At 41.2% G+C, this 44,666-nt stretch carries 32 protein-coding genes and 2 tRNA genes; 15 read left to right on the top strand and 19 right to left on the bottom strand.

The window, feature by feature from the left end; genetic code table 11:
- A partial coding sequence (locus GR160_RS18850; protein ID WP_160751457.1) for a T9SS type B sorting domain-containing protein occupies positions 1–2,654 on the top strand: 2,654 nt, incomplete at its 5' end.
- A 78-nt stretch (positions 2,655–2,732) separates the two neighbouring features.
- On the opposite strand, the gene GR160_RS18845 is transcribed toward GR160_RS18850, so the two are convergent.
- The 10 genes from GR160_RS18845 to GR160_RS18800 form a co-directional block, all read right to left on the bottom strand.
- A complete protein-coding gene (locus tag GR160_RS18845) occupies positions 2,733–5,477 on the bottom strand; it encodes a T9SS type A sorting domain-containing protein (RefSeq protein ID WP_160751456.1) in 2,745 nt (914 codons plus the stop codon).
- Between the two features lie 214 nt (positions 5,478–5,691).
- Positions 5,692–6,324, bottom strand: coding sequence for a bifunctional 4-hydroxy-2-oxoglutarate aldolase/2-dehydro-3-deoxy-phosphogluconate aldolase (locus tag GR160_RS18840; protein WP_160751455.1), 633 nt, complete (start codon positions 6,322–6,324; stop codon positions 5,692–5,694).
- Between the two features lie 2 nt (positions 6,325–6,326).
- Entirely contained in the window at positions 6,327–7,322 is a 996-nt protein-coding gene (locus GR160_RS18835) for a sugar kinase (protein WP_160751454.1), read from the bottom strand.
- 221 nt (positions 7,323–7,543) lie between these two features.
- Positions 7,544–8,917: a glycoside hydrolase family 27 protein gene (locus tag GR160_RS18830; RefSeq protein ID WP_160751453.1), complete on the bottom strand. Its 1,374-nt coding sequence runs from the start codon at positions 8,915–8,917 to the stop codon at positions 7,544–7,546.
- A 329-nt stretch (positions 8,918–9,246) separates the two neighbouring features.
- Positions 9,247–11,688 carry a sugar-binding domain-containing protein gene (locus GR160_RS18825; RefSeq protein WP_202390825.1) on the bottom strand — a complete coding sequence of 814 codons (2,442 nt, stop codon included), beginning with the start codon at positions 11,686–11,688 and terminating at the stop codon, positions 9,247–9,249.
- 49 nt (positions 11,689–11,737) lie between these two features.
- Positions 11,738–13,309 (bottom strand): glycoside hydrolase, encoded by a 1,572-nt coding sequence (locus tag GR160_RS18820; RefSeq protein ID WP_160751452.1) that lies wholly within the window; start codon positions 13,307–13,309, stop codon positions 11,738–11,740.
- A 79-nt stretch (positions 13,310–13,388) separates the two neighbouring features.
- Positions 13,389–15,107, bottom strand: coding sequence for a RagB/SusD family nutrient uptake outer membrane protein (locus GR160_RS18815; protein ID WP_160751451.1), 1,719 nt, complete (start codon positions 15,105–15,107; stop codon positions 13,389–13,391).
- A 10-nt stretch (positions 15,108–15,117) separates the two neighbouring features.
- Positions 15,118–18,246 (bottom strand): TonB-dependent receptor, encoded by a 3,129-nt coding sequence (locus tag GR160_RS18810; protein ID WP_160751450.1) that lies wholly within the window; start codon positions 18,244–18,246, stop codon positions 15,118–15,120.
- Positions 18,247–18,855: 609 nt separating this feature from the next.
- Positions 18,856–22,914 (bottom strand): two-component regulator propeller domain-containing protein, encoded by a 4,059-nt coding sequence (locus GR160_RS18805; RefSeq protein WP_160751449.1) that lies wholly within the window; start codon positions 22,912–22,914, stop codon positions 18,856–18,858.
- 173 nt (positions 22,915–23,087) lie between these two features.
- A complete protein-coding gene (locus GR160_RS18800; protein ID WP_160751448.1) occupies positions 23,088–23,561 on the bottom strand; it encodes a GyrI-like domain-containing protein in 474 nt (157 codons plus the stop codon).
- An 86-nt stretch (positions 23,562–23,647) separates the two neighbouring features.
- Here GR160_RS18800 and GR160_RS18795 point away from each other — a divergent pair, with 86 nt between their 5' ends.
- On the top strand, positions 23,648–23,866 hold the full coding sequence (locus GR160_RS18795) for a hypothetical protein (protein WP_160751447.1): 219 nt from the start codon (positions 23,648–23,650) through the stop codon (positions 23,864–23,866).
- Between the two features lie 254 nt (positions 23,867–24,120).
- Positions 24,121–24,720, top strand: a complete 600-nt coding sequence (locus GR160_RS18790; protein ID WP_160751446.1) for a DUF1684 domain-containing protein — start codon at positions 24,121–24,123, stop codon at positions 24,718–24,720.
- 76 nt (positions 24,721–24,796) lie between these two features.
- On the opposite strand, the gene GR160_RS18785 is transcribed toward GR160_RS18790, so the two are convergent.
- From GR160_RS18785 to GR160_RS18760, 6 genes are all read right to left on the bottom strand, one after another.
- Positions 24,797–25,372, bottom strand: coding sequence for a T9SS type A sorting domain-containing protein (locus tag GR160_RS18785; protein WP_160751445.1), 576 nt, complete (start codon positions 25,370–25,372; stop codon positions 24,797–24,799).
- A gap of 147 nt (positions 25,373–25,519) precedes the next feature.
- Positions 25,520–26,647: a hypothetical protein gene (locus GR160_RS18780; protein ID WP_160751444.1), complete on the bottom strand. Its 1,128-nt coding sequence runs from the start codon at positions 26,645–26,647 to the stop codon at positions 25,520–25,522.
- 1 nt (position 26,648) lies between these two features.
- Complete coding sequence (gene mazG / locus GR160_RS18775; RefSeq protein WP_160751443.1) at positions 26,649–27,422, bottom strand: nucleoside triphosphate pyrophosphohydrolase; 774 nt, start codon at positions 27,420–27,422, stop codon at positions 26,649–26,651.
- A gap of 308 nt (positions 27,423–27,730) precedes the next feature.
- A complete protein-coding gene (locus GR160_RS18770; RefSeq protein ID WP_160751442.1) occupies positions 27,731–28,177 on the bottom strand; it encodes a DUF5606 domain-containing protein in 447 nt (148 codons plus the stop codon).
- 61 nt (positions 28,178–28,238) lie between these two features.
- Entirely contained in the window at positions 28,239–28,826 is a 588-nt protein-coding gene (def, locus tag GR160_RS18765; RefSeq protein ID WP_160751441.1) for a peptide deformylase, read from the bottom strand.
- A gap of 77 nt (positions 28,827–28,903) precedes the next feature.
- Positions 28,904–30,337: a PQQ-dependent sugar dehydrogenase gene (locus tag GR160_RS18760; RefSeq protein WP_160751440.1), complete on the bottom strand. Its 1,434-nt coding sequence runs from the start codon at positions 30,335–30,337 to the stop codon at positions 28,904–28,906.
- A 143-nt stretch (positions 30,338–30,480) separates the two neighbouring features.
- Here GR160_RS18760 and GR160_RS18755 point away from each other — a divergent pair, with 143 nt between their 5' ends.
- The 12 genes from GR160_RS18755 (at position 30,481) to GR160_RS18700 (ending at position 38,728) form a co-directional block, all read left to right on the top strand.
- Positions 30,481–31,053: a hypothetical protein gene (locus tag GR160_RS18755; protein WP_160751439.1), complete on the top strand. Its 573-nt coding sequence runs from the start codon at positions 30,481–30,483 to the stop codon at positions 31,051–31,053.
- A 151-nt stretch (positions 31,054–31,204) separates the two neighbouring features.
- Positions 31,205–31,288 (top strand) — tRNA-Ser (locus GR160_RS18750).
- An 8-nt stretch (positions 31,289–31,296) separates the two neighbouring features.
- Positions 31,297–31,371 (top strand) — tRNA-Pro (locus GR160_RS18745).
- Positions 31,372–31,671: 300 nt separating this feature from the next.
- Positions 31,672–32,907, top strand: a complete 1,236-nt coding sequence (locus tag GR160_RS18740; protein WP_160751438.1) for a site-specific integrase — start codon at positions 31,672–31,674, stop codon at positions 32,905–32,907.
- Positions 32,908–33,064: 157 nt separating this feature from the next.
- Positions 33,065–33,814, top strand: a complete 750-nt coding sequence (locus tag GR160_RS18735; RefSeq protein ID WP_160751437.1) for a hypothetical protein — start codon at positions 33,065–33,067, stop codon at positions 33,812–33,814.
- 69 nt (positions 33,815–33,883) lie between these two features.
- Positions 33,884–34,213: a helix-turn-helix transcriptional regulator gene (locus tag GR160_RS18730; protein ID WP_160751436.1), complete on the top strand. Its 330-nt coding sequence runs from the start codon at positions 33,884–33,886 to the stop codon at positions 34,211–34,213.
- A gap of 57 nt (positions 34,214–34,270) precedes the next feature.
- The gene (locus tag GR160_RS18725) at positions 34,271–35,119 is read left to right on the top strand and encodes an arsenite methyltransferase (protein ID WP_160751435.1); all 849 of its coding nucleotides are present in this window, start codon (positions 34,271–34,273) and stop codon (positions 35,117–35,119) included.
- 14 nt (positions 35,120–35,133) lie between these two features.
- The gene (arsB, locus tag GR160_RS18720) at positions 35,134–36,216 is read left to right on the top strand and encodes an ACR3 family arsenite efflux transporter (protein ID WP_160751434.1); all 1,083 of its coding nucleotides are present in this window, start codon (positions 35,134–35,136) and stop codon (positions 36,214–36,216) included.
- Position 36,217: 1 nt separating this feature from the next.
- The gene (locus tag GR160_RS18715) at positions 36,218–36,988 is read left to right on the top strand and encodes a metallophosphoesterase (protein WP_160751433.1); all 771 of its coding nucleotides are present in this window, start codon (positions 36,218–36,220) and stop codon (positions 36,986–36,988) included.
- A gap of 1 nt (position 36,989) precedes the next feature.
- Complete coding sequence (locus tag GR160_RS18710; RefSeq protein ID WP_160751432.1) at positions 36,990–37,682, top strand: metallophosphoesterase; 693 nt, start codon at positions 36,990–36,992, stop codon at positions 37,680–37,682.
- A gap of 7 nt (positions 37,683–37,689) precedes the next feature.
- The gene (gcvH, locus tag GR160_RS18705; RefSeq protein WP_160751431.1) at positions 37,690–38,070 is read left to right on the top strand and encodes a glycine cleavage system protein GcvH; all 381 of its coding nucleotides are present in this window, start codon (positions 37,690–37,692) and stop codon (positions 38,068–38,070) included.
- Positions 38,071–38,311: 241 nt separating this feature from the next.
- Complete coding sequence (locus GR160_RS18700) at positions 38,312–38,728, top strand: VOC family protein (RefSeq protein ID WP_202390824.1); 417 nt, start codon at positions 38,312–38,314, stop codon at positions 38,726–38,728.
- Positions 38,729–38,847: 119 nt separating this feature from the next.
- Here GR160_RS18700 and GR160_RS18695 read toward each other — a convergent pair whose 3' ends face one another.
- The 3 genes from GR160_RS18695 to GR160_RS18685 form a co-directional block, all read right to left on the bottom strand.
- A complete protein-coding gene (locus tag GR160_RS18695; protein ID WP_202390823.1) occupies positions 38,848–40,755 on the bottom strand; it encodes a heavy metal translocating P-type ATPase in 1,908 nt (635 codons plus the stop codon).
- Between the two features lie 25 nt (positions 40,756–40,780).
- Entirely contained in the window at positions 40,781–42,115 is a 1,335-nt protein-coding gene (locus GR160_RS18690) for an efflux RND transporter periplasmic adaptor subunit (RefSeq protein ID WP_160751430.1), read from the bottom strand.
- A gap of 9 nt (positions 42,116–42,124) precedes the next feature.
- The coding region (locus tag GR160_RS18685) for a CusA/CzcA family heavy metal efflux RND transporter (RefSeq protein WP_160751429.1) at positions 42,125–44,666 on the bottom strand (2,542 nt) is incomplete at its 5' end.

The following is a 44,666-nucleotide window of genomic DNA, read 5'->3' as shown; positions in this document are numbered from 1 at the left end:
TCGCTGCTCCGGGTACGCATACCATTGTAGCTACGTTAGGCAGTTGTACAGTTACCAACAACAGCATAGTAGTAGCGCAACCTACACCACTTAACCCTATTGTTGCAACGGTTGGCACTACAAGCTGTGCCACAAACCAAGCGACTATAAACATAACCGCTCCAACAGGAACAGGCATTATGTACTCTCTTGACGGCGGCACACCACAGGCAAGCACAAGCTTTACCGCTGCTCCGGGTACGCATACCATTGTGGCAACATTGGGCAGTTGTACAGTTACCAACAACAATGTAGTAGTGGCACAACCAACACCGTTAAACTCTATTGTTGCAACGGTTAGTACTACAGATTGTGCTACGAACACAGCTACAATTTCTATTTCATCTCCAATAGGTAACGGCATTATGTATTCGCTTGACGGGGGCACGCCACTGGCTACTACAACTTTTACAACAACTCCGGGTTCACATACTATTGAAGCACGCTTAGGCAACTGTGTAGTATCTGACAATACTATTCTAGTTGCACCGGCAACAACATTAAGCCCTATTGTAGCCCAGGTTGGCGCTACCGATTGCAGCAGCAGGGCTACCATAACCATAACAGCACCGTTGGGCAGTGGCATTATGTATTCTATAGATGGAGGCGCACCTCAATTTGGTACAACCTTTACAGCGCTTTCGGGCAATCATATAATAAGCGCACAGGTAGGAAACTGTATGATAAACCAAAGGGTTACTGTAGCACCGGGTTCTTTACTTCCTGCGCCACATGCACAGGTATATCAGGCTACCTGCCCAGATCCTTTTGGCCGTATCGTAATACAATCTCCTGGCACCGGTTATACTTACAGCATCAACAACGGTCCGTTTGGCACCACTACCAACTTTACAAATCTTCCTCCGGATACTTACAGTATAACAGGTATATCGCCAACCGGATGCCTTACCAGGGCGGTAGTTTATACTATAGTTGCCCCCATACCATCTCCGGTACCTACAGGGCATGCCATACAAGCAACCTGCAATAATCCTCTTGGTGCGCTTGTAGTAGATTATCCGATAGGAATAGAATACGAGTACAGCATAGATAATGGCTCAAACTATAGATCTACCCCACGTTTTGATGCCCTTCCTGCCGGAAATTATACGATTACAGTAAGAAACATATCACTATGTACAGCACAAAGCATACAATATACCATAGATGCTGCACCAACAGCCCCGGCAATTCCGGTTCTGCAACTCACTCCTCCCGACTGTTCGGGTAATCTGGGCAGTATTGAAGTCTCGTCTCCTTTAGACCCTACATATACGTACAGTTTGAATGGAGGACCGTTTACTTCCGATATAAGATATGAAGACCTCGCATCGTTGCGCACATACTACATTACGGTTAAAAATAGCCACGGATGTACATCAAGGAGTATTAACTATGCTATGGGAGCAGCACCTTCATTCCTGCCTTTACCGCAAGGAAGAGCCTCTCAGCCTGACTGTACGAACAACAAAGGCAGCATTACTGTTACAGCCCCAACAGATACAGGCTACAGATATAGTATTGACGGTATTAATTTTGGTACAACCCGTTTGTTCAACAATCTCGACGCCGGGCGCACCTATTACATTACCATTACCAACGGTACCTGCGAGAGGGTATCGCTACCAATTGTCATAAATCCTGCCCCTACTCCCGCCCCGTCTCCAGGAACTATTACAGGTAACGATGCTGTATGCATAAATGGCACGCTGCAACTAAGCAACGCTGCAACAACAGGCACATGGAGCAGCAGCAATACATCTGTAGCTACTATAGATGCTAATGGGCTTGTAACACCAATCCGTTTAGGTACAACGACTATCAGATATTCTACAGGAACAATTTGTACCGATTATACCGAAAAAGTAATAACCGTAACAGGCTTGCCAAGACCTGTATTACAAAGCACTTATTATGTTTGTGCCGATCCTGTCACGAATGTAAATAACATGATAACTCTTAACAGCGGTTTGTTTACCAATGCCTATAGCTTTGTATGGACAAAAGGCGGATCTGTAATCAGTAACGCTGTAGGACACCTTAATACTAATGAACCGGGTGATTATACCGTTACTGTCACAGATTTGGCAACAGGATGCAGCACAACAGTATCTACTACAGTTAATGGTTCTTCTAAGCCTGTGGCTTATGCCGAAAGTGGTGAAGACTTTACCTCAAGCCAAACCATTACAATTACAGTTACGTCGGGCTCCGGGGAGTATGAGTTTAGCCTTGATGGCGGTGCTTATCAGGACGAGCCTTATTTTTATAATGTAGAAAGCGGTGTACACGAAGTGACCGTGAAGGACAGGAACAACTGCGGAGAAATTACGATAGATGTGTTCTCATTGAACTATCCGCGTTTCTTTAGCCCTAACGGCGACCTTATAAATGAAACATGGAATGTAAAAGGGCTTAAAAACCAAAATGCCCTTATCTATATTTTTGACAGGTTTGGGAAACTTGTGGCCCAGGTAAACCCCGAAGAAAAAGGTTGGGACGGTACCCTTAACGGAAGCCTGTTGCCAGCCACGGATTACTGGTTTACGTTAAATTATACATCCTCAAGAGGCGAAGCGAAAGAATTTAGGGCACACTTTTCTCTGATACGATAATACTTTCTGAGTTAAATTTAAAGTAAAGGGGCTGACTCAAAAATGAGTCAGCCCCTACTTATTTTTTCGAAATTAAAATTATTTTACGATTTTGAAACTCCTGCTATCAGAATTTGTTTTTAATACTACAATATAAATACCTTTCTCTAAATGTATTGGCAAATGTAATGGCAGGGTATTTTTACCAGAATTAAAAGTTTGGTTATCAGACACAATAAGAACTCTCTTCCCAGTAATATCATAGAGCTCTACACTTGCCTTGGTGCTATTTAATAACTCAAAATCAATAGCCGAATCTTCGTTAACCGGGTTAGGGTAAACAATAAGCCCTGATTTTTTTTGAACATTTAATAAGTCGGTACCTGCCACCGGGGTGCCTACATCACCAATACTTACACGGCCTACAGTAAAGGCATTATCAAGCGTTGAAGATGAGTAGCCCGACATAAGGAGTTTGCCCTGATGTATGTTAATGTCGGTTACATTATCTGAGCCTCCGGTGTAATCCATAGAAATATCGCCTATTATCTGGTTGGTCTCAAAAGTATCATCATTAGAACCATCCTGGTTTAAACGCCATAATAAGATATTACCGCCGGTATTAGCGGCAACAACAATTTTGCTGTCCGGCTGTAAGGCAATGGTACCGCTACCTGAATTCAGGCTAGTTGCATTGCTGTAATACACACCGTCTCCATCAAAGGAAGTATCCGGTGTACCGTCAGAATTATACCTCATAATTGCAACCGTCCAGATATTTGTAGAAGGATTTCTTGACCCTGAAAGTAATATCTTGCCATCTGGTTGTAACAATAATGTTTTAACACCAATGCCGGAATTGATTATGATATTGCCTGTTCCTGCAAAAGTAGTGTCGGGGCTACCGTCACTGTTAAACCTTGCCAATGCTGTCCTGCCAGAGTAAGTTGTTACAAATATAATTTTACCATCAGGCTGAATTTCAATGGGCCCGCCTCCGGTAGCATTTAAGAGGGCTACATCGATCTTACCACCGGTGCCAAACCCCGAATTTAAAGATCCGTCAGAATTTAGGCTGACTATACAGTTTCCGTAGTAACTGCGTGACCCTGAAAAATAAATCGTGCCATCGGGGGCTACTTTTATATCGCTAACGAAATTATAGTTTATAGCGTTTTGCAACACAAAACTGCCTTGGTCTGCAAATGTAGTGTCTGGAGTCCCATCTTCGTTATACCTGTCCACAATAAACCGTGTTGTTCCGGGGTTACTGCCTATAGCTCCGGCTGCAAGAATCTTTCCGTCAGGCTGGAGGGCTACCGTGTAGTAAGTGTCGTCACTGCCATTGGTATGTTTGGTTAAACGCCCACAGCCATTAAAGCTTGTGTCGGGAGAACCGTCGGCATTCCACCTTACAATTGCTAAATCCTCAGTATATATAGCAGTGGCATTTTCGTTTGTGTTTGAGGTACCCACCTGTATTATTTTGTTATCGGGACCTACTTTGGTATCATAAGAAATATTATACTCACTGTTATCAAAATCTGTAAGCCATAGTCCGTTATACCCAAATTCTGACATTATCGTTCCGTTAGATTGGTAGAAGGTTATAAAGGCATCATTATCGCAGCCGTTGTAACCCGTACCTGCAACACATACCTCATTAGTACTCATTACAGCAATGCCTGTAGCCACATCGTCGCCTACGCCTACAGATTGAACTATTGTGCCATTAGTGCCAAATGATGTAATAAGGCTGCCGTTTGTAGCAGAATATTTTGCTGAAACGGCTTTTTTAAATGTTCCGTTAAAAGTATATCCGGCAACAAAAAGCGAGCTATTTTTAAAAAAGACAGCATTTGCCTCATCATCGCCATTCCCTATGGCTGTTGTTACAATACCATCGGTATCAAATGAGGTATTAAGACCATTGTTGTTATACTTAAGTACGGCAATATCAAGATTTCCTTGCGCATTGCCTGTAGAGCCTACGGCATATATCGCTTCGGTAGCTGCATCCCTTACCATTGCGTTTATACGGTCATCTCCATAATAATGGGTTGTTAGCTTTCCTGTACTGTTAAACGTTGTATCGAGTGTACCGTTAGCATTGTACCTAACAACTGCAAAATCTTTTTGTCCGTTGTTTGTGGCAAACCCACCGGCAAGTATCTTGCCCGAAGGCAGTACTATAATAGCATTGGCCTGGTCTTCGCCACCGTAAAAATCGGTTATTACGATACCATTGGTACCAAATGTTGTATCCGGGCTCCCGTCTTCAAGGTATCGTACTAAGGCAAAATCTTTACCCGAAGCCGTTGTGGTGTATCCGGCTACTACAATTTTTCGGTCAGTTTGAAAAGATATGGCATAAGCCCTGTCATCAGTGCTGCCTATTGCCGTTGTTACTTTGCCTGTAATATTAAAAGAAGAGTCTAAACCTCCGGGCCTGAGGCATGCGACTGCAAATGTGGTAGTGTTACCGCTACTGCTGTAGCCGGCAAAGTAAGTTTTTCCTGAGCCGTTTGCCCCTTTACAGGCTGCCATAGCATGGTCATCTCCGCCATTAAAATCTATAGTGTATTTTGTGGCAGTATTTTCTGTTTGAAAATATCCTGAATATACAAAATCCCAGGTTCCGCTATAATTACGCGTACTGCCAAAAAGATTGCTATAGAAGCTATCGGGATTTAATATGCCATTTACTTCATCATCATTATCCCGGAAGTACATTCTGGAAGCTCCTGAATTATAGGATCCAAAAGTTTCATCCATTTCTACCGTTTGTGCAACCGCACAGCAGGAATAAATAAATAACACTGTTGAAAGAATAATTTTTTTCATATTTGTTGGTGATTTATATTTTTTAACAAAAATATCTCTTTTATACCATGTTCTCCTTAGATGGATACCTTTTTTTAAAAAAGCAACAATGTAGAAAAATGATGAACGATATTCTAAACAGAAAGAAGGCTGTTTCCAAACGAAACAGCCTTCTTTTATAGCTTATTATGATAGCAATAGTAAAAAAAATAATGTAAGTTATCTATATAATTGCCTATTTTCCAGCCCAGCCAAACAGGCTTTGTATTCTTTGCTGTAACGATTCGGCAGTGTCATCATCCTTAAACAGTTTAGACCCCATGCCAACTGCTGTAACACCTGCTCCAAACCATTCTTTAATATTGCCTTCTTCAGGCTGAACACCACCTGTAACCATAAACTTAAGGCCGGAGAACAATGGTTTTATGGCCTTTACATACTGTGCACCAAGCGTATCGCCCGGAAACAGTTTTACTATAGGCGCACCAAGAGCTTCGGCAGCGGCAACCTCTGTAGGGGTCATCGCACCCGGAATCCATAGTATGCCTTTGTCAAGCGTTACAGCGGCAATTTCGGCAAGCACGATCGGGCTCACAATAAAATCAGCTTTAAGGGCTATAAAATCTAAAGCCTGCTGCTGTGTCTTAATGGTACCGATACCTAATTTAAGATCAGGAAAATTTGCATCCCTGTATGCCATAAGCTGTTCAAAATTAACTTTTGCCTGTGAACCACGGTTCACAAATTCAAATACCCTTATCCCTGCTTTATAAGACGACTCCACGACCTTTTTACACGCCTCAACATCATCATTATAATAAACAGGCACAATAGGATAATCGGCTATTTTTTTAAGTATATCTTCCATAATTATAAATTCATGTTTGTAAAATCTCCCTGTACAAAAAGTTTCTGAAAACCGGTTTGTGTAGCAGTATCAATAACTTCCTGTGGCTGATAATTTTTATAAATACCACATATAAGCCCTGCCATAAATGCATCGCCACTGCCAATGCGGTCTACAACATTAAAGGTTTCAAAGGTTTCTGATGCATAATTTCCCTCCGGTGTATGATACACTCCGTAAAATAAATTATGTTTTGCATTGTCCATAAACCTGAACGTATTAGACACGTGTTTACATTTCGGGAACTTAGCAAAAATTTCGGCAGCCGTGTTCTTAGATGCTTCAAAGTAAACCTCCTTGGTGGTATTACGGTCTAAAGTATCATCAATAGTTGTGCCTAACATTTTGTTTTCGGCCCATATATTGCCCATAACAACATCGCAATACTGTACAAGCTCCGGCATTACCTCAAGTGGGCTTTTTCCATATTGCCATAGTTTGCTACGGTAGTTTAAGTCTACCGATATGGTCAGGCCGCGTTTGTCAGCTTCTGCAAGGGCCGCTTTCATAAACTGCGCCATATCTTCAGACAATGCGGGGGTAATAGCCGTCCAATGAAACCATGAGCAGTCTTCAAATAGAAAATCCCAGTCAATATCATCTGCCTTTAGTTGGCTGAAAGAAGAATATTTACGGTCGTACACTACATCGCCACTGGTTAGCCCGTTAGCCGACAGCAGTATATACATACCAATACGGTCGCCCGACCATTTTATTTTAGAAGTGTCTACATTATTGCCCTCTAAAACAGCTACAATTTCTTTAGCTATAGCATTTTGAGGTATTGCAGTAAAATAAGCATTAGGAATATTAAGATGCCCCAGGGCAACACTTACATTGGCCTCAGACCCTCCGGCAAAAGCCGAAATATTATCGGTCATGCCTTCCTGGCGTACAAATGCCGGGGTAGAGGTTTGGAGCCTGATGAGTAATTCTCCAAAAGTCAGTACTTTTTTCATCTTTAAGTTTAGGCTTTAAAGCATAGTATTTTAGCGGTTTTGCAAAAATACTACAACGTTTTTTTAACGGCACTAAATATATAGTTTTTTATTAACTTAAAAGATAAAATGACTATAGGTATTACGAATAAATTTTAACAAATTAATTTAAGACAGTAATACAAATAAAAAATGCCTCAAAGCATTACGCAAAGAGGCATTTTTAAAGTTATGTAAATCTGTTATTTACTTATTTTGTATAACCCACTGGCATGGGCTGCAAAGATTTTTGTAAACGAAGCCCCCGAAGTTGCTTCGAGCTCTTTGCCGCTCCACATTTCGGTTACTTTTGCACCTTGTTTTACCCCAAGGACCTCTAAGGCTACACTAACTTCTGTCGACGGTTTGTCTGACATGTTGAACAATGCCAGATATACATCGCCTGTTTTAGCGTTTTTAGAGGTTATGGCTACTTTGCCATCCGTCTGGAAAAGCTGCTTAACATCTGTAGCCTCGCTGTGCATTTTAAGCACTTCTTTATTGGTAAGTAATGAGAGCGTAAAGGCATCATTACTTGGCATGTCTCCTCCAAAAAACAAAGGCGAACGGAAGATGGTAAACAAATTCATTAGCGTATATTGCTCGTCTTTAGTAAGGCGGCTCATACGGTCTTCGCCCCTTTCGCCCCTTACAGAGATCCTTCCTAACGGAATCATGTCGCAGTCAGGCCATGTGCCCGGTGCAATATACGGATACCATTTTTGGGCAACTTCCATAAGGTGTGTAATGTGCGGCCATGTATCCCAAACGTCGTCTACCATGCGCCACATGTTTGCATGAGACTGTACGTGCTCTGCCTTTTCAACAGGCGTCTCACCCGGCGATGTGCTCAGTACAATTTTACGACCACAGTTATCAATGGCTTTACGAATAAGCTCTATTTCGCCTTGGTGGTATGGCCTCGAGAGGTCGTCTATTTTAATAAAGTCAATACCCCATTGCGCATACAATTCAAATAAAGAGTTGTAATACTCCTGTGCACCCGGCTTATCGGCAAGTACAGTATAATTATCCCTTAGCCATTCGCACTGTAGCGCGGTAGTATAAATTTGGTCGGCAGTAATTCCGTTAGCTCCTTTTATTGGCATTTTATCCTGAACTGCCTTTTTAGGGATGCCACGCATAATGTGTATACCAAACTTAAGGCCTTTACTGTGCACATAATCGGCAAGAGGTTTAAAGCCCTGACCGTCTTTAGCAGAAGGGAATCTGTTTACAGCAGGCTGATAACGCCCATACTGGTCTATAACATAGCGTGGATCGGTTTGGTTGTATCCTCCGGCTTTGTCATTCTCCACAAACCAGCGTATGTCTACAATAATATATTCCCAACCAAAGGCTTTCAGCTTATTTGCCATATAATCGGCATTGGCTTTAACTTCGTGCTCTTCTACAGTAGGCCCATAGCAATCCCAGCTGTTCCAGCCCATTGGCGGCGTTTGTGCCCATTGCTTAAACTCTTCGGGTTTAAAGGCCGTAGTTGTGTTCTTTGAGCCTGAACATCCTGCCAGCACAACAGCCCCGGTTAGGGCTAAAAGTAATTTTCTTGTTTTCATATAGTGGTGATATAAAAACTGCCGTACAAAACTCCTAAAAGTCCTGTACAGCAGTTTTATTAATTTGATTTTTTTATCATTGCTAAATAATCCTGATTTGCCTGCATACTATTTATGCAGTCGGTATAAATTTAGGCAAAAAAATGTAATATTTACACTTAATCATTAAAGACGTGTCTCAAGGTTTTGGCCTGTCATCATACCTACAAGGTCTTGAAGACCTTGCAGGATACCGAACAGTTTGCTAAACCTGCAAGGTTTTTAAAACCTTGTAGGTTTAAAAACCACATCTACAAGCCTTTAAAAATCTTACAGGATTACAATGAAATCTACTTAATATTAACCGTTACTGTAACCGGTTTTAGCCACTGGCTGCTAAAGGTTACTGTTACCGTGCCTCCCTGGCCTGTGCTTTGCAGGTAAGCCAAAAGGTGTCCGTTAAATGCACGCTGAACGTTATCGGTATAATCGGTCATATCGCTGTTGTTGCCTGCCTCAAGGCCAAGCAGTTTTGCAGGACCGCTAATAGTACAGGTAATCTCGTTATCGCTAAGTATTACGGGAAGACCGTCTTTATCAAGAACATCAACCATTATTTGGGCAATGCCTTTTTGTTTGTCTATAGTAACCGATTTTTCTTTAACAGAAAGCGATACAGGCTGTGTAGATGAAGTTATTGCATAGCGCGCCACTTCTTTATTATTAGCATCAAGAGCAACGGCTTCAAGTTTTCCTGCGGTATAAGGGATATCCCAGGTAATGATTCCTACATTTTTATCGTAGTTTTTAACTTCGTCAACCGTTTTACCGTTAAGGTCAAGACGAACTTTTGCACCGTTGGTGTAAGCAACAACCCTTACGGTCTTACCATTATCATAATTCCAGATAGGCCATGCATCTTTAGACGGCTTTTTCTCATCAGCAGGAGCAATATAAGTACCAATATAAACCATTGGCTTATCTGACCAAAGCGACTGGCGGAAATAACCGCGAGGCTTAATGCGGCCTGCAAAATCTACAAGGCCTGAGTAAAAGCCCCTTGAAGGCCACCTGCCCGATTCGCCAAGATAGTCGATACCTGTCCACAGGAACTGACCAAAAATGTGTTCGTTATTTGTAACTGCAAGCCACGGCTCAATGTCGTGTACATTCTCGCTACCGTAAATTACCCTGTTAGGATATTTTTTATGGTCGCTGCCATATTTGCTTTCAGTATAGTTATAGCCTGTAATGTCTAACGCCCCCGGATACTCGGTTTCGTTACTCATTGCAACACCAGCAAGACCCGCGGTTGTTGGGCGCGATTTATCATATTTTTTAACCGCTGCAACAAGGCGTTTGGCAATAGCACCAAGCCTCATGGCGTCAGGTGCATCTTTTTTGTAGCCGCCATATTGTGCCTGTGTAAAGCCTGTAGCCGTTGTACCTGCCAATACCGGGTGCGAATAAGGATCGTTAGGATAGTCTACCTCATTACCAATGCTCCATGCAAATACCGAAAGGTGGTTGCGATCGCGGCGCACAAAATCTTCAAGGTCTTTCTCTGCCCAATCGGCAAAAATATCAAATGAGCCTTCATAGCCCGGCGTGCCATAGTTCCAGCCTTCTAGCCATTTGCGTTTAGGATATTCCCACTCGTCATAGGCTTCGTTAAGCACTAATAATCCAAGTTCATCGCAAAGCTCATAAAACTCAGGAGCCTGAGGATTGTGGCTTGTACGTATTGCAGTAACACCTATTTCTTTAAGGGTTTTAAGACGGCCTCTCCAAACATCTTTTGGCACTGCCGAACCTAATACACCTGCATCGTGGTGCAAACAAACACCTTTTACTTTTTGCCATTTGCCGTTTAGGGCAAATCCTTTATTAGGATCGAAAGTAAACGTACGGAAACCTGTTTTTACAGCAGATACATCTATTTGTTTACCGTCTTTAAGCACGGTAGTTTTTAGCGTGTACAGGTTAGGGCTGTTTAAATCCCAAAGTTTAGGGTTAGAAACTTTTAGTGTTGTAGTAACCTTTTGGTTTTTATTGGCTGTTGCCGATAGTTTTTCTGTACTCTTGGCAACCGATTTTCCGTCGGGAGCAATAAGTTCGTTTACTACAGTAAGGCTTTGTTTAGACGATGAGCCATTTTCTACCTCTACCTCTACATTTAAAACGCCTTTGCCTTTAGTAACTGTTGGATAGGCATACACTCCCCATTGTGCAATATGCACAGGGTTAGCATATACTACCCATACATTACGGTAAATTCCAGAACCTGTGTACCAACGTGAATCAGCACTTTTGCTGTGGTCTACTTTTACTGATATTATGTTGTCCTCGCCATATTTTATAAAAGGAGTAACGTCATAAGCAAAAGATATGTAACCATTAGGGCGCTTGCCTACCGATTGCCCGTTTACAAATACTTCGCTCCTATTATAAACACCTTCAAAATATACATATACTTTTTGGCCTTTTTGGGCAGCAGGTACATTTAATGTTTTGCGGTACCAACCTATACCTCCCGGCAAATATCCTGTGGCGCTCGCAAGCGTAGGGCTAAGCTGTCCTTTAATGCTCCAGTCATGCGGAAGGTCTACACCCTGCCATTGAGCATCGTCAAAAGCAACATTTTTTGCATCCGGTGTGTCTGCAAGATTAAATTTCCAACCGTCATTTATTTTTTGGGCATCGCCAAAAGATAACTGGCCAAAGCCCGATATCCATGTAAAACCCAAAATAAACAACAGGATTCTTTGTGTTGTCACAATCTGATTTTTCATTTGTTGTTATTTAAAAATAGTAAAGTATTCTTGTTAAAAGTATATATTATTATTTACTTTTCGACACTACTGTTAGTATTGATTGTGCCGGTACAGTAAAAGATCTCTTAGCCTCTACTTTCAAAAGTTCCAGATCTTTATCTGCCGATGTAACATATACTTCCAGCTCTCCTTTTAAAGCTTTTGTGTGCTGTAATGTAACGGGAACAGCGTCATTGCCCGAGTTTATTATTACAGTTACCAACTTTCCTGTCGCAGCATCTTTATAAGCCGAGAACAAAAAGTTTTTATCTGTTGTGGTGCTATTTACATTTTCAATGTTCACTCTTTGGTAGCCCGGCCTTATAAAACGGCTATAGTTACCAAGACTCCACAGCATTTTGCTTTCATAAAAAGTACCATCGGTTTTGTTCATGTCTATATAAACCAATCCATCTTTATAATCATAAGGAGAAATGGCTACCCACCAATGCCATGCTGTAGCCTGTGCTTCTGCAAGATCAGTATGTATGGTACGTGCAAGATACAGAGCCGATGTTATGCCAAGATCGCGACCGTTACCTTTAATTTCCCCATCATTATCGCCAAGGATACAATATTCCGACATCCAGTATTTAAGACCCGAAATCTGGTTTACAGATGTGGCAAGCTGTTGCCTTTGTGCAACCGATGTGGCAAACGGAGACGTAGTAAAATAGCTGTGTCCTGATATAGAATTATCTAAATTTTTCAGGTTACCGATATAATTAGGCGATCCCTGCACAAAAAAATCTTTTACCTGATTTGCCCTGCCGGTTCTGTTATGCTCTTCATAGAGATAATTTATCTGACCTGCTTCTGCAAGGTTTATTTTGGCAGTTAAACCCTTATCGCTGATCTTTTGATCCAGAAGTTTTGCAACCTGTGCAATTTCATTATTATAAAAAGGTGTTCCTTCCTGTCCGCCATCGTTCCAGTCCCATTGAGGCTCGTTCATCGGGCTGATATAATCCGGAGTAAGTCCCATTTTTTGCATACCCTGAGCCACTGTTGCAAGATAATTTGCATAGGCTTCAAACTTACTGCTTTGCAAATTGGTTTTGAGGTCTTTATTGGCAAAAGCCTTTCCGTTTTGTGTTAACGATACCGGAGGGCTGTTAGGAAAAATAAGAAGTTTGCCTACATTGCGTTGTTTTGCAGCATGGGCAAACCACACCTGGCCTTTTTGCCTGTTCCAGTCATAGCTACCATCAGGCTGAAGAAACGACTCTGCCCTGCGCCATTCATCGCCAATGCCGCTTTCAGTTCCCTGCTCTGCACTTCCGGCTCCAATATTAAACCTCCATAACGACAGGCCTATACCCAAAGGATTTCCTTTTACGTCTGTATTTTGACTAAAAAGCAAATCGGCAATAGCATTTCTTTTAGCATCAGGCCAATTGCCCACAAACTGGCATGACCATGCATCTGAGGCACCAAAATGCTCTATGGTTTGATAGGTAACAGCATCATCTATACGTAATGCAACAGGTTGTACACTGTTGGTTGTAGTGCTGTTTTTTGATTTGTAACTGCCACACGAGGAAAATACTGTGCATGCTATTAGTAATACATATTTGTTGTATATGTTTTTAATATGCATAATCTATTAAATATTTTCAGAAATTAAAAAAGCCAGGAAGTGCCCCTCGTGGCACAACCCGGCATAATTTATTTGTTTATTAATATTCCGGATTTTGCTCCAACTGGTTGTTAGATGCTAATATCTCAAACCTTGGTATTGGCAACCAGTAGTGTTTTTGCTGGAAGCTTCTGCCTGTTAAAGCTGTAATTACAGAATATGTTTTAGTACCGTCAAGAGCTCTAATAACGCTGATTCCCTGTGCAGCTTCATTTTCAGTTTGGTCTGCTATCATCCAGCGTCTAACATCATAAAAACGGTGCTCTTCAAATGCAAGCTCTATCCTGCGCTCATGGCGGATGCGCTCACGCATTTCGCTTTGAGTTAAGCCTGCAGGCAATGCAGGCATGTTAACACCTGTTCTGCTGCGTATAGCATTTATAGCATCATATACAGTAGCATCCGGACCTGAAACCTCATTTTGTGCCTCGGCATAGTTAAGCAGTATTTCTGCATATCTAAAGTATATCCAGTTCTGTACACCGGCTACCTCCCACGGGTTAACAATTGGCAGGTCTTCGCGAATGAATTTATTTAAATAGTAGCCTGTTTTACTGGTATTCCAGTTATCACGGCCTCCTGCACTATCCTGTCCGTCTGGATACTGATCCGTATCAATAGACCTGAATGTTTCAACAGTCCTTCCACGATACGGCGCTCCATCATAAAGAACGGTTGCGGCAAAACGCGGATCCCTGTTTGCATAAGGAGCAGCAGCATGAGCAGGATTGCTCCAGCTAAATGCAGAACCATCTGTCATTTCATAATCGTCTACCAGGTTTTGCAACGGAACGTTACCACCCCAGCCGCCGTAGCCATTAGGGCCGTTGGCAATTTCTAATGCCAGGTGACGGGCAGTAAGGTTGTAGAACCTTGCAAAAATATATTCTGAATTGCTTTGCTGATTAGTAAACAACTCACTATATCCACCCTGGAAGATACCGTAAATACCAAGGTCCATTACATCTTTGGCAGCCTGAGCAGCATCTGCCCATTTTTGAGAGCTGTTAGCACCATCTGTATATAATGGGCTTGCAGCATACAGCAACAACCTCGATTTTAAAGCCATTGCAGCTCCTTTAGTAGCCCTTCCTTCACCATAAATATTACTGTTATTAGTTGGCAGTCCGGCAATAGCATCATTAAGCTCGTTAATAACATAGGCCATAGATTCTTCTATAGGCCTGCGGTCAAACAGAGCAGGATCCTGATAATTCTCGCCAAGTTCTACAACACGATCGCCCATAAGCACTACTTTACCGTAGTTCCTTATAAGGTCATGATATCTAAAAGCCCTTATAAATTTAAGTTCGGCAATAAGTCGGTTTTTGCGGCCTTCACTCATGCTAACCTGACCAATATTATTTAGTGCATAGTTAATTTCGCGGATACTACGGTAGCTTCTTGCCCAAAACACGCCTGCTATACCAAGATTTTCTGGTGCAAGCTGTCCTTGTTGTATTAGCCATGTATCGTCATTATTGTTGTATATCGACTCATCTGTAAGCGAGCCCCACATACCGTACTCAAAACCACGTCCAAAGCCAGGCATGTTAGAATCTCCTTCTTTATTTGTAAGCTTTACACCAATGTAACGGTTTATAACAAAAGCCTCGAATAGCGTAGAGTCTGCTAAAATCGCAGCGTTTGATAAACGGTCAGTAGGCGTAATTTCAAGATAATCTTTTTCGCAACCGGTAATTACGATACACGCTGTTATACCAAGCAGTATAGATTTTAATATGTTTATATTTTTCATAGTGTATTTTTTAGAATTGAACGTTAAAACCGAAGTTCACGATTCTTTGTTGCGGATAGAACTGTCCGTTCTCACTGCTTGTTTCAGGGTCAAAGTCTTTAAACTTAGTAATAGTAAATAAGTTAAAGGCACTCAGGTAAAGACGGAAGTTGGCAACACCATATTTCTCTGTAATATCTGTTGGAAGTGTGTATCCCAACTGTACATTTTTAAGCCTTACAAAAGAAGCGTCCTGAAGCCAGAAGTTGTTTTTATACAGACCACCGTTTATTGACGAACCTGTACTTTCGCTTACCCTCGGATACGATCCGTTAGGATTGCTTGGGCTCCATCTGTTGTCTGCCCAGGTACTGTAAAAGTTTCCTGTAGTTCCACTCTCTGTCAATACATATTGGCTAACCTGAGCCTGACCCGAGAATAATACTGAAATGTCAAAGTTTTTATAGGCAGCATCAAGATTTAAACCGAATACCATACGCGGCATGTTGCTGTATTTACTCCTCGTCATATCGTCAGGATTAATTACGCCGTCTCCGTTAACGTCTTCATAAATAAGGTCTCCTAAACCAGCTCCTGCAACGTGTGGTGTAGAATCAAGTTGCTCCTGAGTCCTGAAAATACCAACAGCATTGTATAATAAATAAGTATTTAACTGCTGGCCTGTTTGTCTTTGATAGCTCAATATACCCGGTGCCTCGTCTATAAACAATACTTTGTTTTTGTTATAAGTAAAGTTACCCGATACGCCCCAGCTAAATTCACCATTGTGCCTGTAGCCTAATGTAGTTTCAAAACCTTTACTCTCCATTTCGCCAATATTTTCCATAGGCACTAAAGGATCAGACCCATAAGGATTTACGATACCCGTAGAACCCGGAATAGAGGCATTTCTTGTTTGGAGCATTTTTGTTCTTTTTTGCTTAAAATAAACCGCTTCCAAACTAAAATTTTTCAGGAATGTAGCATTTACACCAATATCAGTTTTCGTAGCAACTTCCCATGTAATATTAGGGTTGGCAAGTTTAATAAGGTCAATACCCGAAACCAGGTTTCCTCCCACTACATTTCTGTTATTAAATGCGTAGTTACTGTAATACTGGAAGTTTCCAATATTATCATTACCAAGTTGTCCCCATGAGGCACGAACTTTAAGGTCGTTTACAACACCTTCTGTATTAAACCAGTCTTCTTTAGAGATCCTGTAACCACCCGATATTGAAGGGAAGAAACCATAACGGTCTCCTTTAGGAAAGTTAGACGAACCGTCTACCCTTGCCTGAAGATCTAACAAATATTTTTCTTTATAGTCGTAAGCAATACGGCTTATAAAACTTTCTCTTGTAAAGTTCCATGAATATCCGCTGTTTCTGCTGTCTGTTCCTGCAGCACCTCCCTGAGTCAATTCAGGAAGCTCTGTAGTTGGAAAGTGAAGACGTGTTGCATCAAACTGGCTCTCTTTGTACTCACTCTGCTCATAAGCAACAAAAGCATCAACGCTATGTTCTCCAAAACGACGCTTAAAGTTGACTTTAAAGTTAGCAACAGTTTGGTCTATGCTTTTTTGCGATTGATATAACGATCCCTGCTGATCGGCACCACCACCCACTAAGAACGGATCATATTCGCCTGTAGAGGCATTATAATCGTACAGTGTAAAAGGAGTTGCAAAGCTTTTAGTACGGCTTTCACTTATATCGGCAGAATAGAAACCATCTGCAGAGAAACCTGCTCCAAAGTCAAAGCTACCTCTAAGTATACCGTTAAAAACATAAGTAGGATTATTGTTAATTCCGGCTGTTCTTGAAGCATCTATTAAAGGATTGCTTCCTTCTATACCGCGTGAAGGTAATCCGTTAGGATAAACCGCAGCAACTGTTGGGTATCCCCTGTATATAGCTCGGAAAATATTACCCGCGCTTTGTATAGGATATTGTCTGTCTTCTTTACGGCCTGATAATGAAACCCCAACTTTAAGCCTTTTACCAATATTAGTATCTATATTAGTCCTAACATTATACTGATCATAGTTCGCTACACCATTACGGTAAAGTCCTTCCTGAGACAGTTTACCTAATGAAAAGAAATAGTTACTGTTCTCTGTTCCGCCCTGAACGTTAAGGTTGTGCTGGCTTTGAAGCGACGTACTTTTTAAAGTAGCCTTTGCCCAGTCTGTGTTAGGATGCCCAAGTGGGTCTGACCCATTCCTGAACAGTTCAATATCTTCCTGAGAATATATAGGCAGTGCACCATTATAAGAAGCTATCTCATTACGTATTGTTGCATAAGTAGCCGCATCTGCCATATCGGGCAAGCGTGTTGGCGACGAAAAGCCTTGGTCAAAACTATAATTAACTGTAGTTTTTGAACCTTTTTTACCTTTTTTAGTAGTTACCAATATAACACCATTTGCAGCACGGCTACCATAAATAGCTGCCGATGCATCTTTAAGTACCGTTATACTCTCAATTTCCTGAGCCGATAGCCTGCTAAGACCACCTATCTGTCCCGGGATACCGTCTACTACCACAAGTACATCGGCATTACCTGTCGTACCAATTCCCCTTATCGAAATACCAGAATCGTCATATCCAGGTTCTCCTCCCCTATTAGTAGCCACAACCCCTGATACCCTCCCGGCAAAACCGTTAGAAATGTTTACAGCAGGGCTTTTTGCTACATCTTTACCATTAATCTCTCCCACAGAGCCTGTTAAAGTAGCTTTCTTTTTTGTACCATAGCCCACAACCACAACCTCTTCAAGGTCTTTTGCGTTCTCGGCAAGGGTTACCGTTATTGTTGTTTTTCCGGCAACAGCTATTTCCTGGTTGCTAAAGCCCACAAAGCTAAATATTAGTACCGCAGACGGGTCTGATACCGCTATTTCATAGTTACCGTCTATATCGGTAGTTACAGCATTGGTAGTGCCTTTTACAAGCACGGTTACACCCGGCAATGGCAATTTATCTGTGCCCGATATTACCTGTCCCTTAACTGTAGTAGCCTGAAAGAAGGCACTTGTCTCTATTTTTGAGATCGTGTTGGCTGCATACATCTCACCTGTAGCACCACACATACACAAGGCAAGCAGCATGCCCCCCTGTGTAAAAATTTTAGATCTTGAAAACGTAAAGTTTTTCATACTTAAATCGTCTGAAGATTTTTTGCCTGTACTGCCTCTTGCAGTCCTGAAAAAATCGTGTTAAAAATGGTTAGTACTTTTTGTTCAATTAAAAAATCAAAAAAGAGGGTTACATCATACAATACATTGGTTTTAGTTTCAAAAATTGCTTTAAAGGTTATATTATATAGTAATGGTGTACAAATTATTTGTGGGTTACTGAATGAAGGATAATGCATTGAATAAAGATTTTTTACCTGCCCGCTTAAACCCAACTTATGCAGGCAGGTATAAAAAATCTAAACCTAACTAATGAATAACCTTTTATGGTTTAAACTACACTTAAACGTTTTAGTAGCTTAATATTCAATGCAAAGTAAGGGGGGATAAACCATTTCGATGGGGGATAAATTGGAATAATAGAGGGTGTAAATTGGAAAAAACCACAAACCATTACCTTTTTTTAAACAAAATTTATTTTAAGCGCTTTAATTTGACTTTTTGAAATCGGAACTTATATAACGGTTTCGCTACGGTGTGTACGAGATAAAACTATACAGCATCATTTTTAAATCTTATAAAGAGGATAAAAATGATGCTGTAAATATTAAAATTGAAAGCGGAGATACCCTACCTGTTTACAATATTCAGGTCCTGGTTAAAAGAGTTCTTATATTTTTTGATGTACTCGGATGGGGTAATGCCAAACAATTTTACAAACTGCTGCCTGAAATATTTTTGGTCTTCAAACCCAACACGCGCTCCAGCCTGTGCTATGTTTATATTTTCGGTAAGCATTATAACTGCGGCACGCCTTAATTTTACTGATCTTATAAAGGCATTAAGCGTTTGCCCCGAAATAAGCTTTATTTTAGAATACAGTGTGCGGTGCCCCATGCCCATAAGCCTGGAAAAGTCTTTAATGGTAAAATTGCCATTGTCTATATTGGCCTCTATAACCTCTATACATTTTTTAAGAAACTCCTGATATTCTTCGGGAACTTTCAATGTATTTTCCTTTAAGGTAATGCTGTCCAGGAAATAACGGCGAAGGTCTTTGCGGCTTTTTATGAGCCTTTCCGATTTAGCCAGAAGTATATCGCTGTCAAAAGGCTTGGTAATATAATCGTCTGCGCCTTCGTTAATTCCCTGTAAATGGGTTTCGTTATTGGCCGATGCCGTTAGCAATATAACGGGGATGTGATTTAGCTCGTCGTTCTCCTTTATTTTTTTACACAGTTCAAGGCCATCCATACCTTCCATGGCGATATCAGATATTACCAGATCGGGCAAATGCTTTTGTACTAATTTGAGTCCTTCAAGTCCGTTTTCGGCAGTATAAATAATATAAGAGGGTGCAAATAATTTTGCCAGATAGTTTCTCACATCTGTATTATCATCTACAATAAGCACCGTTTTCTTTTCACTCAGCAATTCAGGCTCAAGGGTGTTGGCAATATTTTCAACAACTTCGGGTATTGTTTCCTGCTCAGGAAGGCTGTCACCCATAAGCTCTTCTACAAGTCCCGACATTTTAGGAGCTACATTGGTTACTGGCATATCGGCAAAATGATCCCGCCCTTTTTTAAACTGTATTGCAAAACTTGTTCCCTGCCCCACAACACTGGTACAATTTATAGAACCTTTGTGCTTTTCTATAAAATTGCGCACTATAAACAGCCCTATACCAAACCCGGAAGCAGACGAAACCGACTTAGCCTGTTTAAACTTATCAAAAATAAAAGGCAGTTCGGCCTCAGGTATACCACTGCCTGTATCTGATATTATAACCGATGCCGTTTGATCTGTCTCAGTTATTTTCAACATGATCATTCCATCGTTTGCCGTATGTTTAAACGCATTAGACATCAGGTTAAACAGAGAAATCTCAATCTTTTCATAATCGCCTGTAATGTAGACAGGCTCTGGCGTAGCCTCAAAACTATAGGTTATTTCCCGCTCCCTTGCCTGATTTGTAAAACACTCAAACACCTCATGGCAAAGTTCATTTAAGTTTATCTCAGATAGCTTCAGGGCATCGGCATCGCTCTCTGCCTTCCTTAAAAGCAGCAATTGATCTACAAGACTAAGCAAACGTCGGGCATTACGGTGTGCCACGGCAAGATCGTTCTTAAAGCCAGCGTTTACCATATTTTCTTTCAAGCCCCTTTTTAAAGGATCTATTATTAACGAAAGTGGCGTACGGAACTCGTGCGAAATATAAGTAAACATAGAAAGCTGCTTATCAGCAAGCTCCTTCTCCTTTTTGCGTTCCATTTGCTCAATGGTTACTTTATACTTCATCATCACTTTACTTCTGTTGTACCTAATGTAGGCATATACAATAGCTGCAGCAGTAACACAATATAATGCATACGCCCACCATGTTCTATACCATGGAGGCAAAACCCGAATGTTGAGCAAAGGCACAGCTTTATCCCATTTTCCGTTAGCATTACGGGTACGAACTTTAAAAATATAATTCCCTTCATGCAGGTGGGTGTAGTTTGCCTTACGCCCATTGTCGCTGTAACTCCAATGTTCATCCCAGCCTTCCAACAAATAAGAATAGGTTTCGCCACCGGCTTTTGCATAGTCAAGGGCAACATATTCTATAGACAGATTGGTTTGCTCAAAGGGCAGTTGTATATTTTTTATTTGTCCTTGTTGCTGTGCGGTTACATAACCGTCTTTTTCCTGAATGGGGTTATTGTTTACCAATAGCCCCGTTAAACGTATAGGAATAGCTTGTGCAGCCTCATTTATTGTATTAGGATAAAAAATATTAAAACCATTAATACCTCCAAATAAAAACTCGCCGGACGAGAGTGCCAAACCGGCATTAAAACTAAACTGGTTGCTTTGTAATCCGTCTGATACGGTAAAGTTCCTGCTTGTTTTTGTACTATAATTAAACCGACTAAGCCCGTTGTAGGTGCTCATCCATAAGTTGCCGTTTTTATCTTCCAACAGTCTTAATACTGTGTTGCCCGTAAGACCACTCTCTGTGGTAAATCTCGAAAATTTACCCTTTTTACGTTCAAAAAGCAACAGGCCTCCTTCCTGTGTGCCTATCCACAAATTGTTATGCCTGTCTTCAAGTACACACCTTACCGGATAACCAACACTGAAATTCTTAGTTTGCCCGGTTTTAGGATCAATACTTATAAGAGAGGTATAATTTCCTCCCCACAGTTTGCCGTCTTTGGTTTCTATAAGGCATTGCAGGTTGTTTATGGCCGAAGAAAACAATTCGAAACTGTTTGTTGCATTGTTAAATTTGTAAAGGCTGCCTTCGTTAGTGGCTCCTGCCCAAATATTTTTCTTTGAGTCCTGATATAAAAACCAAACATTTTTTTCTACCTGTTTTGTTTCGGGGTTGTAGCACGAAAAATATTCTATAGAGCCATTTTTGGGGTCTATCCTGTTTACACCTCCAGCCCAGGTAGACAGCCAAATGCGGTTTACAGGATCTTTTATAATACTGGTAATAAAATTACTCGACAGTTTATAGCGGCTCGCAGCCGATTTATTATAAGAAACATACGTGTCATTTTTTCTGTCCCAATAGCGAAGGCCTGCTCCGTCTGTACCTATCCACAGGTTATTTTTTTCATCTTCGCAAAACGAGAGTATAAAATTCTCCGTTGGGTTAGCAACATCGCTCCCTTTATATTTTATGTGCTTAAAAGCTATGGGACGGGCACCTATAACACTTATGCCTCCCCTAAGCGTGCCTATCCATTTATTGGCTTTATCGTCAAGATATAAACTCCAAACCGAGTTACTCTTTACAATCCGTGCATCGCCATTTTTATAAGGAACTGCTCCTCCTGATTTATTATAGGTGTACACCCCTGCCCCATCGGTAGCTATCCATAGTGTGCCTTTTTCGTTAAGGATATTGGTTACACTGCTTTTATTTGCCATAAAATTAGCAGAGAGTGATCCTGTAGCTGCATCATAAAAATAAAAGCCATCATCTGCCCCAAGCCATAAGTTATTATTGCCTGCCGTTTCAAGGCAGTTTACTTTAAGATCAGAAGCATATTGCAAACTCAACTTATCGGTATCTGTATCATATTTACAAAGCCCTATGTTTTTTACAAACACCCAACAGAACTTAGAATTTACAACAGGCTCAATAGCAAGCGCATCATAGCTGTTTATTCTTTTATTGTTTACCCGCAGTTCAATTAATGTTCCTGCATGAGTATTTTTGTTAAAAGCGATAAGACCACTTTTTTGGGTCGCAATTAATACATTTCCGTTTTTTATTAGTTTTATCTGATGGGTGATATCACTTAATGCTTTTTGTTTTTTACCCAAACTATATGTCAGCGGAGTGAACTTACCCGAAATCTGGTCGAGCACTGCTGCTCCTTTTGAACCACCAACCCAAATATTGTTTTTGGTATCTGCCTGAATGCAATAAACGGTGTTGCTAATAAGCGATGTAGTGTCGCCAATACGGTTGCGGTACACTTTAAAATTATAGCCGTCGTAGCGGTTAAGTCCATCGTAGGTACCAAACCACATAAACCCGTTATTATCCTGGTGCATTGTAATAACCGAGTTGTTGGACAGCCCATTGGTTATATCTAAAAACGTCAATGGCAGCTCCTGGCATTGCACCTTTAAAGAATATAACAGCAGTATGGAAATTACAAAGAGAAGAAGTCGTTTCATCAGGCCCGGTCAAATGCTTCAACAGGAAGCTTACATATAAAAATTGCCCGTAAATATACTACATATAAAAAGTAAAAACTATTTTTTTAAGTATATCACAAAAAAACCACATCAATACGACTGATTGCTACTAATATGAGAAGTAAAAAATACATTATTATCAAAACAAATTTTTACTTAATAGGTATCCAAATCTCCTCTTCACTGTCATCACTGGCATTTCTATATTTGTCTCCCAAAACTTCGAAATGAGACCTGTTATCCAAACTATAGCCCGACTGTGGCAGCCATACCGTAAAAATTTCCTTAAACACTTCTGCTCCGTTTGAAGGGTTGCCTTTATAATGGAATACAGCATACAAACCTTCGGGCACAGTTAATACTTCCATACCAATCGGTATATCTTTTTGAGAGTTTACCTCTACAGCAGCCCATTTCTCAAAAACCGTAACCGGATTGAAATTAATAAAATAGTTTTCAGGATATATCTGTACGGAATATCTATCTACCCCTAACCTGTTTGGAATGGTGCTCAATAAAGGCATAAAACTAGCCCATAAACTTTGAGTAGTGTTATTTGCAAGCGACATAATCTGTTTTTTGCCTATAAGAAAAGTCTCTGCACGTGTAGTTATTTCGGGGTTCATAGGTTAACTCTTAGATGTTGCAATATAACAAAAGCCATCCGGAACTACCCCGGTTCCGAATGGCTTTTACGTATTTTTAAACTGCTTTGAAAGCAGCATTCCAGTTTACCTGTCCTTTTTTCATACTGCCTGCCTGCTGCCGTGTTGCTGATCGGTTTCCGCAATTGCGCGCCGACGTTAGTTTAAAATGCCCTGCACGAACGGGTGGAAAGTGCAGCGCCCGTTACAACCTCCCCGGCAGCCTGCCAACCCGTCGTCTTCGTTTGACAGGCACTAAAACAGGTATAAACCTTTGTATAGTATAAAGTTAGCAAACCATTTTTATCTTATTATTAAAGCAATGCTAAAAACACACCTAAACAAAATAGGCAAAGAGCTGTTTTTCAGAAAAGTAACTTTAAACTTCTGTAAAATGATTACTAAAACCGGGAGGGATTTAGGAAATATTTATCATTTAAAGAATTCAACTCTTTAGGAATTACTTAAATATTAACAAAATGAGCATAAATAAATACTGACAGAAACTGACCTATTGTGTATTTTTGTAAAAAATAACGTTATGAAAATTTTGTTTGCTGCTGCACTGTTCTTCTCAATAACTTTTAGCAATGCACAGGAATGCAGCGAGGCAGCCTCTAAAGAAGCACAAAAAAAGCTTAATGCAGAATATGCCGACCCAACTACATCGCCACTTACAAAAACCGATATTAAAACCTTTAAAGCATTAGATTTTTATGCTGTAGACCTTAAATATTGTGTTACTGCAAAAATAAAACGCACTCCAAACGAAAAGCCTTTTTATATGGCTACTACTACAGGGCGCAAAGCACAATATGCTAAGTATGGAGAACTAAGTTTCACCTTAAACGGCAAAGCGTTTAAACTCGATGTTTTTCAGAGCACAGACCTTATGAAGCTGGAAGAATATAAAGACTATTTATTCCTGCCTTTTACAGATAATACGAACGGGAACGGCAGCTATGCCGGAGGAAGGTATATTGATATGAAAATGCCAAAAGGCGAAACAGTACAAATTGATTTTAACAGGTCTTATAATCCGTATTGCGCATACAATCATGATTATTCGTGCCCTATACCGCCATCGCAAAACTTTTTGGACACCGATATTAAAGCAGGTGTTAAAGCCTACAAAAAATAGTAAAAAAATGAACTGATTTAAACTTTTTCGCTTCAATCAAAAAAGTTTAAATCAGTTCAATATCTTAATCTTAAAGCTATTGCTTTACTACAGTTACCATTTTAAATTTTTCTCCCATACTGGCTTTTATTGTATAAGTCCCGGCCGGATAATTGTCCATATATACTTTTACAACAGCAGTAGTACTGTTGGCTTCAAATAGCTGCCTGCCTGCCATATCGAAAACCGATACATGGTCTATAACGTCATTGTCGCTAAGGGTAATAATGTTAGACACCGGATTTGGAAAAAAACTAAACCCTGAAGCCTTAGCATCTTTAATTCCTGCAACACCCTGTACGGTTATTACACCGCTCATATTAGCATGAAATAAACACACATAAGGCACAGTACCTGCAGTAGTAAACGTATGGCTGTAATTGCTGCCTGCTGTTAGCATGCCACTGTCAAAGGCTTCGGCCGATCCGGCAGAGGTGGTTACTGTGTGAGGCATGGCATCGGTTAGCATCCACATTACGGTATCTCCGGTATTAACGGTCATTGAGGCGGCATTTGCAGTTACCCCCCTAAACCAGTTGATCATGTGGGTTTCCTGTGCACTCATAGACAGGGTGGTTCCTAAAAGGAATGTAAATAGTAATTTTGTTTTCATTGTCAATTTGTTTTTAGTTTCTGGTTGCGTATCAATATAATACGCTACAAACAAACGACTATTTTCAGGAAAACAATTTACCCGATGAGTAAACCCGTTAACTGATTTAGAATATGCCGACTATAATTTAGTATATGATTTTTGTACTTACCTATAATCAAACGTAACCGGAATTTTGTTTGAAACAATTTCGGGTTCGCTTACTATCTTTTTGGTATAACGTGGTGTGATGGTAGTGTCGGTATATTTTTCGTCCTTATACTTAATATGTTCTATAATAGCCGAAACCTTTACGTTAACATCTATAGGCTGTATTAGATTATCGTTGGCCAAAGCCATAAAAAACCTGCCCTGCTGTATGCCAGCATCTGTAAAACGTTTATAAGCAGCCACACCCTTACCGGCATCATATGATTTATAAGGTTTATCGTCTAAAAACAGCTTATTATTAGCTTCGTTTACCAAAGCATACTGTACATCTTCGCCAATAACAGGTAAGGCTAAATTGGTAGCAGCTCCGGCTGCAATTCCTCCTAATGGAGTTGTAAAATAGGTTGCAGCACCCTGAACTGCACCTACAATCATTTTACGGTTTTGTTTCCAAAATTCATTGCTTTCTTCTCCTACCCCAACCCAATAAGCCCAGGCAACCACTTTTTTGGTTTCGTCTTTGGTAATGGCGTTTAACGGCAGCGTAAAATCTACAAAGGTCTTAGTATCGCCCAGCGAGCTTTTAGCACTAACGCGTTGGCTTTTGTCAAGTACAATTTCTTCAAATTTCTTTTCAGAAGCAACAACCCTTCTCGTTTTTTGAACATATAACGTATCGTATCCCGAAACAACATCTTTTGTAACCGACTTATAAATAGTGTCCTGTTTGGTTACCCATTTTACCGCAGTATTAAAGTTTTTAGTATTGGATGATTTAGGCACACGAATTATGGCAACATTACACACACGCCTGCCCTTAGTACTATTGGTAAACCTGAATGCAAAAACACCTTTGTTAGCAACTGTAAACTCCCGGGCTTTTTCTTTTTTCACATTCTGCCCTTTGTATTTAAAAGTTTCAGGATATTGCACAACACTCACCTCGCTAACATAATTGCCGTTAGCTTCTTCAACCGTAAAAATAATGCGGTCGCCTTCGGCAAAACCATAAAGTAACTCCTGAGTATCCGACGGCTCAAGTTTAAGCTGTAAATCGGCAACAGTTATTTTTTGAGCAAAGGCAGCAGCCGAGACCAGCAGTAATGCAAACAGTATTTTTTTCATCTTACAATTTCTTGGCTTCGTTCCAAAACACATCCATTTCGGCCAGCGTCATGTCCTGTAACGACTTGCCTAATTCTCCTGCCTTACTTTCCAGGTAAGTAAAACGTTTAATAAACTTTTTATTAGTGCGCTCTAAGGCATCTTCAGGGTTTACATTTATAAAGCGGGCATAATTGATAAGCGAGAACAATACATCGCCAAATTCGGCCTCGATCTTGTCTTTATCACCTGCCTGTACCTCATCATGAAACTCACTCAGTTCTTCCTGAACCTTATCCCAAACCTGGCTTGACTCTTCCCAATCGAATCCCACACCTTTAGCTTTATCCTGTATGCGACTGGCCTTTACCAAGGCTGGTAGGCCGTTTGGCACACCTTCCAATACACTTTTTTTACCTTCTTTAAGTTTTAGTTTTTCCCAGTTTTGCTTAACCTGCTCTTCATCTTCAACAACCACATCGCCATAAATGTGTGGGTGGCGGTAAATCAGTTTATCACAAATGCCGTTGGCTACATCGGCAATGTCAAAATCTCCGGTTTCACTACCAATTTTAGCATAAAAAACAAGATGCAGTAACAGGTCGCCCAGCTCTTTTTTTACCTCTATAAGATCGTTATTCAGTATCGCATCGCCAAGTTCATACGTTTCTTCTATAGTAAGATGGCGCAGACTTTGCAATGTTTGCTTTTTATCCCAGGGGCATTTAGCCCTAAGGTCGTCCATTATGTCCAGTAGCCTGCCAAAGGCATCAAGCTGTTGTTGTCTTGTGTTCATGCTGAAATTTTGTGTAAAAGTAAAAATACTAAGGCTTTATACCTAATAGGTTTATTAATTTGTCACGGCAAATGCACTATGAAAATTTTTGCCACGAATTACACAAATTGCACCAATTTTAATTTTATAAAAAATCATAAATCAAAATTTACTCGAATCTGTGAAAATTAGTGTAATTCGTGGCTAAACTTCAAGAAAAACGCATCATAATTAAAATGTACCGATAAAAATACTTCTTACCACCATAAACAAATAAAAAATCCTGCCATTAATAAAACAGCAGGATTCAACATATCTTTTAAAGAATACTATTCTTCTGCTTTTACCTCTTCGGCAGCAGGAGCTTCTTCAGCAGCAGTATCAACAACAGCTTCTTTGTTTACAAGGCCACGTGCCTGCAGCATGTTGTACCAGTTAAGTATCTTTTTAATGTCAGATGCATACACCCTGTCCTCATCAAAGGCAGGCAGTGCTTCCCTAAAATACGTTTCAAGGGTAGCATTATCTTCTTTATGAGAAATTGCAGGGCCATTGTCTTCTTTTTCGGCTATGGCACGAAAAACCTCGCTAAGGCGCACCTCGCCCTCGTAAGTATAAACCGATATCTCAGATAAAAGGCTTACGTTACTGCGAAGACCAACGGTTACCCTTTTGCCATCAGCAAGCGATTCGGCTACAAAGCCTGTTCTTGTTTGTAATTTAAGTTCATATAATCCCGGCTTGCCCGAAATAGCTAATATCTTTTCAATGCTCATTTTGTCTTCTTGTTTTTTTATGGGATGGCAAATATCTAATGTTTGGGTTTAAAAACAAAAATTATCTGCCTTTTTTGGCAACAAATTTCATTTTATAATCAGGTCTTGTTTTGCCTTCCATAATATTTTGCAGTTTCTTTTGTATCAAACGCTTTTTAAGCGATGATATTTTATCGGTAAACAAAACACCCTCTATATGGTCATATTCGTGCTGTATAACCCTGGCTATAAGGCCATCATAAACTTCGGTATGTTTATTAAAATCTTCGTCGTAATATTCTATGGTAATTTTTTCATGACGGTACACATCCTCACGCACTTCGGGTATACTAAGGCAGCCTTCGTTAAAGCACCATTCGTCGCCCTCTTCTTTAAGTATAGTAGCATTTATAAAGGTCTTTTTAAAACCAGCCAGTTGCTCCTGCTCTTCTTTGCTAAGATCTTCGTCTTCACTAAACGGACGGGTATCTATAACAAAAACACGTATAGAAAGACCTACCTGTGGTGCAGCAAGCCCCACGCCATAGGCTTTATACATGGTTTCATACATATCGGCTACTATTTGCTTAAGGCTAGGATGCTCTGCCGTTACATCAACCGCTTTTTTACGCAGCACCGGATCGCCATATCCTACTATAGGTAATATCATGTTAGTTATACTTTAAGGGCATGCTATGCAATGCCTCAATTTTAGTGCAAAAATAGTAAATTATTCTGCATAAAAAATTATTCTACAGGAACCAGCCTATACACTGCTGCCGCAGGTTTTTCTACTGCAACATAAATATAGCCATCCGGCCCTACCCTTACATCGCGCAGGCGGCCAATGTTTTTAAGCAGTTTTTCCTGCCCCGTAATTTTGTTACCGTCAAGATAGCACAGGTTTAAATATTTAAACCTTAGCGAACCTATTAAAACTGCGCCTTTCCATGGTTTGTAAACATCTCCGGTTACAAACGCCATACCAGACGGCCCTATAGAAGGCAGCCAATACAACTCAGGATCCTTTATGCCGGGAGCAGTGGTCTTATCGGTAATTATATTTCCGTCATAATTAATTCCATAGCTGGTAACAGGCCAACCGTAGTTAATGCCCGGCTGTATAATATTTATTTCATCTCCTCCGCGCGGACCATGCTCATTTTCCCATAGCACACCTGTTGCAGGATGTATAGCCAACCCCTGCGGATTGCGGTTGCCATAGGTATAAAGTGTTGTAGGCTTACCCGTTTTGTCTTTAAACGGATTATCAGCAGGTATGCTTCCGTCGTCTTTTATACGGTGAATTTTACCTAACTGGTTATTGTCAAGGCTTTGCGGATTTTGCTTTTCGTTGCCCCTCTCGCCTACCGATATAAACAGAAAACCTTTAGCATCGAACACTAAACGGCTGCCATAATGATGCCTTGTAGACGCATAGGGCAATGCCTCAAACACTACAGTTTGGTCTGTAAGTTGGTTGCCTTTAAGTTTTGCACGCATTACGGCTGTAGTTGCAAGGGTTTTGCCATTCTCTTTTTTAGGCTTAGAGTAGCTTATGTAAATAAAGCTGTTATTCTTATAATCAGGATGTTGAACAACATCAAGCAATCCTCCCTGTCCTTCCGCCAAAACCTGCGGTACACCCGCTATGGCTGTTTTCTTTTTATCCTTAACACGATAAAGCTCTCCATTGCGGTTGGTTACCAGCAGCTCATCTCCGGGTAAAAAAGCAATACCCCAGGGCACATCTATACCGGTTGCTACTTCCTCTGTCTTTACTGTAAGTTTATCGCTTTTAAATACATTACCTACAGGTGCATTGTCAAAATTATATGCTTCTACATTTTTTATCCCTTTAAGAATGTATTCCGACAGTTCTTTGATCTCGGTATCGGTAAACGCTTTACTAAAGCCCGGCATGCCTTCATCTGCATAACCAATTTTAATAGCCTTAATCAGATCTTCAAGCTTATTGCCGTGTTTCCATTGCCTGTCGGTAAATGCATCCATTTTTTCGCCATGACAGCCAGCGCAGTAATTAGCATAATTTTCGGCAGGGGTTTTGACAACTGCAACAACGTCGTTTACTACAGGCTTATAATCATTAGAGCTTTTAAAACTAAAATGAACTATAGTGCCCACAGCGAGCAACAATGCAACAAAAGGAACTTTTTTCATGGTGGGAGAAATATTTGTTGCTAAACTACCATTTTTTTATGGTTCCCAAAATTATCAATCTGTATTATTACAGATAATGAATCTTTAAGCGAGGCTTAGTTAAATTTATTTATATTTGGGCTCAGTTTTATAATAGTAAATTAATGAAATCATTTTTTGTTGCCCTCATAATGGGGCTAACACTAACCCTTAGTGCACAGGAAGACGAGTGTAAATATACAGTTACCGATAAAGAAGACGGCCAGGAAATAAAAACTACGCGCGAATACCTGATGCATGAAAAGGTTTTTGCCGGTAACTCTCAATTTGTTTTCTTTTCGCTCTCCAACACTCAGGGAGTGCCAGTACTTAATTTTCAATTGCTGGCTAAAGGAAAAGATTTCCCTAAAGTGCAGTGTATCGATAAGGCCTCAAGAATTTTTATACAACTTGCCAACGGAAAAATAGTTACTCTTATTAGTGCGAGTGAAGAAGTTTGTGGCAGCCTTATGTATGACAGCAATGAGCAAAACAATATAAGAGTACTGACAGGAAGCTTTTTGTTTACCAAAAACTCTTTTGAAGACCTTGACAAATCGGCCATTAGCTTTATAAGGGTAAAATATGCTACCGAAACTATAGATTATAACATCAAAAAAGAGCTTCAAAGCGAAAGTATGGGACAAAAATATTATCCTGAGCAGTATTTTATAAATACATTGAAATGCATACAATAATTTTAAACACTGTAGTTAACTGATTGTTAAATACTTTTAAAATTAGATACAAAAAAAAGTAAAAAACCTTTAAAAATAGTTGCAAACAATTAAATAAATGCATTACATTTGCAACCGCAAAAAGGGATTAACCCCGATGCAAAATAAAGGAGGAGAGGTGCCGGAGTGGTAACGGAGCAGATTGCTAATCTGTCGACGAGTAATCGTCGCCAGGGTTCGAGTCCCTGTCTCTCCGCTTCTTTTCGGGGTGTAGCGTAGCCCGGTCATCGCGCCTGGTTTGGGACCAGGAGGTCGCAGGTTCGAATCCTGCCACCCCGACTAAAAAGCCTTCAATGGCAGTCAAAAACCCGCAAATCATCAGTATTTGCGGGTTTTTTGTTTTTATTCCATACCAGTAAATACCAAAGAATATCAATCTGAATGTGAGCAATTGCGTGAGCGAATTTGAAGTTTTAAATTTACTCACCTATTAGCAGTTAAATAATTGTATTACAGGTTATTGTGTCGATTATTTCAATGCTTTTTGTTACGGTTTGATACCCTTTTTATCCGCTTTCTGTGAGCACTTTTGAGCAGGTTCGGGCAAAATGTATCAGTTTAACCCAAAATGTATTTGGTATGAAAAGCAAGAACACATTTGGTATCCAGTTCGTTATCAGGATGCCTAAGCAGCAAAAGAATGAAAAAGCGACCGTCTATGCCCGCATAACGGTAAATGGAAGAAGGTCTGAAATCTCCCTTAAACAAAAGGTACAGCCTAAAGATTGGGATGATGTAAAGGGACGAGCAAAAGGTAAGCGTGAAGAGATTATAAAACTCAATAGCCACATTGAACGTGTACGCACTATTATAGCCGACGGCTATAATGATTTGGTGCAGCAGCGCAAGACCGTCACTGTAGATACGGTAAAATCCTTGTTTATAGGTGGTGGTGAAGAAACGATGACACTTGGTAAACTCATAGCCTACCACAATCAGGAGGCAGCTCATAAGCTTGCGCCCGGTACGATGAAGAATTACCATACTACACAAAGGTATATTGAAAAGTTCCTCAAGGATAAGTACAAGCGGAATGATATTGCCCTTGCAGAACTCAATTACCGCTTTGTAATGGACTTTGAGAGCTATCTCGCTACCTACATACCCCAAGACCATCAAAAGCCCCTTAACAACAATGGAATTATGAAACACATTGAGAGACTGCGCAAGATGGTAAACCTTGCCATCACTTTAGACTGGCTGCCTAAAGACCCTTTTGCCAGTTTTAAAAAGCACTTTGATAAAGTGGAACGCCAGTGCCTGAATGCAGAAGAACTTGCAAGCCTTGCGAACAAGGAATTTAAAATTGACAGGCTGGAGCATGTGCGTGATATGTTCTTGTTTAGCTGCTATACTGGCCTTGCCTACATTGACATGACACAGCTCACCAAAGAAAATATCATCAAAGGTATTGACGGTGGACTTTGGCTGTCAACCAGCAGGGTTAAAACAGATACGAGTGTCCGTGTACCGCTGTTACCACAGGCAAAAGTATTAGTCGATAAATATAAAGATGACCCACGGGCACAGTACAGCAGTACCGTATTTCCTGTAATCTCTAACCAACGCATGAATGGTTACCTGAAAGAGATTGCAGATGTATGTGGTATAACCAAAACACTGACGTTTCATATTGCCCGCCATACATTTGCAACAACCGTTACCCTGAGCAACGGCGTACCGATTGAAAGTGTCTCCAAGATGCTTGGGCATACCAGTATCCGGACTACACAGATTTATGCCAAGGTTGTTGAAAGTAAATTGAGTGAAGATATGGGAAGGCTACAAGAACGGCTGAACGTCGCTTTAGGATAGGAAGACACTTATTTGAAAAGCGCAGACAGTGTCTGCGCTTTTCAAAAGGTCAGACACCGTCTGCCCAATTCACAGGAAAATAATTTCGTACCTTTGTTAGAGGCAGTCTTTTATGGCTGCCTCTTTGCATTAGTGTAAATTTCTAAAAGTAATTGCTATGAAAGATACCTATTTCAAAATGCGCCGTCCATTCAGGAAAAGGCAACACCGCTATGATATTGGCAGCCCGGTAGGCTTTTGGAACTTATATGATGATAACCATTTCCTGGCAAGGTTATATCAGATAGGCAACGATGAACAGGAAGCGTTTTATGGCTATCATTTAAAATACGCTGTAAGTAACGGTAAATGTACCGAAGCAGAGTTTTATACCCATGTGCGTGAAATTGTAGCCGACCATATAGAAGCCCTCAGAAAAGAATCGCCTTTTTCCCGTAATCACGGACGTAACCGGGCTAACCTTAAAATGCTGCGCGTATTCCGGGATTATCTTATATCCATAAATGCCTATGGATACCTTGACCCTGTAGACATTACCATTACCCGATATAATTCTGAAATTAATGAGCTTAAAAAGCAGCTTGCGCTAAAGGAACAGCTTCTCAAAGACATGAAGGTATTTGAGACCGACCAAAAAATCCGCATTACAAAGGGCTACCTCTACACACTTGTCGATGTTATACAGCAACTTGGTGAACTCAGGCTTCCTGATAAAGATGGCGTGCGGCTGTTACGGCCTTCTACTGAGATGGTATGGGTAAAGTTGATATGCAGATACTTCCAACATGGTGATGAGGATATTAACCAGCAGACCCTCCGTAGTTATTTCCCTGCAAATAAGGACAATCCAGGTACTAAATACCGCCCGATACAAGACAAGCACAAACACTTCAGGATTCAACCTTGATTTTTTTTCTTAAAAAAATAGCCTAAAAATTGGTAGCAACAAAATTAATCGTAATATTGCAATATAATTATGGGATTAACAAAGACAGAAATATTCACGGAAGAACAGAACAGGCTTGCAGTAATGCTTAAAGCACTCGCACACCCTGCGCGTATTGCCATACTGCAATATATAATTAAAGCCAATGCCTGTATCTGTGGCGATTTAGTAAATGAGCTTGGGCTTGCACAGGCTACCATATCGCAACATCTTAAAGAGTTAAAAAATGCTGGCCTGATACAGGGCACCATTGAAGGCGTGAGCGTTTGTTATTGTATAGAGCCCAAAGCGTGGGCAACGCTTCAGGAAGAAATCGGCGGGCTGTTTACTTCGTATAAAAACCCTGATGCTTGTTGTTAGGTGTTTTTTTACCCAAATCAATCGTAATATTGCAATAAAACAATTAAATTCCAAAATATGGAAAATACAGAAAAAGACCTAAAAGAGCTGGTTAGAAACAAATACAGTGAAATCGCCTTGCAGGATAAGGAAGACAACCAGGCTTCATGTTGTGGTGCAACAGGATGCAGTACCGAAGTATACAACATTATGAGTGATGATTACACGAATTTGGAGGGCTACAATGCTGATGCTGACCTTGGATTGGGATGTGGGCTGCCTACCCAGTTTGCAAAAATTAAAAAAGGTGATGTAGTAATCGACCTGGGTTCAGGCGCAGGAAATGATGCGTTTATCGCAAGGGCGGAAACAGGGGAAACAGGCAAGGTAATCGGTGTTGACTTTACCGAGGCTATGATTAATAAAGCGCGTGCCAATGCCGAGAAACTGGGTTTCAATAATGTTGAGTTCCGCTATGGCGATATTGAACACATGCCTGTAACAGCTAATGTTGCCGATGTTATTGTGAGCAATTGCGTATTGAACCTTGTACCCAACAAAGATGCAGTCATCAAAGAAATTTACAGGGTGCTTAAACCCGGTGGCCACTTCAGTATATCCGATGTTGTGCTAATCGGCGAATTACCCGACGCCCTTAAAGAAAGTGCAGAAATGTATGCCGGATGCGTTTCAGGTGCCATACAAAAACAAGCTTACATAGAACTGATAAAAGCCAATGGGTTTGTAGACATAAGTGTCCAAAAAGAAAAAAGCATTACAATTCCCAATGATATTTTGGCGCAACACCTGAGCGGTGATGAACTGGCCGGATACAAAGACAATGGCGCTGGCATTTTTAGCATAACCGTTTATGCCGAAAAACCAAAAGATACTGATGCCTGTTGTGAACCTGGATGCTGTAATTAATCCCTAACCTTATTATGTCTGTAAACAATTGTTTTCCTGTAGCCGAGCGCAAAAAGCTGGGCTTCCTTGACCGTTACCTTACCCTTTGGATTTTTTTCGCGATGGCCATAGGTGTAGGCGTGGGTTATTTTATCCCATCATCGGCAACATTTATTAACTCCTATTCAACCGGTACAACAAATATACCTTTAGCCATCGGGCTTATCCTAATGATGTACCCTCCGCTTGCAAAAGTGAAATATGAGAATATGGGCGAGGTATTTAAGGATACTAAAGTGCTGACCGCATCACTCCTGCTGAATTGGGTAGTGGGGCCAGTCCTTATGTTTATCCTTGCTATTACCCTTTTGGGCGACCATCCCTCCTACATGGTAGGGCTTATCTTAATCGGCCTGGCACGTTGCATCGCAATGGTGGTAGTATGGAATGAACTGGCAGATGGGAACCGTGAATATGCCGCTGGCCTTATTGCACTAAATAGCATCTTTCAGGTACTGCTGTACAGCGTATATGCTTACTTTTTTATTACAGTACTGCCTCCTTTGTTTGGGATGGACGGATTATCGGTAAATATCGGCATTGGCGAAATTGCCAAAAGCGTTGGGATATACCTTGGAATTCCTTTTGCAGCGGGCTTTATAAGCCGTTACGCCTTAATAAAGCTAAAGGGGGAAACGTGGTATCAGGACAAATACATTCCCTTCATATCGCCTATTACACTTATTGCCCTGCTGTTCACTATTGTAGTGATGTTTAGCCTTAAAGGCCAGCTTATCGTACAGATACCGTTGGATGTGGTGCGCATCGCAATCCCCCTTGTAATATACTTTGCCCTGATGTTCATACTGAGTTTCTTTATCGGGAAAGGTTTTGGGGCAGATTACAGCCGTGCCACCTCAATAGCCTTTACAGCTACCGGGAATAATTTTGAACTGGCCATCGCAGTAGCAATTGGGGTATTCGGTATCAATTCAGGCGAGGCTTTTGCAGGGGTCATTGGCCCACTTGTGGAGGTGCCTGCATTAATCGCCCTTGTGAACCTTGCCTTTTACTTCCGTAAAAAATACTACACCACTAAAAACGTAAAAACAATTTAAGATGAAAATTGCACTTTTTTCCGACATTCATGCCAACCTACCTGCCCTGGAAGCATTTTTTGCAGACGTTGCGCTACACAAGCCCGATGCGATTTATTGCCTGGGGGATTTGGTGGGCTACAATATATGGCCTAATGAAGTAATCGACGAGATCCGCAGGCGCGGCATCCCGACTATTGCAGGAAACTATGACTTTGGCATAGGGCGGTCAAGCGATGATTGTGGCTGTGCCTATAAGACAGAGGATGAAAAAGCAATGGGCAAAATATCTATTGCCTATACCAACGAAATTGTTGGCGATGCCCAACGTGCTTACCTGCGCACGCTTCCGGCACACATCCGTTTGGAATACCAGCTAAACAATGAAAAACTGAACGTGTTACTAGTCCACGGCAGCCCACGTAAGGTAAACGAATACCTTTTTGAAGACCGGGATGCAAAAAGCATGCTACGTATTATGGAACAGGCAGATGCCGATGTATTATGTTTTGGGCATACCCACCAGCCTTACCATAGGGTATTAAATTCCGGCAGCGAAGATGCCAACCATTACCGCCATGCCGTAAATATCGGCTCAGTAGGGAAACCGAAAGACAAAGACCCCCGTGGTGGTTATGTGCTATTGCATGTAGATGCAAACAGTGGTATTAACTATAAGGATAGTATTAAAGTGGAATTTATCCGCTTTGAATATGATGTTGAAAAAGCAGCACAGGCAGTAGAAAACAGCCCACTCCCTAACGAATACGCAGCAATGCTTAGAAACGGTTAACATGAAAATAGCACTCTTTTCCGATGTACACGCCAACTTTCCTGCTTTTGAAGCATTTTTGGCGGATGCTGAAAGGCAGCAGGTCGATGCGATTTATTGCCTTGGCGACCTGATAGGATACAATATTTGGCCTAATGAGGTAATTAATGAGTTGCGCAGGCGTGGAATTGCAGCCATCAGGGGCAACCATGATTTAAAAAACAGCGGCTACGCTTATGAACTGGTTTCAGAACAAAACAGGCAATTTCTGGCAACCCTCCCTGCACACCTCCGATTAGAATACCGGCTCAACAACGACCACCTTACTATTGTTATGGCGCATGGCAGTATCCGAAGCGTGAACGAATATTTACTCGAAGACCTTGAAGAAAGCTATGTACTGGATATGATGAAGGAAGCTAAAGCCGATATACTATGTGTTGGGCATTCCCATAAACCGTACCACCGTATTATCAAAGACGGAGATAATTTTAAGCACATAATCAATACAGGTTCAGTGGGCAAGCCCAAAGATGGTAACCCAAAGGCTTGTTATGTATTGCTTACCCTTAATGGGGATAGCTCGTCAATGCATCCAGATACTGTAAGGGTTGAATTTATCCGTATCCCCTATGATATTGATAAAGCAGTCAACGGGATAAAGGGAAGCCCGCTTCCTGATGATTTAGCCGAAAGATTAATAAACGCAAACTAAATAAGTTATGGAATTTCCTGAAAAATTATACTACTCTAAAGAACACACCTGGCTTTCAGTGGACGGCGGTATTGGTACAATTGGCATTACAGAATTTGCGCAAAACCAGCTTGGGGAAATTGTGTATGTTGACTTGCCAAACGTTGGGCAAAACTTTGAGGACGATGAAATATTTGGAGCTGTGGAGGCTGTTAAAACAACCAACGAACTTTTTATGCCTGTCGGAGGCAAAGTAATTGAAACAAATCAGGTGTTACTGCAACAGCCAGAATTAGTTAATAGCAATCCATTTGGGGCGGCGTGGATGATAAAAATTCAAATTAATGATGGCTCAGACATAACGTCTTTACTAAGTTATGAGGATTATAAAGCACTCGTAGAGCAATAAATAGTAACTGCTATTGCTTTTAGAGAATGCAAAACGCAGCAATTTATCAAAAGTTTTAATTGATATATTGGACTTATTTTGATTGATTATGTGGAGAATTGTATAAATCACTGGCCTTGCTCACCTCCAATACATTTAGTTAAAATGAACATAGAAACCTACTGATAGTAGTAGATGAAAACTCTATTTTTTTTTAAATTTGTATGGACTATTTTAAGTTATTCCCTTTTTCATATTGGCCATGATTAAATTTAAAAAAAGTATCCCGGCACTTCCAGTAATTAATATTTCCCAAGCAATTGAGTTTTATGAAAATAAGATGGGATTTAAAGTTCGTCACCGTGAGGAAAGTTTTGCCATAATTGTACGCGATGAATTAGAGATTCATCTTTGGGCTTCGTGCGACAAAAGCTGGAAATACAGAAGCCTACTGCTTTTTTTGAAACCTGTCTGGAGTGGTGCAGAATCTTTTCTCGCGGGAACAGCAAGCTGTAGGGTTGAAGTATCAGATATAGATGGATTATTTAAAGAATATAAAACACGGGACATACTTCATAATGAAAATACCATCATTAGAGAACAATATTGGGGGCAACGAGACTTCTCTATATCTGATCTCTACGGAAATCTTATTACTTTTTATGAGGAGATGGACTAGCTCTTTTCTTCAACCTTGCTATTATTGATGGGTATATAATAACTAAGAAACTATGTAAGAAACCTTTTTTATCATTATATTATGAGAAGAAATGCCGGGCATACACCCGGCAATAACCTTTAAATGATATTCATTTTTTGTATTCTAACTGCATTAAGGATTGCTAACAAGGCGACCCCCACATCAGCAATGACAGCTTCCCAAAGATTGGCAATCCCCCCGGCACCCAACGCTAATACGATAATTTTAACCCCCATAGCCAATCCAATATTTTGCCATACAATGCGCTTGGTTATCTTTCCTGCATTAATTGCTGCTGTAATTTTAGATGGCTGGTCGTTTTGAATTACTATATCTGCTGTTTCAATAGTCGCATCACTGCCAAGGCCACCCATAGCAATTCCTGCATCCGCGAGCGCTACTACGGGAGCATCATTTATACCGTCGCCAACAAATGCAATAAGTTTTCCTGCATTTTTAATATCCTGTACTTTCTGTACCTTTCCTTCAGGCAGTAGGTCACCGTAGGCCTCATCAATTCCTAAAGCATTCGCCACTTTATCTACTACAGCCTGTTTGTCTCCGGAGAGCATCACGGTTTGTAAACCCATCCGGTGCATCTGCTTGACGGTATTCACAGCATCTTCTTTAATTTCGTCAGCAATCGTGATGAAGCCTGCATAGCGGTTTTCAATTGCTATAACCACGACGGTATCGACTAAAGCATCCACTTCTGTCGGATAGCTAATATTGAACTTCTTCAGTAACTTGCTATTGCCTGCTAATATAGCCTTTCCGTCAATTAAGCCTTTTAATCCATGACCGTGTACTTCCTCGACATTTTCCGCTTGCAGTAAAGATTTACCATCAACGTAATCTACAATAGCTTTCGCTATTGGATGTGTTGAGTTGCTTTCCAACGCCGCAGCATACTTCAGCAATTCTTCCGTTGGAAGTACTTCGGATGAAATTTCCTGTACCTTAAAGACCCCTTTAGTAAGTGTACCGGTTTTGTCCATAACGATAGTGTTAACTTGTGTCATCACATCAAGGAAATTTGAACCTTTAAAAAGAATACCGTTACGTGAGGCAAGGCCTATACCACCAAAATATCCCAATGGGATTGAAACCACCAATGCACATGGGCAACTAATTACCAAAAACACCAGAGAGCGATAAAACCATTGCTGAAAATCGTAGTCAGAAACAAAAAAGTAGGGCAAAAAGCAGAGCAATATTGCGAGTGCGAAAACAATTGGGGTGTATATTTTTGCGAACTTGCTGATGAATAGCTGCGTCTTCGATTTACGTGAAGTGGCATCTTGTACCATTTCCAATATCTGACTTAACTTGCTGTCATTAAACAGGGCCTTTACTTTTACCTGTGTAACCTTATCGAGGTTGATCATCCCCGCAAAAACCGCTTCGCCTTTTCGCTTTGTGTCGGGTTTACTTTCCCCTGTAAGGGCAGCCGTGTTGAAAGATGCTGAATCTGAAAACATTTCACCGTCCAGGGCTACTTTTTCACCGGGCTTCACCTCAATAATATCATTAACAGCGACGGTCTTTGGGTCGACAACACTACGTTCACCATTGCGAACAACCGTCACACTGTCTGGCCTGATATCCAGTAGGGCTTTGATACTCCTTTTTGCCCGGTCTACAGCAGCATCCTGAAACCATTCACCTATAGAATAGAATACCATTACGGCAACACCCTCACTGTAAGACCCGATAGCAAAAGCACCAATGGTTGCCACACTCATCAGGAAAAATTCATTAAAGAAATCGAAACGCTTTGCTTTTCGCCATGCGAGGCCTAATACATTATAGCCGGAAAGGATAAATGCCACGGCATATATGATAAGGTTTGTAGGAAAAGAAGGGATAATATTGAACCCATATTCTAACCCAAGCATAAGGAAGAGTATGGCGATTGCACTAAGTAATGGCAAATGCTTATTAAAACTATTTTCATCCACTTTCTTTGCGGGAGTTTGTGGCTTAGTTCCTTTTAAATCTTGCATGATGGATAAATTTTTATGAAATGTATTAATGTTCATGCCCGCCACCACCGGCACTTTTGATCAGGTGGCTTTGTATGTAATATGCCCCTTTAAGGACTATCTTCGCATCCTTAGGTAAAGGTTCTACCACAGTTACCTGTATATAGCCCAGTTGCGAAGTACCTGTTTTCACTTCAACACGTTTAAAATGGTAGATTGTCCCTTCGTCTTCATGGGTATCACCGTCGTTATGCGAATGCCCTTCTGTTTCGTCATGGGCATCTTTATGGGTATCCCCGTCCTCATGGCTGTGGCCTTTTTGTCCGTCATGGCTTTCTTCCTGATGCCCTTCATCCAGGACAAAAATATACTCCCTGCCGTCAGCCTTTACAATGGCTTCATTAGGCAATGCCGGCACAACGTTAGCACCCACATCAATCAGCGCATTTACATACATACCGGGTATTAGGCTCGGGCCGGGATTAAGGATTTCAGCATGTACGGCTACCGACTTGGTTTCGTTTTCAAAAGAATGGCTAACATTAAATACCTTGCCTTTGATTTCCTTGTCATCCTGGTTGGTAAGCACAAAGCGTATGGCTTGCCCCGGCTTCACCTTACCCAAATCTTTTTCATATACCAAAAGGTCGACATGCAGCTTGGAGTTGTCAACAATGCTTAAAAGCGGCTTGCCAACTTCGGCATTGCTGCCAATTTTGATATTAACACTGGTTACGTACCCCGAAATAGGTGCGATAAGCGGCATTGAAGCCGTTACCGAATTGCTGTTCAGGTTCAGTAACGACAATTGCTTGCCCAATGATGCAAAACGCGCTTGCTCCGTTTCATAATCGGCCTTTGTACGCTGGAAAACCTTTTTAGAGTTTACGTTTTCCTCACTCAGTGTCTTTTGCCTCTCAAATTCCAGTTTCAGGAATTCAAGGTTGCTTTTAGATGTAGCATAAGCTTCCTGAAGTTTAGCAAATTCAGGGCTCTCTACTACGGCAAGCACCTGGCCTTTGGTAACGCGTTGCCCCTCGATAACATTTATTTTTGACACAACCCCGGTTAAGTGCACCGATACATCTGCCTGGTTCTGTGGAGGTAGTTCGGTATAGCCGTTTGCATTGATCACCTCACTAAGGTTCTTTTGCGAGAACGTTCCCAGTTCAATAGCAGAAGCCTTGAATTGCGCTTCGTTCAGCTCCACTTCCTTGGCAGCAGCACCTTCTTCTTTTTTCTCGCCGGTAGCTTCCTGCTCCGTGCCATGGTCATGGCCTTCTTCCTCTTTGGTATTGCGTAAGAGGTAATAATCAATCAGGACTACCGCGGCAAGGCCCAGTATTATATAAAGTACGGTTTTAAATTTTATGTTTTTCATTGCTGTATATTATTGATTAAGCAGGTATTGCAGGTTAATGGCAGCCTGGTTGTAGTTATTGATAGCATTGATATAATTGATACGGATAGCAAGAGATGTTTCCAGCCCCTGCACGTATTCGACGTAGCTGATGTCCCCGTTCTGGTAGGCCTTTGTGGCATTACCCGAAATGGTATTGGCATTGGGCAGCGCCGTATCGTTATAGTATTGCAGCATGGCCGTGTAAGTATCCAGCTGTTTTACCTGTTGTTCATAGCTCCCGGTAAGCTGAGCCTTGAGGTAATCGGCATTGGCCTTTTGCAATTGGATATTGGTATTAGCAGCCTTTATCCTGGCAGACGACGCATTCCAAAACAGTGGTATACTAATTCCCACTGAGAATCCCTGAAAACGCAGTGTATTGTTATAATACGTACTGACACCGTTCCATTCCTGGCTACCGGTAAGCGACTGTATAAAATAGCCTGCTGAAATATCCGGCAGCAACAGCGAGCGCTCCGCTTTCTTTTCTGCGGTAGCTATATTAACCTGTTGCTGTGCCAGGCGTAGTGTAGCGTTTTGAGATACCTGTGTGCTGTCTTGCCCTATAGCAAAAACATTTGGCCTGAACTCCGTTTCTGATATTGTAAAATCCCCATCAAGTTTTAGAAGGGTTTTCAATTTCGATTTCTCAACGGCAATGAGTGCCTCGTTCTGTTTTATCTGCTGCTGTAGTTCCAGTTGCTTGGCTTTGGCAGTTACATTTTCCAATGAGCCGGTTTCACCGGTTTGGAACTTAAGCTCTGCCGCACGCACAAACTGCTGCATCAGGCTGTTTTGCTCGACCAATACTTTATTGAGCTGCATATAATACAGCATCATATTCCAGCTTTGCCTGATCTCGAAAGTAATATCCTGTTTGGTCTGCCCGAGGCGCAGTTCGCCCGCCTTCACGTTTTCATTGAGCAGGTTCCGTCGTGCACCATACTGGAAGGGACTGAACGTTTGCGATATACTGAGGTTTTTATCCTGTGCCCTGCTGTTGATTTGCCCGAACGTACCGTTTATTTCCGTCTTGGGTGCATCAAATGCTGTACCACGTAATTGCTGCTGGCGCGCAACATCAAGGTTGGAAGCCTGTACAGCCCCGTTATTTTTAAGCCCGGTTGCTATGGCGTTATCTAGTGTAAGGGGCTGCTGCTGTGAGAAGCCTGCGAAAGGAAGCACCAAAAGCAATACTATCGCCAGTTTTGCGCCCTTTTTAGTATTGTTATTCCCTTTAAAACCTTTCTCAAAGAAATAATACAATATAGGCAGTACCACAAGGGTTAAAAGTGTAGCGGTTACCAGCCCGCCTATAACCACAGTAGCAAGAGGTTTCTGTACTTCAGCACCTGCACCACTGCTTAATGCCATAGGTAAAAAGCCCAGCGAGGCTACCGAAGCAGTAAGCAATACCGGCCTTAGCCTTACTTTTGTACCTTCCCTTATGCGGTCATAGATATCGGTTATACCTTCTTTTTTCAGTTCATTGAAATAGGCAATCAGCACGATACAGTTCAACACCGCCACACCGAAGAGTGCAATAAAGCCAACGCCCGCCGAGATACTGAACGGCATGCCGCGCATCCACAGGGCAAATACCCCGCCAATAGCCGAAAGCGGTATCGCGGTAAAGATGAGTACCGATTGCTTAATGGATTTAAATGTAAAATATAGCAGTATAAAAATTAAGCCCAGCGCTACCGGCACTGCTACCATTAGGCGCTTGTTGGCCTGCTGCAGGTTCTCAAACTGCCCACCGTAAGTAAGGTAGTATCCCGCTGGAAGTTTCAGGTTTTTATCCAGTTTTGCCTGTATGTCTTTTACCACGCTTTGTACATCGCGCCCCCGTATGTTGAAGCCTACCACAATACGGCGGCGGCCATCTTCACGGCTGATTTGCATAGGGCCGTCTTCAAATTTTATATCGGCTACCTGCTCCAGTGGTATCTGGTTACCTGATGGCAATGTAATATATAACGACTTCAGGTTGCTTATGTCCTGTCTTTTGTCCTGTATGAGGCGTACTACAAGGTCAAAACGTTTCTCGCCTTCATATACTGTACCTGCTGTTTCACCGGCAAAACCCATGCGTACCACACGGTTAAGGTCGCCCACATTTAGGCCATAAAGTGCAAGCTTATCTTTATCGTATTTCACGGTAATTTGCGGCAAACCGGCCACACGTTCGGGGCGTGCATCGGTAATGCCCTTAATACCCTGTATCTGCTCCATTATTTCATCACCGGCGCTTACAAGCCTGTCGATATCCTCGCCAAATATCTTAATGGCTACATCGCTGCGAACCCCAGTCATCAACTCATTCATACGCATTTGTACAGGCTGGGAAAATTCGGTAGTGGCACCCGGTATTTCTTCCAGGGCTTCCTCCATTTTGGCCATCAGCTCTTCAGTGGTTTTGGCAGAAGTCCACTCGTCTTTATTCTTCATGATGATAATCATGTCACCTGCCTCCATAGGCATGGGGTCGGTAGGTATTTCAGCACTACCGATCTTGGTTACAATCATT

Origin of the sequence: Flavobacterium sp. Sd200, from assembly GCF_009826935.1 — a bacterium.
Taxonomy (GTDB): Bacteria; Bacteroidota; Bacteroidia; order Flavobacteriales; family Flavobacteriaceae; genus Flavobacterium.
The sequence above is the reverse complement of the archived record's forward strand: the minus strand, read 5'-3'. Positions and strand labels throughout refer to the sequence as shown.

What these genes read in the sequence shown, in the direction of transcription:
- mazG (WP_160751443.1), bottom strand. Translation starts at nt 27,422, where the DNA reads ATGAACACAAGACAACAACAGCTTGATGCCTTTGGCAGGCTACTGGAC.
- GR160_RS18815 (WP_160751451.1), bottom strand. Translation starts at nt 15,107, where the DNA reads ATGAAAAATATAAACATATTAAAATCTATACTGCTTGGTATAACAGCG.
- GR160_RS18830 (WP_160751453.1), bottom strand. Translation starts at nt 8,917, where the DNA reads ATGAAAACAAGAAAATTACTTTTAGCCCTAACCGGGGCTGTTGTGCTG.
- gcvH (WP_160751431.1), top strand. Translation starts at nt 37,690, where the DNA reads ATGGAATTTCCTGAAAAATTATACTACTCTAAAGAACACACCTGGCTT.
- GR160_RS18710 (WP_160751432.1), top strand. Translation starts at nt 36,990, where the DNA reads ATGAAAATAGCACTCTTTTCCGATGTACACGCCAACTTTCCTGCTTTT.
- GR160_RS18790 (WP_160751446.1), top strand. Translation starts at nt 24,121, where the DNA reads ATGAAAATTTTGTTTGCTGCTGCACTGTTCTTCTCAATAACTTTTAGC.
- GR160_RS18730 (WP_160751436.1), top strand. Translation starts at nt 33,884, where the DNA reads ATGGGATTAACAAAGACAGAAATATTCACGGAAGAACAGAACAGGCTT.
- GR160_RS18690 (WP_160751430.1), bottom strand. Translation starts at nt 42,115, where the DNA reads ATGAAAAACATAAAATTTAAAACCGTACTTTATATAATACTGGGCCTT.
- GR160_RS18820 (WP_160751452.1), bottom strand. Translation starts at nt 13,309, where the DNA reads ATGCATATTAAAAACATATACAACAAATATGTATTACTAATAGCATGC.
- GR160_RS18835 (WP_160751454.1), bottom strand. Translation starts at nt 7,322, where the DNA reads ATGAAAAAAGTACTGACTTTTGGAGAATTACTCATCAGGCTCCAAACC.
- def (WP_160751441.1), bottom strand. Translation starts at nt 28,826, where the DNA reads ATGATATTACCTATAGTAGGATATGGCGATCCGGTGCTGCGTAAAAAA.
- GR160_RS18825 (WP_202390825.1), bottom strand. Translation starts at nt 11,688, where the DNA reads ATGAAAAATCAGATTGTGACAACACAAAGAATCCTGTTGTTTATTTTG.
- GR160_RS18760 (WP_160751440.1), bottom strand. Translation starts at nt 30,337, where the DNA reads ATGAAAAAAGTTCCTTTTGTTGCATTGTTGCTCGCTGTGGGCACTATA.
- GR160_RS18700 (WP_202390824.1), top strand. Translation starts at nt 38,312, where the DNA reads ATGATTAAATTTAAAAAAAGTATCCCGGCACTTCCAGTAATTAATATT.
- GR160_RS18740 (WP_160751438.1), top strand. Translation starts at nt 31,672, where the DNA reads ATGAAAAGCAAGAACACATTTGGTATCCAGTTCGTTATCAGGATGCCT.
- GR160_RS18845 (WP_160751456.1), bottom strand. Translation starts at nt 5,477, where the DNA reads ATGAAAAAAATTATTCTTTCAACAGTGTTATTTATTTATTCCTGCTGT.
- GR160_RS18810 (WP_160751450.1), bottom strand. Translation starts at nt 18,246, where the DNA reads ATGAAAAACTTTACGTTTTCAAGATCTAAAATTTTTACACAGGGGGGC.
- GR160_RS18800 (WP_160751448.1), bottom strand. Translation starts at nt 23,561, where the DNA reads ATGAACCCCGAAATAACTACACGTGCAGAGACTTTTCTTATAGGCAAA.
- GR160_RS18805 (WP_160751449.1), bottom strand. Translation starts at nt 22,914, where the DNA reads ATGAAACGACTTCTTCTCTTTGTAATTTCCATACTGCTGTTATATTCT.
- GR160_RS18715 (WP_160751433.1), top strand. Translation starts at nt 36,218, where the DNA reads ATGAAAATTGCACTTTTTTCCGACATTCATGCCAACCTACCTGCCCTG.
- GR160_RS18735 (WP_160751437.1), top strand. Translation starts at nt 33,065, where the DNA reads ATGAAAGATACCTATTTCAAAATGCGCCGTCCATTCAGGAAAAGGCAA.
- GR160_RS18780 (WP_160751444.1), bottom strand. Translation starts at nt 26,647, where the DNA reads ATGAAAAAAATACTGTTTGCATTACTGCTGGTCTCGGCTGCTGCCTTT.
- arsB (WP_160751434.1), top strand. Translation starts at nt 35,134, where the DNA reads ATGTCTGTAAACAATTGTTTTCCTGTAGCCGAGCGCAAAAAGCTGGGC.
- GR160_RS18785 (WP_160751445.1), bottom strand. Translation starts at nt 25,372, where the DNA reads ATGAAAACAAAATTACTATTTACATTCCTTTTAGGAACCACCCTGTCT.
- GR160_RS18725 (WP_160751435.1), top strand. Translation starts at nt 34,271, where the DNA reads ATGGAAAATACAGAAAAAGACCTAAAAGAGCTGGTTAGAAACAAATAC.
- GR160_RS18695 (WP_202390823.1), bottom strand. Translation starts at nt 40,755, where the DNA reads ATGCAAGATTTAAAAGGAACTAAGCCACAAACTCCCGCAAAGAAAGTG.
- GR160_RS18755 (WP_160751439.1), top strand. Translation starts at nt 30,481, where the DNA reads ATGAAATCATTTTTTGTTGCCCTCATAATGGGGCTAACACTAACCCTT.
- GR160_RS18840 (WP_160751455.1), bottom strand. Translation starts at nt 6,324, where the DNA reads ATGGAAGATATACTTAAAAAAATAGCCGATTATCCTATTGTGCCTGTT.
- GR160_RS18770 (WP_160751442.1), bottom strand. Translation starts at nt 28,177, where the DNA reads ATGAGCATTGAAAAGATATTAGCTATTTCGGGCAAGCCGGGATTATAT.